Raw genomic sequence first — 57671 nt, 5'->3', positions numbered from 1 at the left:
TGATGCCGCTGGAGAAAGTCGTCGAGGAGACTGCAACCGTGCCGGCGGAGATCATCGACGAGATGCGCGAGATGGGCCTGTTCGGGCTCAGCATCCCGCAGCAGTACGGCGGCTTCGAACTCGACGTCGTGCAGGAAACCCGCGTGCAGATGCTGTTCAGCGGCACCTCGCAGGCGTTCCGGCTGGCGTTCTGGCCCAACGTCGGCATCGGCAGCCGCGGCATCGTCTATGGCGGCACCGACGCGCAGAAGCAGCGTTACCTGCCGGGACTGGCGAGTGGCGAACTGCGCGCCGCGTTCTGCCTGACCGAGCCCGACGCCGGTTCGGACGCCGCCAACATCCGCACGGTCGCCGTGCGCGATGGCGACGACTTCCTGATCAGCGGCACCAAGCGCTTCATCACCAATGCGCCGCATGCCGACATCTTCACCGTCATGGCGCGCAGCGATGCGGGCAAGACCGGCGCCGACGGCATCAGCGCGTTCATCGTCGAGAAGGGCACGCCCGGCCTCAGCATCGGCAAGCCCGAGCACAAGCTCGGCCAGCGCGGCGCGCCGATCTGCGACGTGATCCTGGACCAGGTGCGCGTGCCTGCAGCCAATGTGATCGGCGGCGCGGCGGCGGAAGGCAAGGGCTTCCGGATCGCGATGCAGGTGCTCGACTCCGGCCGCATCGGCGTCGCCGGCAGCGCGGTCGGCATGATGAAGCGCATCATCGACGAGGCCGCGACGTATGCGTTGTCGCGCAAGCAGTTCGGCCAGCCGATCTCCGAGTTCCAGCTGATCCAGGGCATGCTGGCCGATTCCGAGGCCGAATACCTGGCCGGCCATGCGATGGTCATGGAAGCGGCGCGCTCGCTGCAGGCCGGTAAGGACACCCGCATCCTGGCGGCGTCGGCCAAGTATTTCTGTTCGGAGGCCCTGGGGCGCGTGGCCGATCGCGGCCTGCAGATCTTCGGTGGCGCCGGCTACATCGCCGAGTATCCGATCGAGCGACTGTGGCGCGACGCGCGCGTGTTGCGCATCTACGAAGGCACCAGCCAGATCCTGCAACTGGTCATCGCGCGCGGCATGCTCAAGCGCTACGCGTGAGCGCCGAGGTTGCCGGGCTGTCGCCCGACCAGACGTTGCGGATCGCTTTCGCATGCGAGCAGCTGATCCGCAGGTTCGCGCTGTACAACGATGCCGGCGACCATGCAGCGCTGGCACGGATGTTTGTGCGCGACGGCAGCTTCGCACGGCCGACCGCGCCGGACGCGCCGGTGTACGGACGCGACGCGATCGAGGCGATGTTCCGCGACCGCCCGCGCCGCTTCACCCGCCATCTGATGCTCAATACCGTCGTCGACGTGCTGTCGCCGTCGCAGGCGCGCGCGACCAGCTATGTCGCGCTGTACGTGGCCGATCCCGATAGCGAGGACACCGGCGCTCCGCCGTATCCGTGTACCGGCCCGCAGCTGCTGGGCGGCTTCGACGATGACCTGGTGCTGGTCGATGGCGATTGGCGGTTCCAGTCGCGCCGGGGCAGCCTCGCGTTGCGCATCGCTCCGCAGCCGGTCGCACAGTCCGCCTGAAGCGGCGGGCGCCAAGCCATTGGGCGTCAGGGCTGCGCGTCGCGCGCCTCGGGTGTCTGCAGCCAGTTCCGCAACGCGCGGTTGACCGCGCCTGGCGCTTCGCAGGGCGCCATGTGCCCGGCACCGGCGAAGATCTCCAGCCTTGCCCTGTGCGCCGCGCCGAGCTGGTCCACGATCTGCCGATGCTGGGCCGGCGGACTCCAGCGGTCGTCGCTGCCGACGCCAACCAGCACCGGCACGTCGAGCGCGGCCAGTACCGCCTGCGGATCGGGGCGATGCAGCAGGGCCTCGATCTGCCCGGCGAAGATGTCGGTATCCATGCGCATGACCATCGCGGTCAACACCGACAGGATCGGTCCGTCCTGCGCATGCGCGGGATGCAGCATCGGCGGAAGCCATTGCGCGGCCAGCGCCTGCATGCCGTCGCGCCGTGCCAGTGCCAGCAGCTGCATGCGCTGCGCGCGCTCGCCAGCGCGGACGGTGTGGATGCCGGTGTCGAGCAGGGCCAGCCGGGCGACCCGGTGCGGGGCCTGGCGCACCACGTCGAGCGCGACCCGCGCGCCCATTGAGTGGCCGGCCAGTGCGAAGCGCGCGGGCGCCTCGCGCAGCACTGCGGCCGCCATCGTCTCGATGCGATCGTAGCCACGGAAGTCGAGGGCGCGGATGTCGGCGATGTCGGACAGATCCTGCCGCTGCGACGCCCAGACGGTGTCGTCGCACAGCAGTCCAGAGAGCAGCAGCAGCGGGGTCCGTGGCGGCATGTCAGGCGAAATAGACGGTCTTGGTCTCGAGGTAGGCATCGAACCCCTCGATGCCGCCTTCGCGACCGATCCCGGACTGCTTGAAGCCGCCGAACGGCATCGTCGGATCGACGATCAGCCCGTTGACGGTGACGCTGCCCGAGCGCAGGCGGCGCGCGACCGCGTAACCGCGCTCCGCGTCCGGGGTATAGACCGCGCCATGCAGGCCGAAGATGGTGTCGTTGGCCTTGCGCACGGCGTCGTCGAGGTCGGTATAGCTGATGATCGAGACCACCGGGCCGAAGATCTCCTCCTGCGCGATCGTCATCGCATTGTCGACGTCGCCGAACACCGTGGGTTCGATGTAGTAGCCGCGCGACAGGCTGGTGGGGCGGCCGCCGCCGAGCAGCAGCGTCGCGCCCTGCGCGTGGCCGCTCGCGATGTAGTCCTGCACGCGTTGCAGCTGGCGGGCCATCGCTAGCGGACCCATCTGGGTGGTGTCGGCGAACGGATCGCCGAGCTTCAGTGCGGCCATCGCGCCGACATAGGCATCGGTCACTTCGCGCTTGCGCGACTCAGGGACCAGCAAGCGGGTCAGCGAGAAGCAGACCTGCCCGGCAATCGGCATCGAGTACGGGACCAGGCTTTGCAGCATGTGCCCGATGTCGGCATCCTCGAGCACGATCGCGGCGGACTTCCCGCCCAGTTCGAAGCCGGTCCTCAGCATGCGCTGCGCTGCGACCGCGGCGATGTGGCGGCCGGCGGCGGTGCTGCCGGTGAAGCTGATCTTGTCGATGCCGGGGTGGCGGATCAGGTGCTCACCCAGCTCGCGTCCACCGGCGACGACGTTGAACACGCCGGCTGGCACACCGGCGGCATGGATGCATTCGGCCAGCAGGTAGGCATCGATCGGCGTTTCCGGCGACGGCTTGGCGACCACGGTGCAACCGGCGGCCAGCGCGGCGGCGACCTTGTAGCACAGCAGCACCAGCGGCGCGTTCCACGGCGTGATCGCGGCGACGACGCCGACCGGCTCGCGCAACACGCGGACCCGGCCGCCCTTGGCGCCGGTGCGCACGTCGACCATCGGCGTGTCGCGTAGCAGACGGGCATGGAAGCGGAACAGCTGCGGTGCCTGCGCGACCGCGTAGCGCGTCATCGCGATCGGCGCGCCGACCTGGACCGTCCAGGCATTGGCCAGCTCGGGCAGTCGCGCGTCCAGCAGGTCGGCGATGCGTTCGAGGTATGCGCCGCGCTCGTCGGCAGGCATGTGCGGCCAGGGCCCGTCGTCGAACGCCCGCCGGGCCGCGGCGACCGCGTCATCGATGTCGTGCGCATTGCCCTCCGCATAGCGGGCGAACACCTCTTCGGTGACCGGCGAAATGACCGGCAGCTGCACTGCCGAATCGGGCTTGCGCCAGTCGCCGTCGACATAGATGGATAACGGGGCCTGGACGGCGACCTGCGGGTCGCGATGGCGTGGATCGAGCATGTTCCCTCCCGGACGGCTGCGATGGCTGGCGCGGGACCTCGGGATCCCACGTTGCCTGGATCTTACCGCGACACAAGTAAGTGTGCCTTATTTTGTGATTTTCGGGATCCCGTATTGACAGCACCGGATCCCGTCCGCAATATAAGGCAACTTTCTATGTTGGTGGGCGCGTGCATTCGCAACTCTCGCAAGCCACGCTGCGCCTCCGCGAGATGATTCTGCGCGGCGAGCTGGCGCCGGGCCAACGCGTTGCCGAGGCGCCGCTGGCCGAGCAGCTCGGGATGTCCCGGACGCCGGTGCGGCAGGCGTTGCCGCTACTGGCGCAGGAAGGCCTGCTGACCCAGCAGCCGGCGCGTGGCTATGCCGTGCGTGCGTTCACCGCGGGCGATGTCGACGACGCCATCGACGTGCGCTCGGTGCTGGAAGGGCTGGCCGTGCGGCGGATCGTCGAGCGCGGCGTCTCCAAGGCCTGCCTGCGCGAACTGCGCAACTGCCTGGAGGATGGCGATGCGATCTTCGCCCATCGCGAGCTGCAGGCCGGCGACGAGGCCGCCTATGCCGACATGAACACGCGCTGGCATGCGGCGATCGTTGCCGAGGCTGGCAGTCAGACCATCGCCGATGCGCTCGAACGCGTGCGCCACGTGCCGTTCGCCGGGCCGCAGGCACTGGCCTTCGACAAGGACGCGCCCGACAGGATGGGCGCGATGCTGCAGTACGCGCATCGCCAGCACCACGCGATCGTCGAGGCGATCGCCCTGGGCCAGGGCACGCGTGCCGAAGCGCTGATGCGCGAACACGCGTTCGCGGCCAAGGAAAGCATCAACATGGTCGCGATTGCGTTCGCGGCCGACCCTGCACAACCCGGCCGATCCCGGCCGCGTTGAGCACAACCTGAACCTGTTCCCGGGAGGACATCGATGAGTGAGAGCAATCTGGACCAGCGCCTGCAGGCCAACGGTGGCGCGGTCCATCATCTGCGGCATTCGCAGAGCGGACCCAATCCGTACCCGGTCGTGCAGCCCGAATACACCAACTGGCGCGACGAACAGCGGGCCTGGCAGGAAACCGCCGTGCTGTTCAACCAGTCGTACCACATGACCGACATGTACGTGTCCGGCCCGGATGCGTTCAAGCTGCTCGAGAAGCTCGGCATCAACAGCTTCAAGGGCTTCACCGTCAACAAGGCCAAGCAGTACGTGCCGGTGAACTGGGACGGGCATGTCATCGGCGACGTGGTGCTCTGCTACCTCGACAAGGACCTGTTCAATCTGATCGGCCGGCCGGCGGTGCACAACTGGGTGCAGTACCACGCCGAGACCGGCGGCTATGACGTCACCTGCGAGCGCGACGAGCGTTCGGCCTCGCGTTCCGATCCGGTCGCACGCAAGACCTACCGCTACCAGATCCAGGGCCCTAACGCGATGAAGATCATGACGCGCGCGCTCGGCAAGGCGCCGCCGGACCTGAAGTTCTTCCACATGTGCGAGGTCGAGATCGCCGGCAGGCCGGTGCGGGCCCTGCGCCACGGTATGGCCGGGCAGCCGGGCTTCGAACTGTTCGGTCCGGTGGCCGACGGTGAGGCGGTCAAGGCCGCCCTGGTCGAGGCCGGCCAGGACGACGGCCTGCACCTGGTGGGTGCGCGCGCGTACTCGTCGAACACGCTGGAATCGGGCTGGATTCCGTCGCCGATGCCGGCGATCTATTCCGGCGACGAGCGCATGCGCAAGTACCGCGAATGGCTGGCGGCCAACAGCTTTGAAGGCAACGCCTCGCTGGGGGGCAGTTACTACTCCGACAACATCGAGGACTACTACCTGACCCCGTACGACCTCGGCTACGGCGCGTTCGTGAAATTCGACCACGACTTCATCGGCCGCGAGGCACTCGAGAAGATCGCCGGCAAGCCGCACCGCATCAAGGTCACGCTGGAACTCGACGACCACGACGTCGCGATGGCGATCGCGTCGCAGTTCGGCAAGCAGGAAGACCGCGCCAAGTATTTCGACTTCCCGTCCGCGGTCTACGCGATGTACCCGTTCGACCGCGTCATGAAGGACGGCCAGCTGGTCGGCCTCTCGACCTGGGTCGGCTACAGCAGCAACGAACGCAAGATGCTGACGCTGGCGATGCTGGATCCCGAACACGCCGAGCCGGGCACCGAGGTCGTGTTCGTCTGGGGCGAGGAAGATGGCGGCTCGCGCAAGCCGACCGTCGAGCGCCATCGCCAGGTCGAGATCCGCGCGACGGTGTGCCCGGTGCCATACGTGGCCTCGGTGCGCAGCGGCTATGCCGACGGGAGTTGGCGGACGACCGGCAAGCTCTGACACGCGCTGGCTGCGCGCGCGACAGGTCGTCAGCAGATCATCTGCAGGTCCGGTGCGGGCGTGTGCAGGCGGACAGGCCTTGGACGGGATGCCCGTCGATCAACGTGCCGAGACCTTGGCCAGGGCCTTGCGCAGCACGCGCAGCTCCTGGGCGGTCAGCGACGCGCTGAGGTCGGCCTCGAACGCATCGACCTCGACGACAGCCTGCGCCAGCAGTTCTGCGCCGGCCGGGGTCAGGTGCAGGTGATGTACGCGGCGGTCCTGCCGGCTCTGGCTGCGGCGCAACAGGCGACGCTTGATCAGCCGGGTGATGACGGCGACCAGGTTGGGAGGCGATACCCCGAGGGCTTCGCCGATCTGGCTCTGGTTGATGCCGATGTTGGCCTCGACCAGCAGCAGGATCGAGAACTCGGCCGGGCGCAATGCGAACGGGTCGAGGCGTTCGACCATGCGGCGATGCAACGACACCTCCGCGCGCGTCAGCTGGTAACCGAGCAGACCCTGCAGGCGCGACTGGTCGATCGTCGCGTGGCCGTCGTCTGCGGTGGTGGCGGGCGTGCCGTTGGCGGGAGAGGGGCTGCGCATCCTGATCCTGGAAGGTCTTCGGGTCGTCGTTGACGCCCGCCCATGATACGTGCGGATCGGCCGTGGTGAGCACGCGCCGGTGCGGATATGCGCGGCGGTGCCTGCACCACTGCCTGCACGACCGTCTGCATGATCGCCCCGCGTGATGCCCGGCCGCGGCCGCGCGGTCGCGATATCTTTATGAAACATAACGACATTCTTGTGCCTGCGGTGGCGGCTTGAGGTGGTGGGCTGCGGTCGTGCCGCAGCAGGCGTGCTCCAGCGGGCGTGCCGTGCGGTCGGCCTGTGCGCTGCTGCACTGCGCAACGTGCGGCCTGCCGTCTTCACGCCGTCCACGCTCGCCACGCAGGCGTTGCGCCGGGGGCTTGCCATGGCGCGGGACCTGCCCTACATTGCGTCGGGCAAGAAGTTATGATTCATAATTAATATCCGGGTTCGCCTCTGGCGACGGTCGTCCCGGCCGCGGCGGCGCTGGCCATCGCAGCCATGAACCCGCGAACCCCGCAGCGGAAGATGTCCAGGAGCAATGACATGAGCGATCGTGACGTGGTGTCGGTAAGGATCGAGGACCGGGTGGCCTGGGTGAAGTTCGCCCGGCCCGAGAAGCGCAATGCGATGAGCCCGACGTTGAACCGGCGGATGATGGACGTGCTCGACGAACTCGAGTTCGACGATGCCGTCGGCGTGCTGGTGCTGGGCGGCGAGGGCACCGCATGGTCGGCCGGCATGGACCTGAAGGAATACTTCCGCGAGACCGAAGCGCAGGGCCTGCGCGGCGTGCGCAAGTCGCAGCGCGAATCCTATGGCTGGTTCCGCAGGTTGCGCTGGTTCCAGAAGCCGACCATCGCGATGGTCAACGGCTGGTGCTTTGGCGGCGGTTTCGGCCCGCTGTTCGCATGCGACCTGGCGATCGCGGCCGACGAGGCGCAGTTCGGCCTGTCGGAAATCAACTGGGGCATCCTGCCCGGCGGTGGTGTCACCAAGGTCGCGGTCGAGCTGATGTCGATGCGCGATGCGATGTGGATGTCGTTGACCGGCGAGGTCATCGATGGCCGCAAGGCCTCGGAATGGCGGCTGGTCAACGAGAGCGTGCCGCTGGACCGGCTCGAGCAGCGCGCCCGCGAGGTCGCCGACATCCTGCTGCGCAAGAACCCGATCGCGCTGAAGTACACCAAGGACGCGGTGCGTCGCGTTGGCGGCATGAGCTACGACGAGGCCGAGGATTACCTGGTGCGTCTGCAGGAGGCGGCCAACAGCTTCGACAACGAAGGCCGCAAGGAAGGCATCCGCCAGTTCATCGACGAGAAGAGCTACAAGCCCGGCCTGGACGCCTACGCGCTGAAGCCGCGCTGAGCCCTCCGGCTCGACGTCCTGCCGCAGGTATCCCGCGATGCGCGCGACGGGCGTTGGCCAGCTGCGGCTGGTTGCCAATTTCCATCCATGAGCCACGTGGGAGCGTCTCATGCCCGAGCTTGTTGATTACATCGCGTTCCATGCGCGTCTCGCACCGCATCGGCTTGCGGCGCGCGACCTGGCCAAGGGCCTGGCGTGGACCTATGCCGAACTGGACGACCTGGTCGGCCGCATGGCCGGACGCCTGGCGGCGCTCGGCTGCGCCGATGGCGAGCGCGTGGCCGTGCTGGCCCGTAACAGCGTCTGGCTGGTCGCGCTGCACCACGCCTGCGCGCGCACCGGCGCGATCCTGGTACCGCTGAACTGGCGACTCAGCCAGGCCGAGCTCGAAGGCCAGCAGGCACTGGTGACGCCGCGGCTGCTGCTGGTCGACAGCGCAGGTGCGGCATTGCTCGATGGTGCCTCGATCGACGCCTTCGCAGAGGCGGCCGCGCAGGCGCCCGTGCATGCGCCCGCGCGCATCGATCCCGATGCGGTCAGCCTGATCCTGACCACCTCGGGGACCTCCGGACAGCCCAAGGGCGTGATGCTGACCGAGCGCAATCTCGAGCAGACCGCGCTGAATTTCGCCGCCTGCACGCGGATCGATGCCGGCAGCCGCTTCCTGTGCGAGGCGCCGATGTTCCATGTCATCGGCCTGGTCACCAATGTCCGTCCGGTGCTGCGCGCAGGCGGCGCGCTGCTGGTGTCGGATGGCTTCGAGCCGCAGCGCACGCTGGCCTGGCTGACCGATGCCGCGCTGGCGATCACCCACTATGTCGGCGTGCCGCAGATGATGGAGGTCTTCCGCACCCAGCCGGGCTTCGATCCGGCGCCGTTGCGCAGGATGACGGCGCTGGTCACCGGCGGCGCGCCGCATGCGATCGACGACATCCTGGCGTGGCTGGCCGACGGCGTGCCGATGGTCGGCGGCTTCGGCATGAGCGAGGCGGGCACGGTGTTCGGCATGTCCGTCGAGCTCGACGTGATCCGCGCCAAACCCGGTTCGGTCGGTATCGCCGCGCCCGGCATCGAGACCCGCGTCGTCGATGGCGACGGCCGCGTCTGCGCCGCGGGCGAAGCCGGCGAACTGCTGCTGCGCGGGGCCAGCATCACGCCGGGCTACTGGCGCAATCCGCTGGAGACGGCGAAGGCCTTCGACCGCGATGGCTGGTTCGCGACCGGCGACATCGTGCGCCACGACGAGGACGGCTTCTTCTGGATCGTCGATCGCAAGAAGGACATGTTCATTTCCGGAGGCGAGAACATCTATCCCGCCGAGATCGAGGCCGCGCTGGCCGATCATCCCGGCATTGCCGAATGTGCCCTGGTCGGCCTGCCCGATCCGCGCTGGGGCGAGGTCGGCTGGTTGGCGATCGTGCCGGCCGATCCCGGCCTGCAGGTGGACGCGGTGCTGGCCCATCTCGAGCAGCGACTGGCGCGCTACAAGTTGCCGCGCCAGGTGGTCATCGTCGAAGCGCTGCCGCGCACGGCGACAGGCAAGTTGCAGAAGGCCGCGCTGAAGCGTTGGCTGGCGGAGTCGTCGAGGCGCTAGTCGCGCATTGCGTTGCGCCGCTGGGGCCGCAGGACAGGGTCCCGCGGCCCGCAAGCTCCGCCCGTGTGACTCAGCCCCAGACCTCGCGGGCGGTGTCGACGACGAGCTGCAGCTTCTGGCGCTGCTGCTCGACGGCGATGTCGTTGCCGTGCACGGTGCTGGAGAAACCGCACTGCGGCGACAGCGCCAGCTGGTCGAGCGGCGCGTACTGCGCGGCCTCTTCGATGCGGCGCTTGATGTCGTCCTTGGACTCCAGCGCGCCGAGCTTGGTGCTGATCAGGCCGAGCACGACGATCTTGTTCTTGGGCAGGAAGCGCAGCGGCTTGAAGTCGCCCGAGCGCGCATCGTCGTATTCCAGGAAATAGGCGTCGACGTTCATTTCCGACAGCAGCGCCTCGGCGACCGGCTCGTAGCTGCCCTGTGCGGCCCAGGTGCTCTTGAAGTTGCCGCGGCACAGGTGCACCGCCAGCGTCATGCCGGCCGGCTTGCGGTCGACCACCAGGTTGATGAACTTCGCATAGCGATGCGGCAGCTCGTCGGGATCGTCGCCGCGGGCACGGGCGGCCTCGCGCATCTTGTCGTCGCACAGGTACGCCAGGTTGGTGTCGTCCATCTGCACGTAGGTGCAGCCGGCGGCGGCCAGCGATGCCAGCTCGCGGCCATAGGCATCGGCAACGTCTTCGTAGAAGGCCGGATCGAGTTCGGGATAGTGCTCGGCGCTGATGCCGGCGCGGCCGCCGCGGAAATGCAGCATCGTCGGCGACGGGATCGTGACCTTGGGCGTGCGCGCGGTCTGGCCGCGCAGGAACTGGAAGTCGGCCAGCTGGATGTCGCGCGCATGCGTGACGCGGTCGACGACGGTCATCGTCGGCGGCAACAGTTCCTCGGTGCCGTCCTCGCGCTTGCGCGTTCCAGGTTCGCCGACGTGCACGCCGCCAAGCTGCTCGAGGAAGTCGAGATGGAAATAGGTGCGCCTGAATTCGCCGTCAGTGATCGCCTGCAGGCCGACGTCTTCCTGGAACTTGACGATCTCGGAGATCGCGCGATCTTCCACCTTGTGCAACGCGGCGGCATCGATCTGCCCCAGCTTGAAGTCGTCGCGCGCCTGCAGCAGGTACGCGGGGCGCAGGAAACTGCCGACGTGGTCGGCGCGGGAAGGCAGGATCGGGTCCATCGGCATCGTCACGACATCCATCTGTTGAAAACCCCGATTATCAGGAATCCATACATGCACGTCGAGCGATGGTGTTGCGGCGCTGCGCAGTCCCTCAAGGTCCGGCTCAGGGCCAAGTGTCAGGGCCAGGTGTCAGGGCCAGGTGTCGGGATGCCGCGGCGTGCCGTGCCGGTGCGAGGGGTCGAGCGCCCCGGGCAGGGTTGCGCGGATCAGCGTCATCAGTGCGCGTTGCGCCTGCGTGGTCGGCCGCTGCGAACTGGTGGCCAGGTGGATCCGCGTCGACAGGCCGGGCGCGCCGATCGGGTTGACCGTGTAGCGGCCGGGGACGACGGCGGTCGCGACCGCGGCGGCACCGAGCACGGCGCTGCCGACACCATCGGCGACCAGGCCCAGGATCGCATCGACGCCATCGGCCTCCATCGCGATCCGGGGCGGCAGGCCGAGCTTGGCCAGCGCATCCTCGACCAGCACGCGGAACGCATTCGGGCGGCGGGGAATGACCAGTGCGAATGTCGCGAGCTCGGACAACGGAACCGCACGCGGTGCAACGCCGGCGACATTGCGCGACACCAGGAACAGGGGCTCATCGAGCACGAACTCGCTGTCGATGTCCGGATGCGAGGGCATGTTGTAGAGCAGGGCGAGGTCGAGCTGGCCGCTGATCAGCGCGTCCTGCATCGCCGTGGTCAGGCCCTCGCTGACCGACAGCCGCACGCCCGGCAGGGTGCGGGTCGCGGCACGCACCAGCGGGACCGTCAGCAGCTTCGACAGGCTTGGCGGCAGGCCCAGCGACACGCCGCCGGCGAAGCCGCCGCGGATCCTGCCCAGCTCGTCGCGCAGGCGCGCGACCTGGTGCATCACGCCCCGGCCCTGTTCGAGCATGACCTTGCCGGCCTCGGTCATCGTGACGCCACGGCCGTTGCGCAACAGCAGCGGCTGCTGCAGCTCGACTTCGAGCAGCCGGACTTGCCGGCTCAGGGCCGGCTGGGCGATGCCGAGTGCGACCGATGCCCGGGTGAAGCTGCCCAATTCTGCGACCCGGACGAAGTATTCGATCTGCCGAAGGTCCATGCCTGGTCCTGCCTGTATGTGATACCACGGCTTGAAATATATCAAACTGATATAGCTGTTAGATCCGAATCCCCGTAGTCGGAGCGGCAGCCCGGCGGCAAGATCGGGGCATGCATACCGCGACCTTGCAAGGCATTTCCTCGATGGCCACGCGACAGGTGCTGGCCGAGCTGGCGGCGGCCTGGCAGGTGCGCGAAGGCAGTGCCGTCGCCATCGAGTCGGTCGGCGGCGTCGACGCCGCCAGGCGCGTGCTGACCGGGGACGAGGCCTTCGATGTGGTCGTGCTGGCTTCCGAGGCCATCGACCGTCTGCTTGCGGCCGGTCGTGTTGTCGCCGGCAGCAAGGTCGACCTGATGCGCTCGGCCACGGCGGTGGCGGTGCCGGCCGGCGGCGTGTCGCCGGACATCGGTTCCGAAGCCGCGTTGCGTGCCGCCGTGCAGGCCGCCGCGACGATCGGGTACTCGACCGGGCCGAGCGGCGTCGCGTTGCAGCGTCTGTTCGAACGTTGGGGCATCGCCGTGCAGATCGCACCGCGCATCGTGCAGGCCTCGCCGGGTGTGCCGGTAGCCTCGCTGGTCGCCAGTGGTGCGGTGGCACTGGGCTTCCAGCAACTGAGCGAACTGATGCACGTACCGGGTATCGACATCGTCGGTCCAATGCCGGACGAGGTCGCCATCGACACGACGTTCTCGGCAGGCGTGGTGGCGGGCTCGCCGCATGCCGACGCCGCGCGCCGCCTGCTGGGGTTCCTGGCGTCGCCGGAGGCCGCCGAGGCGAAACGACGCCACGGCATGCAGCCCCTTCCTTCCCCTGTCACAACGCAGTTGCCAACGGAATCCGCATGATCATCGACTGTCACGGTCACTACACCACCGCGCCCGACGCGCTGGCGGACTGGCGCAACCGCCAGATCGCCGGCATCCAGGATCCCTCGGCGATGCCGACGGCCTCGGCGCTGAAGATCTCCGACGACGAGCTGCGCGAGACCATCGAGGCCAACCAGCTGCGGCTGATGCGCGAGCGCGGCTCGGACCTGACGATCTTCTCGCCGCGTGCGAGCTTCATGGCCCACCACATCGGCGACTTCCAGGTCAGCGCGACCTGGGCGGCGATCTGCAACGAACTCTGCCACCGCGTCGCCGGGCTCTACCCGGAACATTTCATCGGCGCGGCGATGCTGCCGCAGTCGCCCGGTGTGGATCCGGCGACCTGCATCCCCGAACTCGAACGCTGCATCCGCGACTACGGCTTCGTCGGCATCAACCTCAACCCGGATCCGTCCGGCGGCCACTGGACCGCGCCGCCACTGACCGACCGGCACTGGTATCCCATCTACGAAAAGATGGTCGAGTACGACATCCCGGCGATGGTGCATGTGTCGACCAGCTGCAACGCCTGCTTCCACACCACCGGCGCGCATTACCTCAATGCCGACACCACCGCGTTCATGCAGTTGCTCGAAGGCGACCTGTTCAAGGACTTCCCGACGCTGCGCTTCGTGATCCCGCACGGCGGCGGCGCGGTGCCCTACCACTGGGGGCGCTTCCGCGGACTGGCGCAGGCGCTGAAGAAGCCGCTGCTGCAGCAGCACCTGATGAACAACGTGTTCTTCGACACCTGCGTCTACCACCAGCCGGGCATCGACCTGCTGGGCACAGTCATCCCGGTCGACAACATCCTGTTCGCCTCCGAGATGATCGGCGCGGTCCGCGGCGTCGACCCGGAGACCGGTTTCAACTTCGACGATACGCGCCGTTATGTCGACGCCTCGCCACGCTTCAGCGATGCCGACCGCTACAAGATCTACGAAGGCAACGCCCGTCGCGTCTATCCGCGACTGGATTCCATCCTGAGCGCACGGGAGGCGCGAGCATGAGTGACATCAATACCCTGGGCGTCGTCCGCCGCAACATCGTCCGCGCCGACCGCGACGCCACCGCCGCGCTGGGTCGCTTCGGCGCCGCGACTGTGCACGAGGCGATGGGGCGGATGGGGCTGCTCAAGCCCTACATGCGTCCGATCTACGGCGGCGCGCATGTCGCCGGCACGGCCGTGACCGTGTTGCTGCACCCGGGCGACAACTGGATGATGCACGTCGCCGCCGAGCAGATCCGGCCCGGTGACATCGTCGTCGCTGCAGTGACCGCCGAATGCACCGACGGCTATTTCGGCGACCTGCTGGCGACCTCGTTCATGGCACGCGGCGCGCGCGCCCTTATCATCGATGCCGGTGTCCGCGACGTCAGGGACCTGACCGCGATGGGCTTCCCGGTGTGGAGTCGCGCGATCAGCGCCAAGGGCACGATCAAGGCGACGCTGGGCTCGGTCAACATCCCGGTGGTCTGTGCCGGCGCGTTGGTCAATCCGGGCGATGTCATCGTCGCCGACGACGATGGCGTTGTCGTGGTGCCCGCGGCGCAGGCAGCGCAGGTCGCCGGGGCGGCCGCCAAGCGCGAGGCGCTGGAGGCGGAGAAGCGAGCGACGTTGGCATCCGGCGTGCTCGGCCTGGACATGTACAGCATGCGCGGACCATTGGAGAAGGCTGGCCTGCGCTATGTCGATTGAATCCGGCCAGCACGCGGTGCGTGGTCATGACGACGGACGCCGTCGCATGTGCCTGCGCTGTGGTGGCCGCCTGTCGTCCCCCCTCCTGATGCCTTCCCGCGGACGAGTGACCCGATGAGCTTCGAGAAAACCCCCGGCTGGCTGGACTGGTGCGCGGCCCCGTCGACGCCGACGCTGCGCTTGCCTGCGGGCGCGGTCGACGCGCACTGTCATGTCTTCGGCCCCGGTGACCGCTTCCCTTATGCGCCGGGCCGCAAGTACACGCCCTGTGATGCCTCCAAGGAACAGCTGTTCGCACTGCGTGATCATCTCGGTTTTGCCCGCAACGTCATCGTGCAGGCGACCTGCCATGGCGACGACAACCGCGCGCTGGTCGATGCGCTGGTGCACGCCGACGGACGCGCGCGCGGCGTGGCGACGGTCCGCCGCGACGTCAGCGACGCCGAGCTGCAACGGCTGCATGACGCCGGCGTGCGCGGCGTGCGCTTCAACTTCGTCAAGCGGCTGGTCGACTTCACGCCGCGCGACGAGCTGATGGAAATCGCCAGCCGGATCGCGACGCTCGGCTGGCACGTGGTGATCTATTTCGAAGCGGTCGACCTGCCCGAGCTATGGGACTTCTTCACCGCGCTGCCGACGACCGTGGTCGTCGACCACATGGGCCGGCCCGATGTCGGCCAGCCGGTGGATGGCCCCGAGTTCGAACTGTTCGTCAAATTCATGCGCGAGCACGGCAACGTCTGGTCCAAGGTCAGCTGTCCCGAACGGCTGTCGGTGTCCGGCCCGGCTGCGCTCGATGGCGAGCGCCATCCCTATCGCGACGTGGTCCCGTTCGCGCGCCGCCTGATCGAGACCTTCCCCGACCGCGTGCTGTGGGGAACCGACTGGCCGCACCCCAATCTCAAGGATCACATGCCCGACGACGGCCTGCTGGTGGATTTCATCGCGCAGATCGCCACGACCGTGGAGCTGCAGCACAAGCTGCTGGTCGACAACCCGATGCGTCTTTACTGGAGTTCAGAAGATGAGCGTTGACAAACCCTACAACGATATTCCCGGCACCACGGTGTTCGATGCCGAGCAGTCGCGCAAAGGCTACTGGGTCAACCAGTTCTGCATGTCGCTGATGAAGGCCGAGAACCGCGAGCGCTTCAAGGCCGACGAGCGCGCGTACCTGGACGAGTGGGCGATGAGCGAGGAGCAGAAGCAGGCCCTGCTCGATCGCGACCTGAACCGCTGCATCGCACTGGGCGGCAACATCTATTTCCTGGCCAAGCTGGGCGCGACCGACGGCAAGTCGTTCCAGCAGCTCGCCGGCAGCATGACCGGGATGACCGAAGAGGAGTATCGCGAGATGATGATCAAGGGCGGACGTTCGCCGGAAGGCAACCGTTACCTGGGCGAGAGCGGCGACGCGCAACCGCATCGGCAGCCGCAGGGCTCGTCGGGCAAGGGAGCGGTGTGATGGCGAAGATCAGCGCAAGCGTCTACACCTCGCACGTGCCGGCGATCGGCGCGGCCCTCGATGCCGGCAAGACCGCCGAGCCGTACTGGCAGAAGGTCTTCGAAGGCTACGACGCCTCCAAGGCCTGGATCGCCGATCCGGCGAATACGCCCGACGTGGTGATCCTGGTCTTCAACGACCACGCCACCGCCTTCAGTCTCGAAATGATCCCGACGTTCGCGATCGGTACCGCCGCCGAGTTCCAGCCGGCCGATGAAGGCTGGGGCCCGCGCCCGGTGCCGACCGTCGAAGGCCATCCGGAACTGGCCTGGCACATCGCGCAGTCGCTGATCCAGGACGACTTCGACATGACCATCGTCAACAGGATGGATGTCGACCATGGCCTGACCGTGCCGCTGTCGCTGCTGTGCGGACAGCCGCAGGCCTGGCCGTTCAAGGTGATCCCGTTCGCGGTCAACGTGGTGCAGTACCCGGTGCCGTCGGGGCGCCGCTGCTACAACATCGGCCGCGCGATCCGCAAGGCGGTCAACACCTTCGGCAAGGACCTCAAGGTCCAGGTCTGGGGGACCGGCGGCATGAGCCACCAGCTGCAGGGCCCGCGTGCCGGCCTGATCAACCGCGAGTGGGACAATGCCTTCCTCGACCGCCTGATCGCCGACCCGCAGGACCTGTCCGAGATGTCGCACATCGACTACGTGCGCGAGGCCGGTTCCGAAGGCATCGAGCTGGTGATGTGGCTGATCGCGCGCGGCGCGATGGCCGACAGCGACGGCGGCCCGGCGCCCAAGGTCAGCCATCGCTTCTATCACGTGCCGGCCTCGAACACCGCGGTCGGCCACCTGGTGCTGGAGGAGCAGGCATGAGCGGGCACACCGGTCCGATCAGGGTCGCACTGGCGGGCGCCGGCGCGTTCGGCATCAAGCATCTCGACGGCATCCGCAACATCGATGGCGTCGAAGTGGTGTCGCTGGTCAGCCGCGACCTGGGCAAGACCCGCGAGATCGCCGACAAGTACGGCATCGCCCATGTCGCCACCGAACTCGACGAAAGCCTGGCGCTGCCCGAGGTCGACGCGGTGATCCTGTGCACGCCGACGCAGATGCATGCCGAGCAGGCACAGGCCGCGCTGCGTGCGGGCAAGCACGTACAGGTCGAGATCCCGATGGCCGACCGCCTGGCCGATGCCGAGGCCGTGGTCGCGCTGCAACGGCAGACCGGGCTGGTGGCGATGTGCGGGCACACCCGCCGCTTCAATCCCAGCCACCAGTACATCCACCACAAGATCCGCGACGGCGCGTTCAATATCCAGCAGATGGATGTGCAGACCTACTTCTTCCGTCGCAGCAACATGAACGCGCTCGGCCAGCCGCGCAGCTGGACCGACCACCTGCTATGGCACCACGCCGCGCATACCGTCGACCTGTTCGCCTACCAGGCCGGGGCCGAGATCGTGCAGGCGCATGCGGTGCAGGGGCCGATCCATCCCGAGCTCGGCATCGCGATGGACATGAGCATCCAGCTCAAGGCCGCCAACGGCGCGATCTGCACGCTGTCGCTGAGCTTCAACAACGATGGCCCGCTCGGCACGTTCTTCCGCTACATCGGCGATACCAATACCTACATCGCGCGTTACGACGACCTCGTCGACGGCAAGGAGAACGCGATCGACGTCTCGCATGTCGACGTGTCGATGAACGGCATCGAGTTGCAGGACCGCGAGTTCTTCGCGGCGATCCGCGAAGGCCGCGAACCGAACGCGAGTGTGGCCCAGGTGTTGCCGTGCTACCGCGTGCTCGACCAGCTCGAGCGCCAGCTCAACGCAGCCGGTTGAGCGCACCATGACGATGCCGTTGCGCAACATCGCAGGCGTGCCGGTGTCGGCGCTGGGGCTGGGCTGCATGAGCCTCAGCCACGCCTACGGCACGCCACCGCCGGCCGAGGTCGCCGAACAGGTTCTACGGCGCGCGCTGGCGTGCGGCGTGACCCTGTTCGACACCGCGGCGCTGTACGGCTTCGGCGCCAACGAGGCGCTGCTGGGGCGCGTGCTCGGCGCAGAGCGCTCGCGCATCGTGCTGGCCAGCAAGGGCGGCATGGCCGGCGTCGATGGCAAGCGCGTCATCGACGGACGGCCGGCGACGCTGGTGCAGAACTGCGAGGACAGCCTGCGCCGGCTGCAGACCGACGTCATCGACCTGTATTACCTGCACCGCCTGGACCCGGGCGTTGCGATCGAAGACAGCGTCGGCGCACTGGCGCGGCTGCGCGAGCAGGGCAAGATCCGCGCGATCGGCCTGTCGGAGGTGTCCGCGGCGACGCTGGGCCGGGCACAGGCGGTGCATCCGATTGCCGCGGTGCAGACCGAGTATTCGTTGTGGACGCGCAATCCGGAGATCGCGCTGCTGGCGGCCTGCCGGGACGCGGGCACCGCGCTGGTGGCGTTCAGTCCCTTGGGACGCGGCGTGCTGACGGCGACGCTGCGCGACGTCGAGGCGCTGGACGCCAGGGACATCCGTCGCGGCATGCCGCGGTTCCAGCCCGGCAACCATGCCCACAACCTGGCGCTGGTCGACGCGATGGCCGCGATCGCCGCCGAGGCCGGTTGCACGCCGGGCCAACTGGCGCTGGCGTGGTTGCTGGCGCAGGGCGACGACATCATCCCGATCCCGGGCACGACCCGGGTCGCGCATCTGGACGAGAACATCGGCGCCGCGACGCTGTCGCTCGATGCGGCGCTGCTGGCACGGGTGTCGTCGTTGATCGGCGAACACAGCGTCGCCGGCAAGCGTTATCCCGACGCGACCCAGGCAGAGATCGATACCGAGCAATTCTGAGAGCCTGCTCCCGATCTCGCTGCGCTGGCCATCTGGTGCACCGGGGCATTCACGCGCCGGTTCCCGTCGCAAGCCCTCAGGGAATCACCACGATGTCGACGCGACGGCGCGAGCTGTCGCGCAATCCGTCGGCGCCTTCGATGTCCGCCGCCTGGTCGCGGGACGCGGCCTTGACGACGATGCGCCCGGCGTCGATGCCGGACATCACCAGCCACTGCGCGATCATGTCGGCGCGGCTCTGCGCGAGTCCGGCCGGCTCGGCCAGCGTGCGTCCCGAGACGGTGATCGGCGTGGTCGCCGCCCAGCCGGTGATCTCGATGCGGCGGGCCTGGGTGTCGCGCGCGTACAGCACGGCCTGGTTGGTGTAGTAGTCGCCCAGCTGGTAGACGATGAAATCGCTGCCATGGTCGAACGGCACGTGGAAGCTGCGCGTGGCGAACGGCGGGGCCGGGATCTCGCGCGCCTCGTGGATCGGGCGCACGTTGCGCGCGGGCAGCACGAACGCGATGCCCGGATACGTCTCGGCGGGCAGCATCGCGCGCGTGCAGCCTTCGGCCAGCAGCGACACCCGCACCGGCTCCAGCACGATGCCGCCGCAGGTATTGGCCTGCCCGGCGGACACGCGGCCTTCGACCAGGATCGCGCGATTCCAGTCGGGCTTGGTCGGCGACCGGGTGACGTCGTAACGCAGGCCGTCCTCCGGGTTGTCGGCCAGCCAGCAGCCGGATTTGCGCCCGGCGTCGGTGTCGCGATAGATCGGGCAGGCGACGAAGCGCAGCTCGTTCGCCGGTTCCGCCGTGGACACCGCCGCAGCGCACAGCATCAGCGCAGCGCCCAGCATCCCTTGCCTGCCCGCGTTCATAGCGCCTCCATCAGATGCACGAGATCCTGGATCTCCTGTTCGGAGTAGCCGATGTTGTAGCGACGGTCGTAGTACTCGATGACCTCGCGCAGCGTCTTCGCCGAGCCATTGGAGAAGTACGGCGCACGCGCGGCCAGTCCGCGCAGCGTCTGCAGCGTGATCTTGCCGACATCGCTGCATTGCCCCGTGGTCAGCGCAAAGCCGGGGTCATGGGTATGGATGACCTTGCCGTAATGCGGATGCGGCGGGCCGCTGCAGGTGATGCGGAACAGCGGCAGGTGCGGCTGCGAGTCGGCGAACGGTTGCGTCGTGGTGCCGAGGTCGACCTGACCAGGCGCGACGTCCATGCCCATCTGGCTCATGTTGTGGCAGAACGCGCAGCGGTCGCGGACCGGATTGCCGAAGCCGATGCGCGAGTTGATGCCCGAGCTGTCGCTGATCAGGAACGTGCGCTCGCGGAAGTTCTCGGCACCGCGCGCGACCGACTCGCGCCATGCGCGCTGCGCTGGCGTCAGCGTTGGATCCTTGGCGGCATCGGCCCAGGGCTTGAACTCGCTCCACAGCGGCACGCCCTGGCTGCCGAGCCGGCCTGCGGGGGAGTCTCGCAGCATCGCCGGGCCGCCGTGGGCGCCGCCGCCGTCGAGTTCGCCGCCCACGCGCGAGCGCTGCTGGGCGACGTAGATGCGCGATTCGAAATCGGTGATACGGGCGATATCCTCGGCCGACAGCTTGTCGCGGAAGCCCAGGTGCGTCTGCAGCGCGTCGCGGATCTGCGCCTCCAGCGTCAGCGCGCGCCGGTCGGCCAGCAGGTTGCCCGACACCGGCTTGCCGCTGTCGGGATCCAGCGGCAACGGCTGGCTGCGCTTGGGGTCGATCGCGAAGCCCATCGCCAGGATGTACTTGAAGTTGGCGACCGGACGCGGACGGCGATAGACCGAGATCATCGGGTCCTTGGCGTTCAGGCCCCAACGCGGACTGAGGTTGCAGTGCGTTGGGTCGCGCACCACTTCGATCTTGAAGTCCGGCTGGATGAGGCTGCCGTCGTGGTTGCGCGGCGGCCACGGCCGCGCGATGCGGATCAGCCCGTGGTCGAGCAGCAGCGAGTGCGAAGACGCCAGCTCCTGCGGCAGGTCCGGGCAGTTGGAACCGTCGTAGGCGGCGAACAGCGGATCCTTGTACCCGCGCTGCTGCCATTGCGCGCGTGCCGAGGCGACCGACAGGCTCATGCCGTCGGCGGGCTGGTGGCAGGTCACGCAGGCGCGACCGTAGTCACCGATCGGCTCGAAGAAGGGATGGCCGCGCGTCTCCATTGGCCCGTCGACGACCAGCAGGCGCAGGGTGCCGCTGTCGTTGCCGTACTCGGTGGTCTCGGCGAACACCCGGCCTTCGCCGGGCGACCACCAGCGCTGCGGCGCCTGGCTGTAGGACCATGCCGTGGCGATGGCGGCCAGCAGCAGCGCGGCAAGCGTGGCGCGCGCGGCGATGAGGGGCAGGCGGGACGGGCTGGCTGGAGGCATGGGCTCGGGCGGGTCGTTGCGGAGCGCGCGACCCGGCCATCGTGGCCGGGTGGCGATGCGGCGCCGGCGAACCGGCGCGGGGAGGGGCGGTCAGCCGGTCAGCGGAAATCGTAGCGGACGCGGACACCGTAATGACGGGGCGCGCCGTACAGCGTGCCGCCGTCGGCCGACGACGAATTCATCAGCTGCATCGTCGAATAGGTCTCGTCGAAGATGTTGTTGACGAAGGCGTCGAAGCTCAGGTTGTCGTTGTAACGCAGGCTGAGCTTGGCGTCGACGACGCTGCGCGACGAGACCTCGGTGCGGTCGACCGTGAACGGGGTCGCGTAGCTCTTGCTGATGTAGTTCCACTGCAGGCGAGGGCTCAGCAGCTTGTCGCCCAGTTCGATGTCGTACTGGACCCCGGCATTGAACGTGACCTCCGGCGAGAACGGCAGCATGCTGCCGGCCTGCACCAGCTGGTTCTGGTTGGTCAGCGTGTTCTGCAGCAGCGCATCCTCGCCGAACTCCGCCTGCAGCCAGCCCAGGCCGGCATTGATCGACAGGTTGCCGAGCAGGGCCACGGCTTCCAGCTCGAAGCCCATGGCCTCGCCCGAGGCCGCGTTCTGCGTCAGCGGCAGGCCGTTGGCCAGGCTGGCCAGCTGCATGTCGCGATAGTCGGAATAGAACGCCGCGGCGTTCAGGCGCAGGCGGCGGTCGAACAGCGTCGACTTCAGGCCGGCCTCGTAGACGTAGTTGGATTCCGGGCCGTACGCGGGTGCCGCCAGCGGCAGGTTGGCGCCGCCGGCCTTGTAGCCCTTCGACGCCGAGACATAACCCATGATGTCGTCGGTCAGGTCGTAGTTCAGCGCGAGCTTGCCGGTCGTCTGCGAGGACTCGAGCGTGGTCTCGCCGATGCCGCCGGCGCTGGCGATGCGGTTGTAGGACTGGCGGTCCCAACTGCGGCGGACGCCGGCGATCAGTTCGGCGCGCTCGCCCAGGCGTGCATTGGCCTGGCCGAACACCGACTTTGAATTGTTGCGCAGCTCGGTCAGGATCGTCGAGGTCGAGCCGACGAAGTCGACGGTGTGGTTGTTGTCGCGCAGCACCGCGGCCTGGATGCGGCCATCGAGCAGGAAGCCGCCGACCACCCAGTCGATCGGGCCGTTGCCGGTCGAGATCAGGTTGATCTCGTGGATGTGGTTCTTCAGCTCGGTATCGGTGTAGCCGACGCGGCCGACGCCCGGGCGCGGCAGCGCGGTATCGGTGCGATCGCCGTCGGCCTGGTCGGTGGTCGAGCCGTCCTGCCAGCTGCTGAGCCAGCGCAGTTCCAGGGTGTCGTTGAGCGCGTAGTTGATCTCACCCGACAGTCGCGTGCCCTTCTGGCGCATGTACGACAGCGCGTCTTCCTGGATACTGAAGGGATCGCTGCTGACGGTGTCGTTCCAGCGCTTGACGGCGTTGTTGTCGTTGTCGCTGTCGTAGTACTCGCCGCGCAGGTTGAAGCGCAGGCGTGCGTCGAGCCCGCGCACGGCCAGGTTGAAGCGCGCGCCGTGGTAGTCGGTATTGCCCGGCTCGCTGGGACTGCTGCCGGTGTTGCGGGTATAGCTGTCGCGCTTCTCGGTGACCGCGGCCACGCGCAGCGCGACGTTGTCGTTGATGCCGAAGTTGGCGGCGCCGACCGATTTCAGCCAGCCGTAGTCGCCGAACGACTGCTCGAAGTAACCGCTGGTCTCGTCGTGGATCGGTGCCGGCGTGCGCACGTAGATCGCGCCGCCGGTCGAGTTCTGGCCTGTCAGCGTGCCCTGCGGGCCGCGCAGTACTTCGATGGTCTCGATGTCGTAGAAGCTCTGGCCGATCGACTGCTCCTGCGGGATCAGCTGGCCGTCGATGTAGTAGGCGATGCCGGGGCTCGACGTCGGCGCGGTCTGGGCGATGCCGACGCCGCGGATGTTGATGTAGATCGAGCGGTTGACCTGGTTGATCGACACCGACGGCGCGACCTGCATCATGTCGTGCAGGTTGTGGATACCGCGCTTGCTGATGTCCTCGGCGGTGATCACCGTGGCCGCGATCGGCACCTGCTGCAGGCTCTGGTTGCGGCGCTCGGCCGTGACCCTGACTTCATCCAGCGTCTGCACGCGTTCGGCGGTGGCGGCTGGCGGTGGCGTGTCGGTCGCGGCGGCTGCGCCATCGACCGCCTGTGCGGAGGCTGCGCCGGAGAGCGCGGTCAGGATGGCTGCAGACAGCAGGCGCTGTCGGATGTGGCGATGGATCACGGTATGTCCTCCCAAGGGTCGCGTGATGTACGGCAGGCGGGCGGCGTTCGCGCCACCCGCCAAATAGTTCTATTACATAATTGTTTTGATGTTTAAGTTAGTAAAGTTGCAGCGCAGCATCGGCGGCGGAGGGGGTGCGCGGCCGGCGGCCGGCGCGGCTGCGCCTGCGCTCAGATCGGGTAGTGGCGTGGCCCGTTCTGGACGGTGATCCAGCGCAGCTCGGTGAACTCGTGGATGCCGGCCTTGCCACCAAAGCGGCCGTAGCCGCTGGCCTTGGTGCCGCCGAACGGCATCTGCGCCTCGTCGTGCACGGTCGGGCCGTTGATATGGCAAATGCCGGTTTCCAGGCGTGCGGCGACGCGCCAGGCGCGCGAGACATCGCGGCTGAACACGGCCGACGACAGCCCGTACTCGGTGTCGTTGGCGATCCGGACCGCATCCTCCTCGCCACGGGCGCGGACGACGCTGACCACCGCGCCGAACGACTCCTCGGCATAGATGCGCATCTCCGGCGTCACGCCGTCGAGCACCGTCGGCTGCATGATCGCGCCGTCGTAGCGGCCGCCTGCGGCCACCCGCGCTCCCTTGGACACCGCGTCGTCGACAAGCTCGCGGCAGCGCTGCACCGCGTCGACGCTGACCAGCGCGCCGAGCACCGTGCCCTCCGCATGCGGATTGCCGGCCACCAGCGACGTCGCCTTGCGTGCAAGCCGTGCCACGAAATCCTCGGCGATGGCGTCGTCGACGACCAGGCGCTCGGTCGACATGCAAATCTGGCCCTGGTTCATGAACGCGCCGAAGCCGGCCGCATCGACCGCGGCATCGAGGTCGGCGTCATCGAGCACGACGAACGGCGCCTTGCCGCCGAGCTCGAGCACCGCGGGCTTCAGGTGCTCGCCCGACAGCCGGCCGATGATGCGGCCGACGCGCGTGGAGCCGGTGAAGTTGACGCGGCGGACCTTGGGGTGCGCGATCAACGCCTCGACGATCGCGGCCGCGTCTTCGGGCGCATTGGTGATCACGTTGACCACGCCGTCGCCGAGCCCGGCGTCCTGCAGCGCGCTGCCGATCAGTCGGTGCACGCCGGGGCACAGTTCCGAGGCCTTCAGCACCACGGTGTTGCCGCAGGCCAGCGGCATCGCGATCGCGCGCACGCCCAGGATCACCGGCGCATTCCACGGTGCGATGCCGAGCACCACGCCGGCTGGCTGACGCACGGCCAGGGCCAGGCAGTCGGGCACGTTGGACGGGATGACCTCTCCAGCGACCTGGGTCGTCAGCGCCGCGGCTTCGCGCAGGATGTTCGCGGCCAGCGCGACGTTGAAGCCGTACCAGCCGGGCACGGCGCCGGTCTCGGCGACGCCGATGCGGATGAACTCCGGGGTCTTCGCTTCGAGCAGGTCGGCCGCTTTGTTCAGGCGCTTGCGGCGTTCGGCCGGCGACAGCGCCGCCCATGCCGGGAACGCTGCGGCGGCGGCATCGGCGGCGGCGTTGGCATCGTCGATGCTGGCGGCGGCGCTGCGCGTGGCGACCGCGCCGGTCACCGGATCGATGCGGTCGAACGTGCGCGCACCGGAGGCATGGCGGTCCTGGCCGCCGATCAGGAGCTGGAGTTCAAGCATGGTGGGTCTCCACTGGCTGGTGCGTGCGATGCGGCAGCGTCCGTTGGACGTGCCGGCGTCGCGCACGGTTCGCGAAAGGGATGTCAGCCGGCCTGCCGCTTGTAGGTCTGCAGGCCGGGCTTGATGGTCTTGTCGTCGAGGAATTGCTTCAGGCCCTGCTGGCGACCCTTCTCCGGATCGCGATGGTTGGACTGGTCGACCTTGGCGTACAGGTAGTCTTCGTTCTGCTCCCAGGTCAGTTCGCGGCAGCGCTTGAAGCCCTGCTTGGCGTAACGCAGCACCACGGGATTCTTCTGGCGCAGCTCCTGGGCCAGCAGTGTGACTTCCTCGCGCAGGCGGGCACGCGGCACGCTGGCATTGACCAGGCCCATCTGCGCGGCCTTCGGGCCGTCGAAGGTGCGGCCGGTCATCACGTACAGCAGCGCTTCGCGATGGCCGACGGTGTCGGCGAGCGCCTTGCTGACCAGGTTGCCCGGCGGGATGCCCCAGTTGATCTCGGACAGGCCGAACACGGCCTCGTCGGCGGCGATGGCGAGGTCGCAGGCGACCAGCGGCGAGAACGCGCCGCCGAAGCACCAGCCGTTGACCGCGGCGATGGTCGGCTTGCTGTAGAAGCGCAGCAGCTTCCATTGCCATTGCGAACAGTCGCGGCGGATGCGTTCCTGCGCGATCTCGGGCTGGCCATCGATCTCGCGGAAGTATTCCTTCAGGTCCATGCCCGCGGACCAGGACTCGCCGGCGCCGGTCAGCACGACGACTTCGGCGTCGGCGTCGAGTTCCAGCGTTTCCAGCACATCGATCATTTCGCGGTTCAGCGTCGGGCTCATCGCGTTGCGCTTTTCCGGGCGGTTCAACGTGACCCAGGCGACGCCGTCATCGATCGCGACGTCCACCGTGGTCCAGCGGTCCTTGTAGTCGGCCATGTCGTTCGTACTTCCTGTCTGAGGGGGATCGAGGTTATGTTCACTCAAAAACAATTATAGTCAATAATTAATTTTCGTGGGATAGTCCGGAGGCCGTGATTTCCCGGGAAAAGTGCTGCATTGCAGCAATTCACGGACTCGAAAACATGCGTTGCGAACGGCCGCGACGCACTCACACAATGGCCCGCGCATTCAGCGTCGGCGGCGCGAACGGGAGGAGCGAATGGCGATTCAATCTGCGATGGGCACGACAGCGGACGGACAGCAGCGACGCAGCTGGCTGACCGTCGCGATGTGCTGCCTGGTGGCGGTGTTCGAAGGGTTCGACCTGCAGGCGGCCGGTGTCGCCGCGCCCAAGCTGATCCCGGTGTTCGGGCTGGATCCAGCGCAGTTGGGCTGGTTCTTCAGCGCCAGCACGTTCGGGCTGATGCTCGGCGCGGTGTTTGGCGGTCGCCTGTCGGACCGCTTCGGACGCAAGCGCGTGCTGATCGCATCGGTCGCGGTGTTCGGACTGCTGTCGGTGCTGACCGCACTGTCGACCACGGTCGATCATCTGCTGATCACGCGCTTCCTGACCGGCGTCGGCCTTGGCGGTGCATTGCCGAACCTGATCGCGCTGGTGGCCGAGAACACGCCCGCGCGCCATCGCAACCTGGTCGTGGGCATGTTGTATGCGGGACTGCCGGCAGGCGGTGCGCTGGCGGCGTTGACCAGCCTGGCCGGCGCGCATCCGGAAAGCTGGACGGCGGTGTTCTATGTCGGCGGCCTCGCGCCGCTGGCTCTGACGATCCCGTTGATGCTGTTCCTGCCGGAGTCGCGCGCGATCGAGCGCGTGCAGCGCAGCGACACCGCGACCGCGCGACAGGGCTTCGCGACGGCGCTGTTCTCGGAAGGGCGGCTGGCGCCAACGCTGCTGCTGTGGGTCGGCTTCTTCCTGGCGCTGCTGACGATGTACCTGCTGCTGAACTGGTTGCCGTCGTTGCTGATCGAACGCGGACTCGCGCGCGGCGATGCCTCCTGGGTGCAGATGGCCTTCAATGTGGGCGGCGTCATCGCCAGCATCGCGGTCGGCAAGCTGATGGACGGTTCGCGGCGCGGGCTGACGATCATCGCCACCTTCTCGGCGACCGTCGTCGCCCTGGCGGCGCTGTCGAGCGTGCCCACGGTGTTCGCCCTGCTGCTGCTGGTCGGCGCTGCGGTCGGTGCGACCGTCTCCGGCACCCAGACCATCCTCTACGCGATGGCACCGAGCGCGTACCCGGCACGCGTGCGCGGCACCGGCGTCGGCAGCGCAGTGTCGGTCGGTCGCCTGGGCTCGGCGGCAGGGCCGATCCTGGCCGCGGTGCTGCTCGGTTCCGGGCAGAGCGGCACCCAGGTCATCCTGACGCTGGCGCCGATCATCCTGGTGGCCGGCGTGGTCACGCTGGTGCTGATGAAGTACACCGTCGCCCGAGACGAATGATGTCGCCTTGCAGGACGGGCGGGTGATTGCGACCGGGTGAGCGGGGCGGCGTCAGCAGGGCTGCTTTGAGCAGGGCAAGCTGCCGACATGTGCCCGCTAGAGCAGCGGGCGAAGCTCGCGCGAGGCTTCCTGGAGCAAGGACAGTACGTCGCGCAGGCGCTGCTGCGGCGTGTGCAGCCGCAGCGGGGCGATCGCGTTCAGTGCCGCGTGCATGCGGCCGTGGGCGTCGTCCAACGGCACCGCGAGCGCATGCACGCCCAGCTCGTGCTGCTCGCTGGACAGGCAGTGGCCGGCCTTGCGGATGCGCGCGATCTCGGCACGCAGCTTGCGCGGATCGGTCTGCGTATGCGGCGTCAGCCGCGCCAGCGGCCGCGACGTGCCGCTGGCATCGTGTCGTGCCAGCCAGGCATCGACGGCGTCGCGCTCCCAGCTTGCCAGCACCAGCTTGCCGGTGGAGGTCGCGTGCAGCGGCATCCTGGCCCCGAGGTACATGCCGTGCACCATGGTCCGCTGGCTGACCTGGGGCGGCGCGCTGCGCGCGATGACCACGACATCGTCGCCATCGCTGACGACCACCGAGCATGAGCAGCCGGTCTGAGTGGCCAGGCGATCGAGCAACGGCTGCGCGAGACGCGGCAGGCGTGCCGACGCCAGGTAGCTTCCGGACAGTCGCAGAACCTTCGGCGTCAGCCAGTACCAGTGCCCGTCCGTTTCCAGGAAACCCAGATGCACCAGCGTCAGCAGGTGCCGGCGCGCGGAGGCGCGGGTCAGGCCCGCGCGTTCGGCGGCCTGCGTCGAATTCAGGCGCTGGCGATGGGTGTCGAAACTCTCGAGCACGGCCATGCCCTTGGCCATCCCTTCGATGAAATCCGCGCGTGCGATGCCGTTGCCGGCGCGTTCGGCGCCGGAAGCGGGGGCAGCAGTTGTGCGATTAACGCGCATCGGGTTCGATAATCGCACAGATTCGTGCGCGGGTGGATGCCCGCGCGCCCCCCGGCGCCTAGCGTGTCGGGAACGTTGGATGGAAGGTGTGACGCATGCGTACCAGGGTCGTCATCGTCGGCGCGGGGCCATCGGGCCTGCTGCTGGGACAGTTGCTGCACAAGGCCGGGATCGACAATGTGATCCTGGAACGGCAGACCCCCGATTACGTGCGTGGGCGGATCCGCGCCGGCGTGCTTGAGCAGGTGACCGTAGAGCTGATGGACGAGGTCGGCATCGGCGCGCGCATGCGCGAGGAGGGGCTGGTGCATGGTGGGGTCGCGCTGCTGTTCGGCGGCCAGCGCCACCGCATCGACCTGGCGCGACAGAGCGATGGCCGTACGGTCACGGTCTACGGCCAGACCGAGCTGACCCGCGACCTGATGGATGCGCGCGAGGCCAGCGGGCAGGCCTCGGTCTATTCCGCGTCCGATGTCGTTCTGCACGATTTCGACACGCGTGCGCCGCGCGTCAGCTATGTCCAAGACGGCAAGCGCCACGAGATCGCCTGCGACTTCATCGCCGGCTGCGACGGTTTCCATGGCGTCAGCCGCGCCAGCGTGCCGGTGGACGCGGTCACCACCTACGAGAAGATCTATCCGTTCGGCTGGCTGGGCATGTTGTCGGACACGCCGCCGGTGTCGGGCGAGCTGATCTACGTCAACAGTCCGCGCGGCTTTGCGCTGTGCTCGCAGCGCAGCGCCACGCGCAGCCGCTACTACCTGCAGGTGCCGCTGACCGACCGCGTCGAGGCCTGGTCGGACGAGCGCTTCTGGCAGGAGCTGCGGCAGCGCCTGGATGGCGAGGCCAACGGTGCGCTGGTGACCGGCCCGTCGCTGGAGAAGAGCATCGCGCCGTTGCGCAGCTTCGTCGCCGAGCCGCTGCGTTTCGGCCGGCTGTTCCTGGCCGGCGATGCCGCGCACATCGTGCCGCCGACCGGCGCGAAGGGACTGAACCTCGCGGCGGCCGACGTGAAGTACCTGTCCAGCGCCTTCGACACGTTCTACAACGCGCGCAGCGAGTCCGGCATCGACACCTACTCGCAACGCTGCCTGGCCAGGATCTGGAAGGCCGAGCGCTTCTCGTGGTGGCTGACGCGGCTGATGCACCGCTTCCCCGACGATGCCGCGATCGAGCAGCGTTTCCAGCAGGCCGAGCTCGACTACCTGGTCAGGAGCGAGGCAGGGCAGCGCACGTTCGCGGAGAACTACGTCGGGCTGCCGCTCGACTTCTGAGCGCCTGGCCACGATCCGTCGCGGGCAGGTTCCAAGCGCTGTCGGAATTGTGCGGACGCCCGGCGCGACCCCGGCGGCGTCGCGGCGTCAGCGTGCGCGCGCCTCGTCGCCCAGCAGTTGGCGTGCCGCCTGCACCGTGTTGGCCAGCAGGCAGGCGATCGTCATCGGGCCGACGCCGCCGGGCACCGGCGTGACCGCCGCGGCATGGTCGAGTTCGGCGGTCGCGCAGTCGCCGACCAGTCGCGGCTTGCCGTCGGCGTCGGTGATGCGGTTGATGCCGACATCGATGACGATCGCGCCGGGCTTGACCCAGTCGCCACGGACCAGGCCGGGACTGCCGGCGGCGACCACGACGATGTCGGCGCCGCGCACGATGTCGGGCAGGTTGCGCGTCAGCAGGTGGGTGACCGTCACCGTGCATTCGCGTTCGAGCAGCAGCAGCGCGACCGGCTTGCCGACGATGTTCGACTTGCCGATGACCACCGCCTTGAGGCCGCGATAGTCCGCGACCACGGTGTCGAGCAGCTTGATGCAGCCCAACGGCGTGCATGGCGTCAGCCCGCCGCCGGCGCCGGTCGACAGTCGGCCGACATTGACCGGATGGAAGCCGTCGACATCCTTGGCCGGCGAGATTGCGCCGAGCACGCTGCCGGCATCGATCTGCGCCGGCAATGGCAATTGCACCAGGATGCCGTGCACGTCGGCATCGGCATTGAGCGCGGCGATCAGCGCCAGCAGCGTGTGCTGCGCGGTGTCGTCCGACAGGCGATGCTCGATCGAGCGGATGCCGGCCTTGCGGCATTGCGCGATCTTGCGGTTGACGTAGACCTGGCTCGCGGGATCGTGGCCGACCAGTACGACCGCCAGTCCGGGCGCCCGACCGTGGCGGTCCTGCAGCGCGCGGACGTCGGTCGCGATGTCGTTGACCAGTCGCGCCGCGATGGCCTTGCCGTCGATGAGCTGTGCCATGGGGGTCGACTCGGAACCTGTTCAAGACCTGTCGCGAAGGCTGACAGGGAGAGTGTGGTGACGTGCGAAACGCGCGCGTCATGTATGGATGCGTGGGCGTCGCGGTCGTGCGCGCGCCCGCTGCCAGGCGCGGTACGCGCGTGGACGGGTTCTCAGAAGACCACGGTCCTGCTGCCGTTGAGCAGGACCCGGTCGTCGAGGTGGTAGTGCACCGCGCGCGCAAGCACGCGGCGCTCGATGTCGCGGCCCTTGCGGACCAGGTCGTCGGCATTGTCGGCGTGGGTGATGGTCTCGACGTCCTGCACGATGATCGGGCCTTCATCGAGGTCGGAAGTCACGTAGTGCGCGGTCGCGCCGATCATCTTGACGCCGCGCGCGTAGGCCTGGTGATAGGGCTTGGCACCCTTGAAGCCGGGCAGGAAGCTGTGGTGGATGTTGATGCAGCGCCCGGACAGGTAGCGCGAGAAATCATCGGACAGGATCTGCATGTAGCGCGCCAGCACGACCAGCTCGGTGCCGGTGTCCTCGATCAGCTGCTTGATGCGGGCTTCCTGTTCGGGCTTGCTGTCCTTGTCGATCGGCAGGTGGTGGAACGGGATGTCGCCGATCAGCGAGATGTTCAGGGCTTCGCGCGGATGGTTGGAGACGATGCCGACCACGTCCATGTTCAGTTCGCCGATGCGCAGGCGGTACAGCAGGTCGCCGAGGCAATGGTCGAAGCGCGACACCATCAGCAGCACCTTCTTGCGATGGTCGCGCGCGCGCAGCTGCCAGCGCATGCCGGGGGAGGCGACGGTCGCGGCGAAATGTGCGCGGATCTTCTCGACATCGCCATCGGGCGAGACGTCGAAGACCACGCGCATGAAGAAGGTCCTGGTCTTGAGGTCGTCGAACTGCTGCGCTTCGAGGATGTTGCCGCCGTTGTCGAACAACAAGGTGGCGACGGCCGCGACCAGGCCGGGTTTGTCCTTGCAGGAAAGCGTCAGGATCTGCGCATTGCTCACGGCGGGAGGTTCCTGGGATCTTGGGTTCGTGGAGGGCCGCCTGTCCGCAAGCGGCGGACAGGGCGACACGGGCCGCGCGCATGCCGCGGCGGCGGGAAATCGGCTGCACGCTGGCGCGGCAGCCCTTGCCATTGCGATGCCGCAGGAAGCCACCGGGCGGTGGCTTCCCGTGCTGGCGCGGCGCTGGAGCGGGCCGGTTGCGCCGGACCGTCAGCGTCGGCCAGTCGCGCGATCAGTCGCGCGAGGTGCGCCAGCTGCCTTCGTACTCTTCGCGCGCGGTGCGCGAGTACGGCACCGGGCTGACGACCACGCGGACTTCGAGCTGCTTGTGTGGCTCGACTGTGGTCTTCCTGGTGCCGCCGTTCTCTTCGCCCCAGACCACGCGCAGCTCGGTGCCGAGCGGGATCTCGTGGTCGATCGTCGCCAGCGACAGCGCGGTCTTCTCGTTGTAGCTGTAGCCGGTGAACATCGACATGCCCACGGTGCGGCCATTGCCGTCGATGACGCGATCGGCATTGGTCGAGGCGTAGTTGGCCAGCGGCAGGTCGAAGAACTTGTACTGCTCGCCATCGGGGTCGAACAGCGAAGCGAAGATCTTCGCCATGTCCTCGGCGTTCCAGGCCAGCGTGACCTTGGCGCGCTGGTGGGTCTTGTCGAGGGCTTCGAGCGCCTCGCGGCCGATGAAGTCATGGTCGAACTTCACGAACGGGCCGTAGCCGATCTCGTACGGGTTGACGTAGTAATCCTCGATGTTGTCCGACACCAGGCTGCCGCCGATCGCGCCGGTGGCCTCGTAGCTGTCGGCGCCCAGCCATTCGCGGTAGGCCTTGAGCTTGTCGCCGGTGTAGATACCCGGCAGCGGCGACGGGATCCAGCCCGATTCGAGCGTGTTGGACGGATAGGCGCGGCTGCCGCACTGGACCAGTCCGAACTCCTTGCCGGCTTCGACGATGGCGGCGCGGATCTCTTCGCGCTCTTCGTACGGGCCCCACAGTTCCAGGCCCGGCGCGCCGGACATGCCGTGGCGCAGCGTGCGCACCTTGCGGCCGGCGATGTTCATCTCGCTCATGTGGAAGAACTTCAGCTTCTCCAGCGGACCGCCGTGCAGCTTCTCGATGATCGCCCAGGCATTCGGACCCTGGATCTGGAAGCGCCAGAACACGCGCTTGACCGGCTTGCCCATCGGGCGCGACGGCGAGCGGTCGTCCTTCTCGATGGTGACGTCGTAACCGCCGGTCTCGGCCTGGTACATCAGCCAGTTGGCGGCCGGCGCGCGACCGACATAGACGAATTCTTCCTCGGCCAGGTAGAACAGGATGCCGTCGCCGATGACGTGGCCGTACGGGGTGACCGGCACGTACTGCTTGGCCTGGTTGACCTTGAAGTTCTTGGTCGAGTTGATCGCGGTATCGCTGATCAGCTTCAGCGCATCCTTGCCGCGGATGAACAGGTCCACCATGTGGTGCGACTGGTCGAACAGCACCGCGCTGTGCTGCCAGGCCCACTGCTCGGAACGCCAGTTGGTGAATTCGGGCGCGACCACCGGATACACGTAGGCGCCGATCTGCGAGTTGCGCAGCATCTCCACGGGATTGCCAGCGGCCTGGATCGCTTGTTCGAGGTTTTTCCAGCTCATGGGTGTCTCTCTGTCTGTGTGTTCGTCGGGGGTGGTGTCGGTGTCTGCGTCATCGGGCGTGCGTGGGATGCATGCGGCCTTACGACGCAAGGGGCGGGCAGCGCTGGCTCAGATCCCGTGTTCCTGCTTGAAGCGGGTGACCCAGTCGATGGTTTTGGTGAAGCCGCCGAAGGCGTAGAAATGCAGGTGGACCTTGCCGAGGTCGGCGGTGTCGAGTCCCTGCGCCAGTTCCAGGATCAGCGGGTCAGGGCCGGCGGTGTTGAGCAGCTTGGTCAGCGACAGGCCGTACTTGGACATGACCTTGGCCGACGCGCCAACGCCGCAGCGCGCCGCGTACTTGAGCAGGGTCCTGACGCTGGCCGGGCCGGACACGCCGACCCAGGCCGGCAACGTCACATCGCGCTCGCGCAGCTGCTGCAGCCAGACCAGGATGCGTTCTGCATCGAACCCGAACTGGGTCATGATCGAAGCATCGAGGCCGCGTGCGGCGAGCTCGTCGCGCTTGTCGAGCATCGCGCGCCACAGCGCCTCGTCGGCGATGCCGGGATGGCCTTCGGGATAGCCGGAGATGCCGACGTGCTTGAAGCCGTACTTCTCCAGCAGGCCGGAGCGGATGATCGCCAGCGCATCGGCATAGGGGCCAGCGGCCTGCGGCAGGTCGCCGGCGATGACGAAGGCGTGGTCGGCATAGGCCAGCTCGGCCAGCGACTCGAGGAAGCTCTCCAGTTCCGCCGTCGAGCCCAGGCGTCGCGCGGAGATATGCGGGACCGGCACGAAGCCGAGCCGGCGCACGGCCATGGCCGCGGTCAGTCGCGCCTTGGCGTCCTCGCCCGGCAGGAAGGTCACCGAGATCCGCGTGCCCTTGGGGATGCAGTGCGCGGCGCGCTCCAGGTCCGGGATGTCCTTGGCGGTCATCTCGAACGAGTAGGTGCCCAGCAGCGAGGCCAGGGCGGTGCCGATGACGGGAGGCGTAGTGGCGAGAGCAGGGGGCATGAGGATGGGTCGATCTGTGATGTATACAGAAGGTATACATCAAATCGGGCCGTGTCATGCTGCAGTGCAGAACAACCACTGAATTCGCCAAAATATGTGCGGATCAGGGGATTTGATTATCTAAAAATTAACAATTAGGGGCGCGACCGACCTTTCGTGTATACAGTCGACAGCCCGTTTGTCCTTAGGAGTACAGCGCGGGCTGCCCTTCCGGCTGGCGCTTGAACCTGCGGTGGATCCACAGGTACTGCTCGGGCGCGGCGCGGACCATGGTCTCGATGCCGGCGATGACACGCGCGGTATCGGCCGTGGCGTCCTGCCCGGGGAAGTCCTGCAGTGCGCGCCACAGGGTCAGCGTGTAGCCGCCATCGGGGCGCCGGCGATGCTGGTACAGCACCACCGCGGCGCCGGACATCCGCGCCAGCTGGTGGGTCGAATTGAGGCTGTGCGCGGGAAGGCCGAAGAACGGCACGAAGACCGCGTCGCCACGGCTCGGATCCTGGTCGGGTGCGTACCAGAGCAGGCCGCCGCGCTTGAGGTGGCGGACCGCGCCGCGCACGTCCTGCTTCGGGAACATGGCGGCGGCATAGCGCGCACGCCCGCGGCGCACGGCCCATTCCATCGCCGGCTGCGCATGCGGGCGGTACATGCCGGCCAGCGGGATGAAGTCGCACATCAGGCGGCCGCAGACTTCGAGCGTGCTGAAGTGCCCGGAGACCACGATGACGCCGCGTCCGTCGGCGCGTGCGGCCTCGATGTGTTCGAGGCCTTCGATCACCAGCCCCTTGCGCAACGGCGCCACCGAGCCCCACCAGGCGCGCCCGAATTCGAAGATGCCGATCCCCAGCGACGTGAAGTGCTCGCGCAGCAGGGTCGCGCGCGCGACCTCGTCGCGCTCCGGGAAGCACAGCGCGAGGTTGCGTGCGGCGATGTCGCGGCGTCCGCGTAGCGTCGCTTGCAGCAGCCTGCCGAGCGCGGCGCCCAGGGCGCGTTGCCACGACCACGGCAGCCGGGCCGCGAGCGCCATCAGGCCGATGCCGATCCAGGTCGGCCAATGCTTGGGGCCCAGCGGCGGCGGCCCGATCTCGTGTGTGGATGACATCCGTCGATTCTATCCGTTGATGCCACGGGTTCCGACCGCGCAGGCGCCCGCCATCGCAGGGCATCGCCCGTCGCGCCGCTGGCAGCCGGGACCGGCGGCGCCAGCGCAGAAAGGCCTGCGCGCGGGTTTGCCTGCTTGGGTATCCTGTGTCGATGCCCGCCGACCTGACCGAACGACTCCTGCGAGGCCTGTACTCGGCCGTGCTCTATGTGCTCGCGCCGGTCACGGTGTATCACCTGATCTGGCGTGGCTTCCGCCAGCAGGCCTATTTCGAGCGCTGGAACGAGCGCTACGCGCGCTACTCGCGCAGCAATCACGACGCGGGCGCCGTCGAGACCCCGATCTGGTTGCATGCGGTCTCGGTCGGCGAGGTCAACGCCGCTGCGCCGCTGGTCAATGCACTGCTGGCGGCGCGCCCGGAAACCCGCCTGCTGATCACCACGATCACGCCGACCGGCTCGGATCGCGTCAACGCGCTGTGGGCCGACCGGGTCGAGCATGTCTACCTGCCCTACGACCTGTCCGGCGCGGTGCGCCGCTTTCTCGCGCAGTTCCGGCCCAAGGTCGGACTGATCGTCGAGACCGAACTGTGGCCCAACCTGCTGTTCTGCTGTCGCGATGCCGGCATCCCGACCTGCATCGTCAATGCGCGGCTGTCGGAACGCTCGCTGCGCAGCTACAAGGTGCTGCGGCCGCTGGTGTCGCGCGCGCTGCGTACGCTGAGCCGGATCGCGGCGCAGGCACCGGCCGATGCCGGGCGTTTCCTGCAGCTCGGCGCCGACGCCGGTGCGGTGGTGACCACTGGCAACCTGAAGTACGACATCGCCGTCGACCGCGACGGTATCGCGAGCCTGGTGCGCGAGTTCCGCACGCGCATCGGCCTGCGCCCGGTCTGGATCGCGGCCAGCACGCATCCGGACGAGGAGGCCGCCGTCCTGCTGATGCATCGGCGCCTGCGCGAGCGTTTCCCCGGACTGCTGCTGCTATGGGCGCCGCGCCATCCCGAGCGCTTCCGTCCGGCCATGGAGCAGGCCGCCAGCGAGGGCTGGCGCGTCGCCACGCGGAAACTGACGCACTGGCCCGACAAGGACGACTGCGTGTTCGTCATCGACACGCTGGGCGAGCTGGGCAGCTTCTACGCCTGCGCCGATGTCGCCTTCGTCGGCGGCAGCCTGCAGCCGATCGGCGGGCACAACCTGCTCGAGCCGGCGGCGGTGTCGGTGCCCGTCGTGACCGGGCCGCACCTGCACAACTTCACCGATATCGCCCGCCAGATGCGCGAGGCCGGTGCGCTGCGGATCGCCGCCGATGCCGATGCCGTCTGCGAGGCCGTGCGCGAACTCCTGGAAGACCCCGATGCCCGCCGGCGCATGGGTGAGGCCGGCATGGCGCTGGTCGACGCCGGGCGCGGCGCGCTGCAGCGCACGCTGGATGTCATTGGTCCGCGCCTGCCGCAGCGCCGGGCGTAGCCTCAAACCAACCGTGCTCCCAAAACAGGTTCTTCTCCCATGGGCGTGTCCGTGTGGCCGGGCGGAAGGCGTCATGCGTCGAGAACGTCCCCGACACCGTGATCGTGACGCGCGTGGCAGCGGTCGCGCGCGGAGGCTGCGTCGAGCACGCCATGGATGGCGTGCGCCCGAGTCAGGGCAGGATGCCCTGACCGAGGGAAGAGCAGCCGCAGCCCGTGACTGGTGCGGATCCGGAACCAACGAACCGGCTTTTGAAGCCTCTCTCGTCTTCCACCTCACAAGAAGCAGACACGCTGTCGTCTCCGGAGATCGCGTCGTCCCGTCCGGGATTGCTGCTCGGCTCGGTCAGCCATCGTGGCTGACTCGCCGCCGCGGGCCATCCTTGGCCCGCTCTCCGCAATCCCCGGACGGGACGACGCTTGGTGCCGGATGGGCCGAGGTCTTCGACCGCTCGAGCACGCAATCAGGAACTGTCGCCGCGGCGATCGTGACGCGCACTGCATGCGCACACTTCCCCGCAGTTGGGTGAAGAACCCCAAAACAGGGCACCCGGCGCGAGGCCGGGTGTCCGTATTGCGTGCGCTGCGGCCGATGGTGCCGGCGGCTTACTGCAGCGGTTCGGCCGCGGACACGTCGACGGTCAGCAGGCGGTTCACGTCCTGCACGTCGGCGACGTCCAGCGTACCGGCGGCCAGGCCCAGGTTCAGGCGGTTGCGCAGGTAGTTGTAGCGCGCGGTGGCGTAGTTCTGGCGCGCGGTGAACAGGTTCTGCTGGTTGATCAACACGTCGATGACGGTGCGCGTGCCGACTTCCAGGCCGACCTGCGAGGCGTCATAGGCGCTCTGCGCCGAGACCAGCGCGAGGCGGCGTGCCTCGACCTCGCTGATGCCGGCGACCAGGGCCTGGTAGGCGTTGCGGGTGTTGCGCTCGATCGCGCGACGGCCCTGCTCGACCTGGTCCTGGGCGACATCGCGGCTGGCGATCGCCTGGCGCACGCGCGACTGGGTCGCGCCGCCCGAGAAGATCGGCACCGTCAGCGTCAGGCCGATGGTATTGCCTTCGTCAACGACGGAAACCGAGCCCGGCGACGGCGAATACCAGCTGGTGCCGTTGCTGTAGCTCGCGGACACATCCAGCGTCGGCAGGTGGCCCGCCTTGGCGGCGGTCACGCTGTGCTCGGACGCCTGCGCGGCGTAGCGGGCAGCCTGCAGGCTGGGATTGCCTTCCAGGGCTTGGTCGACCCACTGCTGCGCGGTGCGGCCCGAGGGCAGCTCAGGGCGGAAGTCGTCGGGCAGCGCCTTCAGCGTCGACACCGGCGTGCCGGTGATCTGGATGAGCGCCTGGTAGGCATCCTGCAGCGCATTGCGCACCAGGATCGTGTTGGCGCGGGCGCCGTCGTACTGCGCGCGCGCTTCGTGCACGTCGGTGATCGGCGCCAGGCCGACCTCGAGGCGCTTGTCGGCGTAGTCGAACTGCTTCTGGAACGCGGTTTCAGCCGCTTCCGCCGCCGCCAGCGTCTCGGTGGCGACCAGCACGTCGAAGTAGGCGTTCGCGGTGCGGGTGATCAGCTCGTCGTTGGCCGCGTCCAGGTCGTAGTCGGCCGCCGTGCTGATCGCACGCTGCGAACGCAGGCTGGAGATCGCGGACCAGTCGAACACGGTCTGGCCGAGCGTGGCGCGATACGTGCGACCACGGCTGGTGCCGGTATCTCCGGCGCCGTGGGCGCGCGACAGCGCCGCACTGCCGTTGATCTGCGGCAACAGCGCCGCACGCGCCTGCACCGCGCCTTCCTTGGTGGACAGGCGGTTGGATTCGGCGATCGACAGCTGCGGATCGTTGGTGCGGGCGAGTTCGTAGGTCTGGAACAGATCCTGGGCGAGTGCCGGGGCGGCAGTCAGCGACAGGGCGACAGCGAGGGCGAGGGAGCGGCGGATCATCTTGAATCCTTCAGAACGTGAACCCGGGCACCGGTTCGGCACCTGCGAGATAGGAAAGGTCGGTCTCAAACAACGACTCGATGCGGTGTGCGTTGACATCGGTGCCGCCATCGCGGTGGACCAGCACGGCCTCCATGACCGGTGCGCGGCCCCGCACGATGAACATCCGACCACCGGGACGCAGCCACTGCAGGAAACGTGACGGCACCACGTCGGCGGCGGCGGTCACGCAGATCGCGTCGAAGCGCTGGTCGCTGCTCCAGGTGAACGCGTCGGCATGCTCGACGATGGCATTGGTGACGCCCTGCAACGACAGGCGCGCGCGCGCGGCCTCGACCATTTCAGGGTGCCGCTCCAGGCTGGTCACCGAGCGCGACAGGCGGCCAAGGCACGCGGTCAGGAAGCCGCTGCCGGTGCCGACCTCGAGCACGGTCTCGGTCGGGGCCAGCGCCAGCGCCTGCAGGGCGCGGCCTTCGATGACCGGCTTCATCATGAATTCGCCGTGGCCGATCGGCAGCGCGAGGTCGGCGTAGGCCAGGGCGCGATGGGTCTCGGAGACGAAGGCATCCCGGGGCAGGGAGGCCAGTACCTCGAGCACGCGCGGGTCGAGCACGTCCCAGGGACGGACCTGCTGTTCCACCATCGCCTCGCGTGCCTTTCCGAAATCAAATGTCATGACGCAGTTCCAGGATCGTTGCCGGACCGGAATTCTAACGGTCCAAGGGAGGGAATCATCGCCGCCTGGCGGGATTCCACCGCAGTGCCGGAAGTCACCGAAGCCCCGGCCCCTGTCGATGGTCATGCCTGGGCGGGGACGGACCTGTGAGGTGCAGCCTTGCTGGCCGTCGCTGCCGCGCGCACCCCATAGGCGCGCAGGAACATGTCCACCGAGGCCTCCAGGTGCGAGGGGACGTCGATCGGGGCGTTCGGGTTGCAGCAGCCCAGGACCAGCTGCGCATGCAGTTCGCCCTTGAGCAGGGTGAAGAACTGCGACGCTGCCAGGTGCGGATCGGGCACGTCCAGCTCGCCCGCGCGCTGGCGGCGGACCAGCAGGTCGGCGAAGGCGTTCTGGATCCGCTGCGGGCCGGCCTCCCAGAACTGCGCCGGGAGGTGCGATTCCTTGAGCTTGGGCGAGCACATCACGCGATGGCCGGTGATCGCCTCGGGCGAGCTGATCATCGTGAAGAACGCCTTCGCGATCGTCAGCAGGCGCTCGCGCAGCGGCGTGTCCGGCGACGGGTGGAACAGCTGGGTCGGCAACGACTGTTCGCAGTATTCTTTGACGACGGTGATGTACAGCGCATCCTTGTCGCCGAAATGGCTGTAGACCGTCAGCTTGGAGACGCCGGCTTCGGCGGCGATCTGGTCCATGCTGGTGCCTTCGAATCCGTTCGGGATGAACATCCGCCGGGCGGCGTCGAGGATCGCGGCACGCTTGTTCAGGTCCTTGGGACGGCCTGGACCGATCTGCGGGGCGGTCTTGTTCTTCCCGGCACTGGCCTGGCCGGCGTTGGCCGGGGCGGTGGCGTCGGTTTGGGCGGGGGGGCGGCTCATGTCAAAATACTATACCAATTGGTTCTGTATTTAAACCATACGCTGCGGTACATTAACTAGCATTGTCTTCAACCGCGCCAGCCGACGGCCAGCTCCCACGTCATTCCACCTGCGCCCATTCCTGCGCCCATTGATATGGGAACTTGCATGCACGGTCCTGCCCGTTTTCTGCTGTCCGCCCTGATCCTTATCCTGGCCGCCTGCTCGCGCGGTCCAGCGCCGGAAGAAACGCCCCGACCGGTCCTGGTCGCCCAGCCCGGGCATGAAGCCGGCGCCGATGCGCTGGCCTATGCCGGCGAGGTGCGGGCACGCGAGGAAAGCGCCCTGTCCTTCCGTGTCGGCGGCAACCTGGTCCGGCGCGATGTCGACGTCGGCGCGCAGGTCACCCGCGGACAGTTGCTGGCCGAACTCGATCCCGGCGACCAGCGGCTGCAGGCCCAGGCCGCGCAGGCACAGGTGGCGGCCGCCAACGCTGAGCTGGAACGGGTGCGCGGCGACCGCGAGCGCTTCGCCCGGCTGGCCGGCGATCAACTGGTCAGCCGCTCCGCGCTGGACGCCCAGGACGCCGCATTCAAGGCCGCCGAGGGCCAGGCCAATGCCGCGCGCGCGCAGTGGAACGTCGCCCGCAACCAGGCGCAGTACACGCAGTTGCGCGCGCCGCGCGATGGCGTGATCGCCGCGCGCCAGGCCGAGGCCGGGCAGGTGATCGCCGCAGGGCAGTCGGTGTTCACGCTGGCGGGTACGTCGGGGCGCGAAGTCGCGATGGCGGTGCCGGAATCGCGGATCCGCGAGGTCGCCATCGGTCAGCCGGCCGTGGTCACGCTGTGGAGCGATCCGGGCACTCGGTTGTCGGGCCGGGTCAGGGAAGTTGCGCCGGCCGCCGATCCGCAGGCGCGCACGTACGCCGTGCGGGTCGCGCTCGATGCCGCGGCGATCGATGCGGTCGCACTGGGACAGAGCGCGCGCGTTTTCCTGCAGGGCGGTGACGCCGGGACCGGGCTCAGTCTGCCGCTGTCGGCGGTGCAGCGCGGAAGCGATGGCGCGACCGCGGTCTGGGTCGTGGATGCGCGCAGTGCAGCGCTCAAGCGCGTACCGGTGCGGCTGGGGCCCTTCGGCGAAACCCGCGTGCCGGTGCTGTCGGGCGTGTCGGGGGCGGACTGGGTGGTCGTGGCCGGCGGGCACATGCTGCGCGAAGGCCAGGTCGTATCGCCGGTGGACCGACAGAACCGTCCGGTGGAACTGCAGGCCGCGCAGCCGGCGGCGACCAAGTGAGCCTGCGGCCATTGCACGCGCCCGGCCGCGCGGCCGGCGCCGCCCGCCACGCCGGGCGGGAGCGCTGAGCCATGGGGCGTTTCAACCTGTCCGAGTGGGCGCTCGCCAACCGCACCCTCGTGCTCTACATGATGCTGGTGGTCGCCATCGCCGGCATCTGGTCGTACTCGCGGCTCGGACAGTCCGAGGATCCGCCGTTCACCTTCAAGGCGATGGTGGTGCGCACGCTGTGGCCCGGCGCCACCGCCGACCAGGTCGCGCAGCAGGTCACCGAGCGCCTCGAAAAGAAACTGATGGAAACCGGCGACTACGAGTTCATCCGCTCGTATTCGCGGCCGGGCGAATCGCAGATCATCTTCATGGCGCGCGATTCGATGCGATCGCGCGAGGTACCCGAGCTCTGGTACCAGGTGCGCAAGAAGGTCGGCGATGTGCGCCCGATGCTGCCCGAGGGCGTGGTCGGCCCGTTCTTCAACGATGAGTTCGGCGATACCTTCGGCAACATCTACGCGCTGACCGGCGAGGGCTTCGACTACGCGGTGCTGAAGGATTACGCCGACCGCATCCAGCTCGAACTGCAGCGCGTGCCCGACGTCGGCAAGGTCGAGCTGGTCGGGCTGCAAGACGAGAAGATCTGGATCGAGGTCAGCAACACCAAGCTGGCCACGCTGGGCATTCCGTTGCCGACGATCCAGCAGGCGCTGGCCGAGCAGAACGCGATCACGCCGGGTGGCTTCTTCGAGACGCCCAGCGACCGCGTGCAGCTGCGCATCGACGGCGCGTTCTCGTCGGTCGAGCAGATCCGCGAGTTCCCGATCCGGGCCGGCGACCGCACGATCCGGATCGGCGATATCGCCACGGTCAAGCGCGGCTTCGCCGATCCGGCGGCGCCGCGGATGCGTTTCATGGGCGAGGACGCGCTCGGCATCGCGGTGTCGATGCACGACGGCGGCGACATCCTGCACCTGGGCAAGGCCCTCGAGCAGGAGTTCGCGCGGTTGCAGGACACGCTGCCGGCGGGCATGCACCTGCGCAAGGTCGCCGACCAGCCCAAGGCGGTCAGCGAGTCGGTCGGCGAGTTCATCAAGGTGCTGGCCGAGGCGGTCACGATCGTGCTGCTGGTGAGCTTTTTCTCGCTGGGCTTCCGCACCGGGCTGGTGGTCGCGGTGTCGATCCCGCTGGTGCTGGCGATGACCTTCATCGCGATGGAGTATTTCGGCATCGGCCTGCACAAGATCTCGTTGGGCGCGCTGGTGCTGGCGCTCGGACTGATGGTCGACGACGCGATCATCGCCGTGGAGATGATGGCGATCCGGATGGAGCAGGGCGACAGCCGGCTGAAGGCGGCCAGCTATGCCTGGAGCCATACCGCGTTCCCGATGCTGACCGGCACCCTGGTCACCGCCGCGGGCTTCCTGCCGATCGCGACCGCGGCGTCGAGCACCGGCGAGTACACGCGCTCGCTGTTCGAAGTGGTGACGATCGCGCTGGTGGTCTCGTGGATCGCGGCGGTGCTGTTCATTCCCTATCTCGGCGACCGCATGCTGCCCGAGCTGGCGCATCCGCAGCCGCTGCGTCCGGGTTCGCTGTCGGCGCGCTGGCACGATTGGCGCGTGCGCAGGGCTGCGCGCTGGCCAGCGATCGCCTTCGCCCTCGCACCGGCGGTGCCGGCGCATGACACCGATCCCTACCAGCGGCCGTTCTACCGGCGGCTGAGGACCTGGCTGGACTGGTCGCTGCGCTATCGCTGGCTGGTCATCGTCGCGACCTTTGCCGCCTTCGTGCTGGCGCTGGCGATGTTCCGTTTCGTGCCGCAGCAGTTCTTCCCCGATTCGACGCGGCTGGAGTTGATGGTCGATGTCGAGCTGGCCGAGGGCAGCTCGCTGCGCGCGACCGAGGACGCCGCCCGGCGGCTGGAAGCCCTGCTGGCCAAGCGCAACGACGTCGACAACTACGTCGCCTATGTCGGGACCGGCTCGCCGCGTTTCTACCTGCCGCTGGACCAGCAACTGCCGGCGGCCAACTTCACACAGTTCGTGGTGATGGCCAAGGATGTGGCCGCGCGCGAAGCGCTGCGCGCCTGGTTCACCGACGAGGTGGCGCCGGCCTTCCCGGAGCTGCAATTGCGGGTCACGCGGCTGGAGAACGGGCCACCGGTCGGCTATCCGATCCAGCTGCGGATCTCCGGCGAACACACCGAGCGCGTGCGTGCGATCGCCAACCAGGTCGCCGAGCAGGTGCGCTCCAATCCGCATGCCGCCAACGTCAGCCTGGACTGGGACGAGCCCAGCAAGGTCGTGCGCCTGGTGATCGACCAGGACCGTGCGCGCGTGCTCGGCGTCAGCTCACAGCATGTCGCGCAGTTCCTGTCGAGCTCATTGTCGGGCCTGCAGGTCAGCACCTACCGCGAAGGCAATGAACTGATCGGCATGTTGTTGCGCGGGCCCGACGACGAGCGCAGCCGGCTCGACATGCTGGGCAGCCTGGCAATTCCGACCAGCAACGGCGGCGCGGTGCCGCTGTCGCAGATCGCGACGCTGGAGTACGCGTTCGAGGACGGCATCATCTGGCACCGCGACCGCCTGCCGACGATCACCGTTCGCGCCGACATCCGCGGCGCGCTGACCGCGCCGACCGTGGTCGCACAGATCCTGCCGACGCTGGAGACCATCCGCGAGGCGCTGCCGCAGGGGTACCGGATGGAAACCGGCGGCACCGTCGAGGATTCCGGCAAGGGTCAGGATTCGATCAAGGCCGGCCTGCCGCTGTTCCTGTTCGTCGTGGTGACCCTGCTGATGCTGCAGCTGCGCAGTTTCTCGCGCACGCTGCTGGTGTTGCTGACCGCGCCGCTGGGGATGATCGGTGTGACCCTGTTCCTGCTGGTGTTCCGGGTGCCGTTCGGCTTCGTGGCGATGCTCGGCACGATCGCGCTGGCCGGCATGATCATGCGCAACTCGGTGATCCTGGTCGACCAGATCGAGCAGGACATCGCCGCCGGACACGCGCGCTGGGACGCGGTGGTGGATGCGACGGTGCGCCGGTTCCGGCCGATCGTGCTGACCGCGCTGGCGGCGATCCTGGCGATGGTGCCACTGTCGCGTAGCGTGTTCTTCGGGCCGATGGCAGTGGCGATCATGGGCGGGCTGACCGTGGCGACGATCCTGACGCTGCTGTTCCTGCCAGCGCTGTATGCCGCCTGGTTCCGTGTGGAGCGGGAAGAGACTGCACACCGCTGAAGACTGCGCACGGCGTATCCGGACCGACGCACAACCGGGGCGATTCGTGGTGCGCGACGATACCCGGTCGCCCCGTGCGAGCGCCTGCATTGCCGCTGTCGAAGAAAGCCTGCGTGCTGGAACCGGAGCAGAGGCAAACGAGATGGTGCATTGACGTGAAAAGCCGCCTCAGTGTCCATTGCCGATACAGCTTGCAGGCATGAGCCGGATCGATAATTCCCGGGATCGTTTTGGCGACGAAAGAATCAACTACTCAAGATCCGCGCCTGTCGGAAGCAGTGGTAATCGGGGAGCGCTGAGAGCCTGTTCGAAGTCTGTCGCGAGGCAGCCGGATCGCGCGTGGCCGAACGCGGGACATGCACTGCATGTGATAATCTCGTCGAGCATGGTCGCGAGTCTTTGTGGCCGCCATCCATGCCGGCCACCCTTCGGGCCCAACGTCATGCGATGTCAAGAACTGCTCCGGCGGATTCGAGCGCCGCACCTGCGCGGGATGGCAAGCGCTACATGAATTTGAAAAAGTTCTGAGAAGGTCCTCACAACGACACAATGGCGTCACCGACTTTTGCGCGCTGTTTCTGTTTATGGGCGAGATGATCGCACCGTTGCCGGTACCACAACGGTACTGCCCCCGCGGGCAGGCTGCGCGCGCTTCGGAAAGATCGCCCCATCTGCGAGATGTGCCGCGCCGAAGTCGCCACCGCCCCGGAGACAACCATCCATGTACGGCCTGATGATGCAACAACCGCTGCTGATTTCCTCCCTCATCGTGCATGCCGGAAAGCACCATGGTGACCAGCAGATCGTCTCCCGGCGGGTCGAAGGTGATATCCACCGCTACACCTACCGCGACCTGGAAAAACGTGCACGCCGCATGGCAAAGGCGCTCGCTGCGCTCGGAATCAAGGACGGCGAGCGCTGCGCCACGCTGGCCTGGAACGGCTACCGCCATCTCGAGCTTTACTATGCGGTGTCGGGCTCGGGCGCGGTGCTGCACACATTGAACCCGAGGTTGCACCCTGATCAGGTCGTCTACATCGCCGACCATGCCGAAGACCAGGTGCTGTTCTTCGATATGACCTTTCTGCCTCTGATCGAGGCGATCGCGTCGCGCACAAGGACCGTCCGCCACTTCGTCGCGATGACCGACCGCGCGCATATGCCGGCGTCGAGCAAGGTCGCGAACCTGCTGTGTTACGAGGATCTGATCGAGGCGCAGGACGACCAGTACGAGTGGCCGATCTTCGACGAGAACCGCGCCAGCTCGCTGTGCTACACGTCCGGTACGACCGGTAACCCGAAGGGCGTGCTGTACAGCCACCGCTCGACACTGCTGCATGCTTTCGCGATCGCGCTGCCCGATACGCTGAACTGCTCGGCGCGAGACACCATCCTGCCGGTGGTACCGATGTTCCACGTCAACGCCTGGGGCCTGCCATACGCTGCCTGCATGACGGGCAGCAAGCTCGTGTTCCCCGGTGCCGGACTCGATGGCAAGTCGCTGTACGACCTGTTCGAGAGCGAAGGCGTCACGATGTCGGCCGGCGTGCCGACGGTGTGGCAGGGGCTGCTGGGCTACGTCGAGGCCGGCGGCCTGACGTTCGGCAGCATGCGGCGCACGGTCATCGGCGGCTCGGCCTGCCCGCCGGCGATGATGAAGCTGTTCCAGGACAAGTACGATGTGCAGGTAATCCATGCCTGGGGCATGACGGAGATGAGCCCGGTCGGTACCGCCGCTGTGCTGAAGTCCAAGCACCTGGATCAGTCAGAGTCAGCGCGCTTCGCCGTGCAAAGCACGCAGGGACGTGCGGTCTACGGCGTCGACATGAAGATCGTCGACGATGCCGGCAATGAACTACCATGGGACGGCAAGGCCTCAGGCGAACTGCTGGTCAAGGGGCCGTGGATTCTGGACCAGTACTTCGGCAGCGACGTTGCCGACCCGAAGCGGAACGGCTGGTTCCCGACCGGCGATGTGGCGACGATCGACGCCGACGGCTACATGCACATCACCGACCGCAGCAAGGATGTCATCAAGTCCGGCGGCGAATGGATCGGCTCGATCGATATCGAGAATATCGCGATGGCGCACCCCGCGGTCGCGATGGCCGGTTGCATCGCCATGTTCCACCCGAAGTGGGATGAACGCCCATTGTTGGTGGTCGTCAAGAAGCCGGACGCTGAAGTCACGAAAGAAGAACTGTTGAGGTTCTACGAAGGCAAGATTGCGAAGTGGTGGACCCCCGACGACGTGGTGTTCGTAGACGCGATCCCGCTTGGTGCCACCGGCAAGATGCAGAAAAACAAGCTGCGCGAGTCGCTGAAGGACTACAGGCCGGGAGCGCAGGAGCACGGTCAGGTCGAGGTCTAGCAACGCTCTATCTAGGAACCTTGCTCCTGCAGATCGGGCAGGATATCGCTGGCAGCGATCCTGCCGGTGATCCTCCTCTGGCGCAAAGCGTGTTCTTCGGGCCGATGATGGGCGGGCTGACCGTGGCGGCGATCCTGACGCTGGTGTTCCTGCCGGCGCTGTACGCCGCCTGGTTCAAGGCGCGCCGCGACGAGCCGGGACGCGGTCGGACTGGTGACCCAGCGGACCACACCCGGACGCACGCGTCGACATAGACGTCGATGCCGAGCAAGCGCCGCGCCGTCCTGGCGCGCATGACGTGGCCGTGGCGTGGCAGTGGCGTGGAGGGAGGAGTGGCTGGGGGCGGGGCAACGCTCGCGGTCGCGGTCGACCCGAGCTGTGACGCGGGTCCGGGATCGACGCCGATTCCAGCGGGCGCGTGCACATCGGCCGCGCGCGCAGCGATTAAACTCGCGACTGGACAGGAACAGGGGCGCGCTGAACAGGCGCGCAGGATCCGGATGCGGCCTTTGGGCGCTGCAAGCGTGCGCGTGCGTGGACGTCAGGGGGCGCTTGCCGCCGTCGCGGCGTCGTGCCTGCGCGTCGCGCGGCGTGGTCGCCGGGCGGTTGCGGCGCCGGGCGCGCTGCGTGCGGTGCTGGCGATCGCGCTGCTGCTGGTCGTGCAGGCGTGGGCGTTGCCGGCGCGGGCGCTCGATCCGGCGCAGTCGATCGACCGCTACACGATCACCCGCTGGGCGACCGACGACGGCCTGCCGCACAACCAGATCCACGATATCTCGCAATCGTCCGACGGCTTCCTGTGGATCGCGACCTGGGAAGGCGCGGCGCGTTTCGACGGTCATGCCTTCCTGGCGATCGATACCGATGCGCTGCGGCCCGGCGACATCCTGCCGGTGCGCACGCTGCTCCCCGATGGCGAGCGCGGCATGCTGCTCGGCGGCATCCGTGCCGGCGTCGTGCGTGCGCCGCTGGCCGGCGCGCTGTCCGAGGCGTGCACGGGACTGGGCCCGCTGGATGTCTGGACGATGGCGCGCGCCGCGCCGGATGCCTGGTGGGTCGCCACCGGCGACGGCCTGTACCGGATGGATCGCGCCGGCGCCTGCCGACGCGTCGATACCTCGGACCTGCTGCAGCGGCGCACGATCCACGCGCTGCTGCCGCGCGCCGACGGCAGCCTGTGGATCGGCAGCAGTCGCGGCCTCTACCGCATGCATGCCGGCCGGCCCGCCGGTGACATCGAGCCCCTGGGCGACCACATCGGCCTGCCGCTCGGCGTGGTGCGGGCGCTGGCCGAGATGGACGATGGCAGCGTCTGGATCGTCGGCGATACCGGCGTCTGGCGCTACGACGAGGCCGGCCTGCGGCGCTTGCGCGAGGAGAGCGCGGAGGGCGTGCTGCAGGACCGGCATGGCGCGCAGTGGACGATCACGTCGGCGGGCACGCTGCTGCGCCACTGGCGCGGGCAGTGGCAGCAGCTCGATGCGCGCCACGGCCTCGACGGACGAGCGACCGGCGCGATGTTCGAGGATCGCGAGGGCCTGCTGTGGCTGGGCACCACGCACGGCTTGTTCCGGATCGCCGATGGTCCGGTATCCGCGCTGGGGCGACACCAGGGCCTGCGCAACGATTACGTGCGCAGCGTGCTGCAGACGGACGATGGCGTGGTCTGGATCGGCCATGCCGAAGGCCTGAGCCGACTGCGTGACGGCAGCATCGAGACGCTGTTGCCGCGCCCCGGCGAAACCGGTTCCTCGGTGCTGTCGCTGGCGGCCGCGCAGGGCGGCGGCATCTGGGCGGGCAGCTACGACCGTGGCGTGCTGCGCTTCAACGCCGATGGCACGCGCGGGCAGGTGACCGGTGCGGGCCCCGGTCCGGTCCATCGTCCGGGTGCGGCGTCGCAATCCGCCCTCGATCGCAACGATGGCCTGCCGTCGAACGAGGTGCGCGCGCTGCTCGCCGAGGCCGATGGCGGCGTGTGGATCGGCAGCGAGCGCGGCCTGTCGCATTGGCAGGACGGCCAGGTGCGCAAGGTCGACCTGCCCGGCAGCAGCGGCCTGCCGATCCGCAGCCTGTTCCGTAGTGCCGATGGCACGCTGTGGGTGGGCATGTTCGGCGGGCTGGCGCGACGCGATGCCAAGGGGCAGGTGCGCAGCTGGACCGCGGGCAAGGATTATCCGGCGACGTCGGCGTTCGATTTCCTGGCCGATCCGGACGGTACGCTGTGGATCGCCAGCGATCGCGGCGTACTGCGTTTCCGCGATGGCCGGTTCCGGCGCTATGGTCGCGAGCACGGACTGCCGGCGAACGCGCTGTTCCGCGTGCTGGAGGATGACCAGGGGCATCTGTGGTTCTCGAGCAATCTGGGCGTGCTGCGGATTCCGCGCGCCGCGTTCGACGAGGTCGATGCCGGCACGCGCACGCAGCTGGCGCTGGAGCTGTTCGAGCGCGACGACGGCATGCCCAGCCGGCAAGCGAACGGCGGCAGTTCGCCGGCCGGCTGGCGCACCGCGGACGGCGCGTTGTGGATCCCGACGGCCGCCGGCATCGCGATCATCGATCCCGAGCATGCGCAGCGCGAGCAGCGCATGCCGATCCCGCTGGTCTTCGAGCGCGTGCTGGTCGATGGCCAGCCGCGTTCACTGGCGACGGCGCGTCACCTCATCGACGCCGACGGCGTGCAGCGGCTGACGATCGCCTATGCGGGCATGAGCCTGCGCCAGCCGCGCAACCTGCGCTACCGCTACCGCCTGCATGGGGTGGACGCGCAGTGGGTCGATGCCGGCGCCGCGCGCGAGGTCAGCTATGCCAACCTGCCGGCCGGACAGCTGCGCTTCGAGGTCCAGGTCACGCGCTCACCGCAGGGCTGGACCGGCGTGCCGGAAAGTCGCGGCACGCTGCTGTTCAAGGTCGAGGCGCCGTGGTGGCAGCGTCCCTGGTTCTTCGCGGTGGCCGCACTGCTGACGCTGGCGCTGCTGGCGGCGATCTATGTGGTGATGAGCCGCCACCTGCGTGGGCGGCAGCGTCAGCTGGAAGCGCTGATTTCCCAGCGCACGCGCGAACTCAGCGGCAAGCACGCGGAACTGCAGCAGGCCGCGCAGCAACGCGAAACGCTGCTGCGCAAGCTCGAACACCAGGCCAGCCACGATGCCCTGACCGGCCTGCCCAACCGGCGTGCCAGCGACGCCTTCCTCGCCACCGCGATCCAGGCCGCCGACCACGACGGCCGGCCGCTGTGCGTGGCGATCATCGACGTCGACCGCTTCAAGCATGTCAACGACCGCTATGGCCACCAGGCCGGCGACATGGTCCTGGAACGCATCGCCAGCCGCATGCACGACCTGCTCCATCGCGAGCATGCCTTCGTCGGCCGCCTGGGCGGAGAGGAATTCATCGCGGTGTTCCCGGGTTGGACCCTGGCGCGCGCGGTGGCCGCCCTCGACAACGTTCGTGGCGCGGTCAGTGCGATGCCGATGCTGTTCGGCGACGGGCATGAATTGCGCTGCAGCGTCAGCGCCGGCGTGGTGCAGCGGACGCCGCCGGAAAGCGACGACGCCGTCATGCAGCGCGCCGACACCTGCCTCTACGAGGCCAAGCGCCTGGGTCGCGATCGCGTCGTCGCGGGCTGAGAGGCGCGGTTGCGTGTTTCCTGCGGTTCGCGCGCTCCCACCTGAGCGCGCGCCTGCAATCCTCAGTCGCCGAGCTTCTCGAGGTCGCGTACGGCGCCCTTGTCGGCGCTGGTCGCCAGCAGGGCGTAGGCCTTCAGCGCGGCGGTGACCTTGCGCGGGCGCGGCTGCGCGGGCTTCCAGCCCTTGGCGTCCTGCTGCGCGCGTCGCGTCGCCAGTTCGGCGTCGGGCACCAGCAGGTTGATCGCGCGCTGCGGGATGTCGATCAGGATGCGGTCGCCATCGCGGACCAGGCCGATCATGCCGCCGGCCGCCGCTTCCGGCGAGGCGTGGCCGATCGACAGGCCCGAGGTGCCGCCGGAGAAGCGGCCGTCGGTCAGCAGGGCGCATTGCTTGCCCAGGCCCTTGGATTTCAGGTAGCTGGTGGGGTACAGCATTTCCTGCATGCCCGGGCCGCCCTTCGGGCCTTCGTAGCGGATCACCACGATGTCGCCGGCCACCACCTGGTCGGCGAGGATGCCCTTGACCGCGTCGTCCTGACTCTCGAACACGCGGGCGCGGCCCTCGAACACGTGGATGGATTCGTCGACGCCGGCGGTCTTCACCACGCAGCCATCGACGGCGATGTTGCCGTACAGCACCGCGAGTCCGCCTTCGGCCGAGAACGCATGCGCGACGTCGCGGATGCAGCCCTCGCTGCGGTCGGCGTCGAGGTCGGGCCAGCGCGTGGCCTGGCTGAAGGCGACCTGGGTCGGGATGCCCGCCGGGCCGGCCTTGAAGAACGTGTGCACGCGCTCGCTGTCGGTGCGGGTGATGTCCCACTGTTCGATCGCATCGCCGAGGCTGCGGCTGTGCACGGTCGGCACGTGGGTGTGCAGCAGTCCGCCGCGCGCAAGCTCGCCGAGGATCGACATGATGCCGCCGGCACGGTGCACGTCCTCGATGTGGTACTTCTGCGTGTTCGGCGCGACCTTGCACAGCTGCGGCACCGTGCGCGACAGGCGGTCGATGTCGCGCAGCGTGAACGGCACGCCGGCTTCCTGCGCGGCGGCCAGCAGGTGCAGGATGGTATTGGTCGATCCGCCCATCGCGATGTCGAGCATCATCGCGTTCTCGAAGGCTTCGAACGTGGCGATGCCGCGCGGCAGCGCGCCCGGATCCTCGGCGCCATACCAGCGGTGGCAGAGTTCGACGACGGTGCGCGCGGCCTGCAGGAACAACTGCTCGCGGTCGGCATGCGTGGCCAGGGTGGTGCCGTTGCCGGGCAGCGACAGGCCCAGGGCTTCGGTCAGGCAGTTCATCGAGTTGGCGGTGAACATGCCCGAGCACGAACCGCAGGTGGGGCAGGCGCTGCGCTCGACCGCCGCGACCTGTTCGTCGGTGGCATTGGGATCGGCGGCCATGACCATCGCGTCGACGAGGTCGAGCTTGTGGTCGGCCAGCTTGGTTTTGCCCGCTTCCATCGGGCCGCCGGACACGAACACGACCGGGACGTTGAGCCGCAGCGCCGCCATCAGCATGCCGGGCGTGATCTTGTCGCAGTTGGAGACGCAGACCAGCGCATCGGCGCAATGCGCGTTGACCATGTACTCGACCGCGTCGGCGATCAGCTCGCGGCTCGGCAGCGAATACAGCATGCCGTCGTGGCCCATCGCGATGCCGTCGTCGACCGCGATCGTGTTGAACTCCTTGGCCACGCCGCCGACGCGCTCGATCTCGCGCGCAACCAGCTGCCCCATGTCTTTGAGGTGCACGTGCCCGGGCACGAACTGCGTGAACGAGTTCGCGATCGCGACGATCGGCTTGTGGAAGTCGTCGTCCTTCATGCCGGTGGCGCGCCACAGCGCGCGTGCGCCGGCCATGTTGCGGCCGTGGGTGGAGGTCTTGGAACGGTAATCGGGCATGGGGTCTGGACTGGCTAGGGGCCGACGGAGTCGACCATGGCGGCGAAGAGGATGACGGTGATCATGAACCGATCACGGCCTCGGTGGTGCCGGGGCCGTGAAAGAAGGGGCCGCCCGCAGGCGCAGGCGACCGTCTGGCGACACCGCTGCGCGGGCTCAGCCGTGGGCTTCGCTCGGTTGCGCCAGGGCCTGGATGCGTTGCAGCACGGCCGCAGTCACCTGGGTGGTGCTCAATGCCGTGTCGCCGGCAGCGAGGTCGGCGCTGAACACGCCGGCTTCCAGGGCCGCGTCGACCGCGTCCTCGATCGCCGCCGCCTCGGCCTGCAGGCCCAGCGAATGCCGCAGCAGCAGCGCCGCGCTCAGGATCGTGCCGTAGGGATTGGCGATGCCCTTGCCGGCGATGTCCGGTGCCGACCCGTGGATCGGCTCGTACAGGCCGACGGTGCCCTGGCCCAGCGATGCCGATGGCAGCAGTCCCAGCGAGCCGGCCAGCATCGAGGCCTCATCGGTCAGGATGTCGCCGAACATGTTCTCGGTGACGATGACGTCGTAGGCGCGCGGCTTGGACAGCAGGTGCATCGCCATCGAATCGACCAGCTGGTGCTCCAGCGCGATGTCGGGGAACTCGTCGCGGACGATGCGCGTCGCGGTCTCACGCCACAGGCGCGAGGTTTCCAGCACGTTGGCCTTGTCGACCGAGGTCACGTGGCCGCGGCGCAGGCGCGCGAGTTCGCAGGCGCGGCGGACCACGCGCTCGACTTCGGCGACGCTGTAGGTGCACAGGTCCGAGGCGCTGTCGGCGCTGCGGGTCTTGTCGCCGAAGTAGATGCCGCCGGTCAGTTCGCGGACCACCAGCAGGTCGACGCCGGCCAGCAGGTGCGGCTTGATCGGCGATGCGCCGATGGTGGCGTTGTGCGGGCGCACCGGACGCAGGTTGGCGTACAGGCCCAGCGCCTTGCGGATCGCCAGCAGTCCCTGTTCCGGACGCACGGTGGCCTTGGGGTCGGACCACTTCGGGCCGCCGACCGCGCCCAGCAACACGGCGTCGGCACGCTTGGCGGCGTCCAGCGTCGATGCCGGCAGCGGCTCGCCATGGCGGTCGATCGCGATGCCGCCGATGTCGTGTTCGCTGAAATGGAAGTCGTGCCCGTAATGCTGGCCGATGGCACGCAGCACGTCGACGGCCGCGGCCGCGACTTCCGGGCCGATGCCGTCACCGGGGAGAACAACAATGTCAGCGCGCATTCGAACGTTCCTCGTAAGCCTTGATGTCGGATTGGCGGGCCAGCAGGTAGCCCAGTTCGTCGACGCCTTCGAGCAGGCAGGTGCGCGAGAACGCGTCGAGCGGGAAGGGGTGGACGTCGCCGCCCGGGGTGCGCAGTTCGCGGCGGTCGATGTCGATGACCAGCTCGTCGTCGGGGCGCGCCATCAGCGTCTGCACGATGGCCTCGTCGAGCACGATCGGCAGCAGGCCGTTCTTCAGCGAGTTGTTGCGGAAGATGTCGGCGATCTCGCTGCTGACGATGGCGCGCAGGCCGAGGTCGCGCAGCGCCCACGGTGCGTGTTCGCGCGAGGAGCCGCAGCCGAAGTTGCGCCCGGCGATCAGGATCGAGCGTCCGGTATTTTGCGCCTGGTTGAACGCGAAGTCCGGATTGGGCGCGCCATCGCCGAGCCAGCGCCAGTCATTGAACGCGTGCTTGCCCAGGCCCTTGCGTTCGGTCGTCGACAGGAAGCGCGCGGGAATGATCTGGTCGGTGTCGATGTTGGTCTGCGCCAGCGTGACGCTGCGCGACCGCACCGGGAACTCCAGGGTGTCGTTGACCGGGGCCTGGTGGGCCGGCGTCGCGCCGGCATGGCTGGATGACGCGGACATCAGGCGACCTCACGCTGGGAAGGAGAGAACAGTTCGCGCGGATCGCTGACCTTGCCGTTCACCGCCGCCCACGCCGCGGTCATCGGCGATGCCAGCAGTGTGCGCGAACCGGGACCCTGGCGGCCTTCGAAATTGCGGTTGCTGGTGCTGACGGCCAACTGGCCGGGCGCGACCAGGTCGCCGTTCATGGCAATGCACATCGAACAGCCCGGCTCGCGCCATTCGGCACCGGCGGCGCGCACGATCTCGTGGATGCCTTCGGCCTCGGCGTCGCGCTTGACGATCTCCGAACCTGGTACGACCAGCATGCGCACGTTCGGCGAGACCTTGCGGCCACGCAGCACCTGCGCCACTTCGCGCATGTCGCTGAGGCGGCCGTTGGTGCACGAGCCGACGAACACCACGTCGACCGGCAGGCCGGCCAGCGCATGCCCGGATTCGAAGTGCATGTAGTCCAGGCCCTTCTGCGCGGCGGCATCGTTGGCGGCCGGGATCGGCGTGTTGACGGCGATCGCGGTGCCCGGATGCGTGCCCCAGGTCAGGGTCGGCTGGATGTCGGCGGCATCGATGACCACTTCGACGTCGAAGCGTGCGCCATCGTCGCTGTGCAGCGTCTTCCAGTACGTGACGGCGGCATCGAAGTCCGCGCCCTTGGGGCCGCGCGGGGTCTTGGCCACCCAGTCGAACGTCGCCTGGTCGGGGGCGACCAGGCCGGCGCGGGCGCCGGCTTCGATCGACATGTTGCACAGGGTCATGCGCTGTTCCATGTCCATCGCGCGGATCGTCGAGCCACGGTATTCCAGCACGTGGCCGGTACCGCCGTTCATGCCGATGATGCCGATGATGTGCAGGATCACGTCCTTGGCGCCGACGCCACGCGCAAGCTCGCCGTCGACGGTGATCGACATCGTCTTGGCCTTGCGCTGCAGCAGGCACTGCGTGGCCAGCACGTGGCCGACTTCGCTGGTGCCGATGCCGAACGCCAGCGAGCCGAACGCGCCGTGCGTGGACGTGTGGCTGTCGCCGCAGACGATCGTCATGCCCGGCTGGGTGAAGCCCTGCTCGGGTGCGATCACGTGGACGATGCCGCGCTTGTCGGAATACATGTCGAACAGCTCGATGCCGTATTCCTCGCAGTTGCGCGCGAGCATGTCGACCTGCGCCTCGGAGGCGCTGGTGTAGTACGTATAGCGGCCATCGGGGCCGGCCGGCAGGGTCGGCGTGGAATGGTCCATCGTCGCCTTGGTGCGGTCGGGCCGGTGCGGCCTGAGCCCGCGCGACTTCAGTTCGGTGAATGCCTGCGGCGAGGTGACTTCATGGATGAGGTGCAGGTCGATGTACAACACCGCGGGGGCGGCATCGCTCTCGGGCACGACGACGTGCGCGTCCCACAGTTTTTCGTACAGCGTCTTGGCTGTGTTGCTGGCGACAGTCATGGCGGACTCTGGCGGGCTCCGGATCGGGCGGGACGGGGGACGATGGCTTGTCCCGGATGCGTGCGGTGGTTCATGCGGGGATGGCGGGCTTGCTGGCGGCGGACGCGGTCGCGGCGACCCGTGCAGCCGGCGGCGACTGGCGGTTGCGCAGCACGCGGTTGGCGACGTCCAACCAGGCCAGCGCGCTGGCCTCGATGATGTCGCGGCTGGTGCCGGTGCCCTGGTAGGCGATGTCGTCATGGTGGACGCTCAACGTCGCCTCGCCCTGGGCATCGGCGCCGACGCCGACGCTGTGCACGCTGTAGCTCTCCAGCGCCAGCTTGACGCCGGTCGCGGCCGACAGCGCGGCGAACAGCGCGTCCACCGGACCATCGCCGAGCGCGCTCTCGCTGAGCTTGTTGCCGCTGGGATCGGACAGTTCGACGTCCGCGCTGGCACGCTGGCCACGGTCGCTGACGGTCATCGACGCCAGGCGATAGCCCTGGCCGCTGAGGCCGCCGTTGATCAGGCGCTCCAGGTCGTCGTCCTCGACGACGCGCTGCTGCTCGCACAGCGCCTTGAACTGTTCGAACACCTGGTCGAGCTGCTCGTCCTCGACGGTATAGCCCAGCGCGCGCAGGCGATGGCCGACCGCGGCGCGGCCGCTGTGGCGGCCCAGCACCATCTTGGTGTCCGGCCAGCCGACGTCCGACGGGTTCATGATCTCGTAGGTGCCGCGGTGGCGCAGCATGCCGTGCTGGTGGATGCCGGACTCGTGCGCGAACGCGTTCTCGCCGACGATCGCCTTGTTGCGCTGCACCGGCATGCCGATCAGACGCGTCAGCAGCTGGGACGTCGGGACCAGGCGGCGGGTGTCGAGGCGGCTGTCGACGCCGTAGTAGGCGTTGCGCACCTTCAGCGCCATCGCCAGTTCCTCGATCGCGCAGTTGCCAGCGCGCTCGCCGATGCCGTTGATCGTGGCCTCGACCTGGCGCGCGCCGCCTTCGATGGCGGCCAGCGAGTTGGCGACGGCCATGCCCAGGTCGTTGTGACAATGCGCACTGAACACGACATTCTTCGCGCCGGGAACGTTGGCGATCAGGCGCTGGAACAGACCGCGGATTTCCTCGGGCGTGGTGTAGCCCAGGGTGTCGGGGACATTGATCGTGGTCGCGCCATTGGCGATCGCGACCGCGATCGACTCGGCCAGGAAGTCTTCCTCGGTACGGGTCGCGTCCTCGGCCGAGAACTCGATGTCGTCGACCAGTCGGCGCGCATGCGCGACGTTTCGGGCGATCGATTCGAGCACCTGTTCCTTGGTCATGCGCAGCTTGTGCTCGCGATGCAGCGGGCTGGTCGACAGGAACACATGCATGCGTGGCCGGGCGGCGCCGTCGAGCGCGCGCGCCGATGCCTCGATGTCGGTCGGCAGGCAGCGCGATAGCACGGCCAGGGTGGTGCTGCGCAGGTCGCGGGCGATCAGCGCGGCGGCTTCGCGGTCGGACTGCGAGCTGGCCGGGAAGCCGGTTTCGATGATGTCCACGCCAAGCTCGGCAAGCGCACGCGCCATCACGACCTTCTGCTGCGGCGTCATGCTGCAGCCCGGTGATTGCTCACCGTCGCGCAGCGTGGTGTCGAAAATGCGTACGTGCTCGGATGCGGATGTGCTCATGCGATGACTTC

The 57671-nt window shown here is 68.2% G+C and carries 45 protein-coding genes and 1 pseudogene (1 of these 46 running past the window's edge); 22 read left to right on the top strand and 24 right to left on the bottom strand.

Annotated elements, in window-relative coordinates; genetic code table 11:
• Positions 1–1091, top strand: the 3' portion of a protein-coding gene (locus ACYX7E_RS17945) for an acyl-CoA dehydrogenase family protein (RefSeq protein WP_462081976.1). Its footprint begins 73 nt before the window's first position; the window shows 1091 of its 1164 coding nt (coding positions 74–1164); the start codon falls outside the window, past its left edge; the stop codon is at positions 1089–1091.
• Positions 1088–1573, top strand: a complete 486-nt coding sequence (locus ACYX7E_RS17940) for a nuclear transport factor 2 family protein (protein ID WP_462081975.1) — start codon at positions 1088–1090, stop codon at positions 1571–1573. The genes ACYX7E_RS17945 and ACYX7E_RS17940 overlap by 4 nt, the downstream gene beginning before the upstream one ends.
• Positions 1574–1599: 26 nt before the next feature.
• Here the strand turns inward: ACYX7E_RS17940 and ACYX7E_RS17935 are convergent, their stop codons facing one another.
• Together ACYX7E_RS17935 and ACYX7E_RS17930 are read right to left on the bottom strand one after the other, a co-directional pair.
• Positions 1600–2334 (bottom strand): alpha/beta fold hydrolase, encoded by a 735-nt coding sequence (locus tag ACYX7E_RS17935; RefSeq protein WP_462081974.1) that lies wholly within the window; start codon positions 2332–2334, stop codon positions 1600–1602.
• A gap of 1 nt (position 2335) precedes the next feature.
• Positions 2336–3805 (bottom strand): aldehyde dehydrogenase, encoded by a 1470-nt coding sequence (locus tag ACYX7E_RS17930; protein WP_462081973.1) that lies wholly within the window; start codon positions 3803–3805, stop codon positions 2336–2338.
• A 170-nt stretch (positions 3806–3975) separates the two neighbouring features.
• Between ACYX7E_RS17930 and ACYX7E_RS17925 the strand changes: the two genes are divergently transcribed.
• The gene (locus ACYX7E_RS17925; RefSeq protein ID WP_462081972.1) at positions 3976–4692 is read left to right on the top strand and encodes a GntR family transcriptional regulator; all 717 of its coding nucleotides are present in this window, start codon (positions 3976–3978) and stop codon (positions 4690–4692) included.
• 33 nt (positions 4693–4725) lie between these two features.
• Positions 4726–6132, top strand: coding sequence for a vanillate/3-O-methylgallate O-demethylase (gene ligM / locus ACYX7E_RS17920; RefSeq protein ID WP_462081971.1), 1407 nt, complete (start codon positions 4726–4728; stop codon positions 6130–6132).
• Between the two features lie 99 nt (positions 6133–6231).
• Here the strand turns inward: ligM (ACYX7E_RS17920) and ACYX7E_RS17915 are convergent, their stop codons facing one another.
• Positions 6232–6717, bottom strand: a complete 486-nt coding sequence (locus ACYX7E_RS17915; RefSeq protein WP_462081970.1) for a MarR family winged helix-turn-helix transcriptional regulator — start codon at positions 6715–6717, stop codon at positions 6232–6234.
• Positions 6718–7248: 531 nt separating this feature from the next.
• On the opposite strand from ACYX7E_RS17915, the gene ACYX7E_RS17910 reads away from it, so the two are divergent.
• Both ACYX7E_RS17910 and ACYX7E_RS17905 read left to right on the top strand, forming a co-directional pair.
• Positions 7249–8070, top strand: coding sequence for a p-hydroxycinnamoyl CoA hydratase/lyase (locus ACYX7E_RS17910; RefSeq protein WP_462081969.1), 822 nt, complete (start codon positions 7249–7251; stop codon positions 8068–8070).
• Between the two features lie 109 nt (positions 8071–8179).
• Positions 8180–9664, top strand: coding sequence for an AMP-binding protein (locus ACYX7E_RS17905; protein WP_462081968.1), 1485 nt, complete (start codon positions 8180–8182; stop codon positions 9662–9664).
• A gap of 70 nt (positions 9665–9734) precedes the next feature.
• On the opposite strand, the gene ACYX7E_RS17900 is transcribed toward ACYX7E_RS17905, so the two are convergent.
• Together ACYX7E_RS17900 and ACYX7E_RS17895 are read right to left on the bottom strand one after the other, a co-directional pair.
• Positions 9735–10844, bottom strand: a complete 1110-nt coding sequence (locus tag ACYX7E_RS17900) for a 5-methyltetrahydropteroyltriglutamate--homocysteine S-methyltransferase (RefSeq protein WP_462081967.1) — start codon at positions 10842–10844, stop codon at positions 9735–9737.
• A 126-nt stretch (positions 10845–10970) separates the two neighbouring features.
• Entirely contained in the window at positions 10971–11909 is a 939-nt protein-coding gene (locus ACYX7E_RS17895; RefSeq protein ID WP_462081966.1) for a LysR family transcriptional regulator, read from the bottom strand.
• A 110-nt stretch (positions 11910–12019) separates the two neighbouring features.
• Between ACYX7E_RS17895 and ACYX7E_RS17890 the strand changes: the two genes are divergently transcribed.
• The 8 genes from ACYX7E_RS17890 (at position 12020) to ACYX7E_RS17855 (ending at position 18770) form a co-directional block, all read left to right on the top strand.
• Positions 12020–12754: a substrate-binding domain-containing protein gene (locus ACYX7E_RS17890; RefSeq protein ID WP_462081965.1), complete on the top strand. Its 735-nt coding sequence runs from the start codon at positions 12020–12022 to the stop codon at positions 12752–12754.
• Positions 12751–13785, top strand: a complete 1035-nt coding sequence (locus tag ACYX7E_RS17885) for an amidohydrolase family protein (RefSeq protein WP_462081964.1) — start codon at positions 12751–12753, stop codon at positions 13783–13785. The genes ACYX7E_RS17890 and ACYX7E_RS17885 overlap by 4 nt, the downstream gene beginning before the upstream one ends.
• Positions 13782–14474 (top strand): 4-carboxy-4-hydroxy-2-oxoadipate aldolase/oxaloacetate decarboxylase, encoded by a 693-nt coding sequence (gene ligK / locus ACYX7E_RS17880; RefSeq protein ID WP_462081963.1) that lies wholly within the window; start codon positions 13782–13784, stop codon positions 14472–14474. Before ACYX7E_RS17885 ends, ligK begins: the two co-directional genes overlap by 4 nt.
• A gap of 114 nt (positions 14475–14588) precedes the next feature.
• Positions 14589–15509: an amidohydrolase family protein gene (locus tag ACYX7E_RS17875; protein WP_462081962.1), complete on the top strand. Its 921-nt coding sequence runs from the start codon at positions 14589–14591 to the stop codon at positions 15507–15509.
• Positions 15499–15939: a protocatechuate 4,5-dioxygenase subunit alpha gene (gene ligA, locus ACYX7E_RS17870; protein WP_462081961.1), complete on the top strand. Its 441-nt coding sequence runs from the start codon at positions 15499–15501 to the stop codon at positions 15937–15939. Before ACYX7E_RS17875 ends, ligA begins: the two co-directional genes overlap by 11 nt.
• The gene (locus ACYX7E_RS17865) at positions 15939–16802 is read left to right on the top strand and encodes a class III extradiol dioxygenase subunit beta (RefSeq protein ID WP_462081960.1); all 864 of its coding nucleotides are present in this window, start codon (positions 15939–15941) and stop codon (positions 16800–16802) included. The genes ligA and ACYX7E_RS17865 overlap by 1 nt, the downstream gene beginning before the upstream one ends.
• On the top strand, positions 16799–17770 hold the full coding sequence (locus tag ACYX7E_RS17860) for a Gfo/Idh/MocA family oxidoreductase (protein ID WP_462081959.1): 972 nt from the start codon (positions 16799–16801) through the stop codon (positions 17768–17770). The genes ACYX7E_RS17865 and ACYX7E_RS17860 overlap by 4 nt, the downstream gene beginning before the upstream one ends.
• Positions 17771–17783: 13 nt before the next feature.
• Positions 17784–18770, top strand: coding sequence for an aldo/keto reductase (locus tag ACYX7E_RS17855; protein WP_462081982.1), 987 nt, complete (start codon positions 17784–17786; stop codon positions 18768–18770).
• Between the two features lie 76 nt (positions 18771–18846).
• On the opposite strand, the gene ACYX7E_RS17850 is transcribed toward ACYX7E_RS17855, so the two are convergent.
• From ACYX7E_RS17850 to ACYX7E_RS17830, 5 genes are all read right to left on the bottom strand, one after another.
• The gene (locus ACYX7E_RS17850) at positions 18847–19632 is read right to left on the bottom strand and encodes an OmpA family protein (RefSeq protein ID WP_462081958.1); all 786 of its coding nucleotides are present in this window, start codon (positions 19630–19632) and stop codon (positions 18847–18849) included.
• On the bottom strand, positions 19629–21149 hold the full coding sequence (locus ACYX7E_RS17845) for a hypothetical protein (protein ID WP_462081957.1): 1521 nt from the start codon (positions 21147–21149) through the stop codon (positions 19629–19631). Before ACYX7E_RS17845 ends, ACYX7E_RS17850 begins: the two co-directional genes overlap by 4 nt.
• 98 nt (positions 21150–21247) lie before the next feature.
• Positions 21248–23407, bottom strand: a complete 2160-nt coding sequence (locus ACYX7E_RS17840; protein ID WP_462081956.1) for a TonB-dependent receptor — start codon at positions 23405–23407, stop codon at positions 21248–21250.
• A 170-nt stretch (positions 23408–23577) separates the two neighbouring features.
• Positions 23578–25029: an aldehyde dehydrogenase gene (locus ACYX7E_RS17835; protein WP_462081955.1), complete on the bottom strand. Its 1452-nt coding sequence runs from the start codon at positions 25027–25029 to the stop codon at positions 23578–23580.
• Between the two features lie 83 nt (positions 25030–25112).
• Positions 25113–25952 carry a p-hydroxycinnamoyl CoA hydratase/lyase gene (locus ACYX7E_RS17830; protein WP_462081954.1) on the bottom strand — a complete coding sequence of 280 codons (840 nt, stop codon included), beginning with the start codon at positions 25950–25952 and terminating at the stop codon, positions 25113–25115.
• Between the two features lie 223 nt (positions 25953–26175).
• On the opposite strand from ACYX7E_RS17830, the gene mhpT reads away from it, so the two are divergent.
• Positions 26176–27414: a 3-(3-hydroxy-phenyl)propionate transporter MhpT gene (gene mhpT, locus ACYX7E_RS17825; protein WP_462081953.1), complete on the top strand. Its 1239-nt coding sequence runs from the start codon at positions 26176–26178 to the stop codon at positions 27412–27414.
• A 96-nt stretch (positions 27415–27510) separates the two neighbouring features.
• Here the strand turns inward: mhpT and ACYX7E_RS17820 are convergent, their stop codons facing one another.
• Positions 27511–28356: an IclR family transcriptional regulator domain-containing protein gene (locus ACYX7E_RS17820; protein ID WP_462081952.1), complete on the bottom strand. Its 846-nt coding sequence runs from the start codon at positions 28354–28356 to the stop codon at positions 27511–27513.
• Positions 28357–28451: 95 nt separating this feature from the next.
• On the opposite strand from ACYX7E_RS17820, the gene pobA reads away from it, so the two are divergent.
• The gene (gene pobA / locus ACYX7E_RS17815) at positions 28452–29630 is read left to right on the top strand and encodes a 4-hydroxybenzoate 3-monooxygenase (RefSeq protein WP_462081951.1); all 1179 of its coding nucleotides are present in this window, start codon (positions 28452–28454) and stop codon (positions 29628–29630) included.
• A gap of 87 nt (positions 29631–29717) precedes the next feature.
• Here the strand turns inward: pobA and ACYX7E_RS17810 are convergent, their stop codons facing one another.
• From ACYX7E_RS17810 to lpxL, 5 genes are all read right to left on the bottom strand, one after another.
• A complete protein-coding gene (locus tag ACYX7E_RS17810; RefSeq protein WP_462081950.1) occupies positions 29718–30599 on the bottom strand; it encodes a bifunctional 5,10-methylenetetrahydrofolate dehydrogenase/5,10-methenyltetrahydrofolate cyclohydrolase in 882 nt (293 codons plus the stop codon).
• A gap of 152 nt (positions 30600–30751) precedes the next feature.
• Positions 30752–31603 carry a formyltetrahydrofolate deformylase gene (gene purU, locus ACYX7E_RS17805; RefSeq protein ID WP_462081949.1) on the bottom strand — a complete coding sequence of 284 codons (852 nt, stop codon included), beginning with the start codon at positions 31601–31603 and terminating at the stop codon, positions 30752–30754.
• Between the two features lie 232 nt (positions 31604–31835).
• On the bottom strand, positions 31836–33239 hold the full coding sequence (gene ligM, locus ACYX7E_RS17800; protein ID WP_462081948.1) for a vanillate/3-O-methylgallate O-demethylase: 1404 nt from the start codon (positions 33237–33239) through the stop codon (positions 31836–31838).
• Positions 33240–33347: 108 nt separating this feature from the next.
• Positions 33348–34232, bottom strand: a complete 885-nt coding sequence (locus tag ACYX7E_RS17795) for a methylenetetrahydrofolate reductase (RefSeq protein WP_462081947.1) — start codon at positions 34230–34232, stop codon at positions 33348–33350.
• Positions 34233–34416: 184 nt separating this feature from the next.
• On the bottom strand, positions 34417–35334 hold the full coding sequence (gene lpxL / locus ACYX7E_RS17790; RefSeq protein WP_462081946.1) for an LpxL/LpxP family Kdo(2)-lipid IV(A) lauroyl/palmitoleoyl acyltransferase: 918 nt from the start codon (positions 35332–35334) through the stop codon (positions 34417–34419).
• Positions 35335–35486: 152 nt separating this feature from the next.
• Between lpxL and waaA the strand changes: the two genes are divergently transcribed.
• Positions 35487–36803 carry a lipid IV(A) 3-deoxy-D-manno-octulosonic acid transferase gene (gene waaA / locus ACYX7E_RS17785; protein ID WP_462081945.1) on the top strand — a complete coding sequence of 439 codons (1317 nt, stop codon included), beginning with the start codon at positions 35487–35489 and terminating at the stop codon, positions 36801–36803.
• 605 nt (positions 36804–37408) lie between these two features.
• Here the strand turns inward: waaA and ACYX7E_RS17780 are convergent.
• The 3 genes from ACYX7E_RS17780 to ACYX7E_RS17770 all read right to left on the bottom strand — a co-directional run bounded on the left by ACYX7E_RS17780 (position 37409) and on the right by ACYX7E_RS17770 (position 40294).
• Positions 37409–38740 (bottom strand): TolC family outer membrane protein, encoded by a 1332-nt coding sequence (locus ACYX7E_RS17780; RefSeq protein WP_462081944.1) that lies wholly within the window; start codon positions 38738–38740, stop codon positions 37409–37411.
• Positions 38741–38750: 10 nt separating this feature from the next.
• Positions 38751–39416 carry a protein-L-isoaspartate O-methyltransferase family protein gene (locus ACYX7E_RS17775; protein WP_462081943.1) on the bottom strand — a complete coding sequence of 222 codons (666 nt, stop codon included), beginning with the start codon at positions 39414–39416 and terminating at the stop codon, positions 38751–38753.
• A gap of 122 nt (positions 39417–39538) precedes the next feature.
• Positions 39539–40294, bottom strand: a complete 756-nt coding sequence (locus tag ACYX7E_RS17770) for a TetR/AcrR family transcriptional regulator (protein ID WP_462081942.1) — start codon at positions 40292–40294, stop codon at positions 39539–39541.
• Positions 40295–40441: 147 nt separating this feature from the next.
• Between ACYX7E_RS17770 and ACYX7E_RS17765 the strand changes: the two genes are divergently transcribed.
• From ACYX7E_RS17765 to ACYX7E_RS17745, 5 genes and pseudogenes are all read left to right on the top strand, one after another.
• Positions 40442–41566, top strand: coding sequence for an efflux RND transporter periplasmic adaptor subunit (locus tag ACYX7E_RS17765; RefSeq protein WP_462081941.1), 1125 nt, complete (start codon positions 40442–40444; stop codon positions 41564–41566).
• Positions 41567–41637: 71 nt separating this feature from the next.
• On the top strand, positions 41638–44802 hold the full coding sequence (locus ACYX7E_RS17760) for an efflux RND transporter permease subunit (RefSeq protein WP_462081940.1): 3165 nt from the start codon (positions 41638–41640) through the stop codon (positions 44800–44802).
• A gap of 565 nt (positions 44803–45367) precedes the next feature.
• The gene (locus tag ACYX7E_RS17755; protein ID WP_462081939.1) at positions 45368–47173 is read left to right on the top strand and encodes a 3-(methylthio)propionyl-CoA ligase; all 1806 of its coding nucleotides are present in this window, start codon (positions 45368–45370) and stop codon (positions 47171–47173) included.
• Positions 47174–47218: 45 nt separating this feature from the next.
• Positions 47219–47427, top strand: a pseudogene (locus ACYX7E_RS17750) (hypothetical protein); the annotation flags it as partial.
• A 276-nt stretch (positions 47428–47703) separates the two neighbouring features.
• The gene (locus ACYX7E_RS17745) at positions 47704–50799 is read left to right on the top strand and encodes a diguanylate cyclase (RefSeq protein ID WP_462081938.1); all 3096 of its coding nucleotides are present in this window, start codon (positions 47704–47706) and stop codon (positions 50797–50799) included.
• A 62-nt stretch (positions 50800–50861) separates the two neighbouring features.
• Here ACYX7E_RS17745 and ilvD read toward each other — a convergent pair whose 3' ends face one another.
• From ilvD to ACYX7E_RS17720, 5 genes are all read right to left on the bottom strand, one after another.
• Positions 50862–52700 carry a dihydroxy-acid dehydratase gene (ilvD, locus tag ACYX7E_RS17740; RefSeq protein WP_462081937.1) on the bottom strand — a complete coding sequence of 613 codons (1839 nt, stop codon included), beginning with the start codon at positions 52698–52700 and terminating at the stop codon, positions 50862–50864.
• A gap of 156 nt (positions 52701–52856) precedes the next feature.
• The gene (leuB, locus tag ACYX7E_RS17735; RefSeq protein ID WP_462081936.1) at positions 52857–53945 is read right to left on the bottom strand and encodes a 3-isopropylmalate dehydrogenase; all 1089 of its coding nucleotides are present in this window, start codon (positions 53943–53945) and stop codon (positions 52857–52859) included.
• On the bottom strand, positions 53935–54573 hold the full coding sequence (gene leuD, locus ACYX7E_RS17730; RefSeq protein WP_462081935.1) for a 3-isopropylmalate dehydratase small subunit: 639 nt from the start codon (positions 54571–54573) through the stop codon (positions 53935–53937). Before leuD ends, leuB begins: the two co-directional genes overlap by 11 nt.
• A complete protein-coding gene (leuC, locus tag ACYX7E_RS17725; RefSeq protein WP_462081934.1) occupies positions 54573–56009 on the bottom strand; it encodes a 3-isopropylmalate dehydratase large subunit in 1437 nt (478 codons plus the stop codon). Before leuC ends, leuD begins: the two co-directional genes overlap by 1 nt.
• Before the next feature lie 70 nt (positions 56010–56079).
• Positions 56080–57660: a 2-isopropylmalate synthase gene (locus ACYX7E_RS17720; RefSeq protein WP_462081981.1), complete on the bottom strand. Its 1581-nt coding sequence runs from the start codon at positions 57658–57660 to the stop codon at positions 56080–56082.
• Positions 57661–57671 lie beyond the last annotated feature (11 nt).

Source organism: Luteimonas sp. RIT-PG2_3, assembly GCF_054902115.1.
The sequence above is the reverse complement of the archived record's forward strand: the minus strand, read 5'-3'. Positions and strand labels throughout refer to the sequence as shown.

Coding starts and splice junctions, on each gene's coding strand:
- ACYX7E_RS17935 (WP_462081974.1), bottom strand. CDS start 2,334: ATGCCGCCACGGACCCCGCTGCTGCTGCTCTCTGGACTGCTGTGCGAC.
- ACYX7E_RS17930 (WP_462081973.1), bottom strand. CDS start 3,805: ATGCTCGATCCACGCCATCGCGACCCGCAGGTCGCCGTCCAGGCCCCG.
- ligM (WP_462081971.1), top strand. CDS start 4,726: ATGAGTGAGAGCAATCTGGACCAGCGCCTGCAGGCCAACGGTGGCGCG.
- ACYX7E_RS17915 (WP_462081970.1), bottom strand. CDS start 6,717: ATGCGCAGCCCCTCTCCCGCCAACGGCACGCCCGCCACCACCGCAGAC.
- ACYX7E_RS17910 (WP_462081969.1), top strand. CDS start 7,249: ATGAGCGATCGTGACGTGGTGTCGGTAAGGATCGAGGACCGGGTGGCC.
- ACYX7E_RS17905 (WP_462081968.1), top strand. CDS start 8,180: ATGCCCGAGCTTGTTGATTACATCGCGTTCCATGCGCGTCTCGCACCG.
- ACYX7E_RS17900 (WP_462081967.1), bottom strand. CDS start 10,844: ATGCCGATGGACCCGATCCTGCCTTCCCGCGCCGACCACGTCGGCAGT.
- ACYX7E_RS17895 (WP_462081966.1), bottom strand. CDS start 11,909: ATGGACCTTCGGCAGATCGAATACTTCGTCCGGGTCGCAGAATTGGGC.
- ACYX7E_RS17890 (WP_462081965.1), top strand. CDS start 12,020: ATGCATACCGCGACCTTGCAAGGCATTTCCTCGATGGCCACGCGACAG.
- ACYX7E_RS17885 (WP_462081964.1), top strand. CDS start 12,751: ATGATCATCGACTGTCACGGTCACTACACCACCGCGCCCGACGCGCTG.
- ligK (WP_462081963.1), top strand. CDS start 13,782: ATGAGTGACATCAATACCCTGGGCGTCGTCCGCCGCAACATCGTCCGC.
- ACYX7E_RS17875 (WP_462081962.1), top strand. CDS start 14,589: ATGAGCTTCGAGAAAACCCCCGGCTGGCTGGACTGGTGCGCGGCCCCG.
- ligA (WP_462081961.1), top strand. CDS start 15,499: ATGAGCGTTGACAAACCCTACAACGATATTCCCGGCACCACGGTGTTC.
- ACYX7E_RS17865 (WP_462081960.1), top strand. CDS start 15,939: ATGGCGAAGATCAGCGCAAGCGTCTACACCTCGCACGTGCCGGCGATC.
- ACYX7E_RS17860 (WP_462081959.1), top strand. CDS start 16,799: ATGAGCGGGCACACCGGTCCGATCAGGGTCGCACTGGCGGGCGCCGGC.
- ACYX7E_RS17855 (WP_462081982.1), top strand. CDS start 17,784: ATGCCGTTGCGCAACATCGCAGGCGTGCCGGTGTCGGCGCTGGGGCTG.
- ACYX7E_RS17850 (WP_462081958.1), bottom strand. CDS start 19,632: ATGAACGCGGGCAGGCAAGGGATGCTGGGCGCTGCGCTGATGCTGTGC.
- ACYX7E_RS17845 (WP_462081957.1), bottom strand. CDS start 21,149: ATGCCTCCAGCCAGCCCGTCCCGCCTGCCCCTCATCGCCGCGCGCGCC.
- ACYX7E_RS17835 (WP_462081955.1), bottom strand. CDS start 25,029: ATGCTTGAACTCCAGCTCCTGATCGGCGGCCAGGACCGCCATGCCTCC.
- ACYX7E_RS17830 (WP_462081954.1), bottom strand. CDS start 25,952: ATGGCCGACTACAAGGACCGCTGGACCACGGTGGACGTCGCGATCGAT.
- mhpT (WP_462081953.1), top strand. CDS start 26,176: ATGGCGATTCAATCTGCGATGGGCACGACAGCGGACGGACAGCAGCGA.
- ACYX7E_RS17820 (WP_462081952.1), bottom strand. CDS start 28,356: ATGCGCGTTAATCGCACAACTGCTGCCCCCGCTTCCGGCGCCGAACGC.
- pobA (WP_462081951.1), top strand. CDS start 28,452: ATGCGTACCAGGGTCGTCATCGTCGGCGCGGGGCCATCGGGCCTGCTG.
- ACYX7E_RS17810 (WP_462081950.1), bottom strand. CDS start 30,599: ATGGCACAGCTCATCGACGGCAAGGCCATCGCGGCGCGACTGGTCAAC.
- ligM (WP_462081948.1), bottom strand. CDS start 33,239: ATGAGCTGGAAAAACCTCGAACAAGCGATCCAGGCCGCTGGCAATCCC.
- ACYX7E_RS17795 (WP_462081947.1), bottom strand. CDS start 34,232: ATGCCCCCTGCTCTCGCCACTACGCCTCCCGTCATCGGCACCGCCCTG.
- lpxL (WP_462081946.1), bottom strand. CDS start 35,334: ATGTCATCCACACACGAGATCGGGCCGCCGCCGCTGGGCCCCAAGCAT.
- waaA (WP_462081945.1), top strand. CDS start 35,487: ATGCCCGCCGACCTGACCGAACGACTCCTGCGAGGCCTGTACTCGGCC.
- ACYX7E_RS17780 (WP_462081944.1), bottom strand. CDS start 38,740: ATGATCCGCCGCTCCCTCGCCCTCGCTGTCGCCCTGTCGCTGACTGCC.
- ACYX7E_RS17775 (WP_462081943.1), bottom strand. CDS start 39,416: ATGACATTTGATTTCGGAAAGGCACGCGAGGCGATGGTGGAACAGCAG.
- ACYX7E_RS17770 (WP_462081942.1), bottom strand. CDS start 40,294: ATGAGCCGCCCCCCCGCCCAAACCGACGCCACCGCCCCGGCCAACGCC.
- ACYX7E_RS17765 (WP_462081941.1), top strand. CDS start 40,442: ATGCACGGTCCTGCCCGTTTTCTGCTGTCCGCCCTGATCCTTATCCTG.
- ACYX7E_RS17760 (WP_462081940.1), top strand. CDS start 41,638: ATGGGGCGTTTCAACCTGTCCGAGTGGGCGCTCGCCAACCGCACCCTC.
- ilvD (WP_462081937.1), bottom strand. CDS start 52,700: ATGCCCGATTACCGTTCCAAGACCTCCACCCACGGCCGCAACATGGCC.
- leuB (WP_462081936.1), bottom strand. CDS start 53,945: ATGCGCGCTGACATTGTTGTTCTCCCCGGTGACGGCATCGGCCCGGAA.
- leuD (WP_462081935.1), bottom strand. CDS start 54,573: ATGTCCGCGTCATCCAGCCATGCCGGCGCGACGCCGGCCCACCAGGCC.
- leuC (WP_462081934.1), bottom strand. CDS start 56,009: ATGACTGTCGCCAGCAACACAGCCAAGACGCTGTACGAAAAACTGTGG.
- ACYX7E_RS17720 (WP_462081981.1), bottom strand. CDS start 57,660: ATGAGCACATCCGCATCCGAGCACGTACGCATTTTCGACACCACGCTG.